At 65.7% G+C, this 57518-nt stretch carries 54 protein-coding genes and 1 pseudogene (2 of these 55 cut by a window edge); 35 read left to right on the forward strand and 20 right to left on the reverse strand.

The genetic code is table 11. The annotated features are described in order from the left end of the window. From rimO to BUC15_RS00845, 4 genes are all read left to right on the forward strand, one after another. Positions 1-36 carry the 3' end of a 30S ribosomal protein S12 methylthiotransferase RimO gene (gene rimO, locus BUC15_RS00830; protein ID WP_073185508.1) on the forward strand. Its footprint begins 1377 nt before the window's first position, so 36 of the gene's 1413 nt are visible here — the last part of the coding sequence; its start codon lies off the left edge, out of view; it ends in the stop codon at positions 34-36. After that, a complete protein-coding gene (gene pgsA, locus BUC15_RS00835) occupies positions 33-629 on the forward strand; it encodes a CDP-diacylglycerol--glycerol-3-phosphate 3-phosphatidyltransferase (protein ID WP_073185510.1) in 597 nt (198 codons plus the stop codon). The genes rimO and pgsA overlap by 4 nt, the downstream gene beginning before the upstream one ends. Positions 630-660: 31 nt before the next feature. Beyond that, on the forward strand, positions 661-1140 hold the full coding sequence (locus BUC15_RS00840; protein ID WP_073185512.1) for a CinA family protein: 480 nt from the start codon (positions 661-663) through the stop codon (positions 1138-1140). Between the two features lie 133 nt (positions 1141-1273). Next, positions 1274-1549 carry a helix-turn-helix domain-containing protein gene (locus BUC15_RS00845; RefSeq protein ID WP_073185514.1) on the forward strand — a complete coding sequence of 92 codons (276 nt, stop codon included), beginning with the start codon at positions 1274-1276 and terminating at the stop codon, positions 1547-1549. Between the two features lie 10 nt (positions 1550-1559). On the opposite strand, the gene BUC15_RS00850 is transcribed toward BUC15_RS00845, so the two are convergent. Continuing rightward, on the reverse strand, positions 1560-2378 hold the full coding sequence (locus BUC15_RS00850; protein ID WP_084189243.1) for a DeoR family transcriptional regulator: 819 nt from the start codon (positions 2376-2378) through the stop codon (positions 1560-1562). A 207-nt stretch (positions 2379-2585) separates the two neighbouring features. On the opposite strand from BUC15_RS00850, the gene BUC15_RS00855 reads away from it, so the two are divergent. From BUC15_RS00855 to rny, 4 genes are all read left to right on the forward strand, one after another. Beyond that, on the forward strand, positions 2586-2780 hold the full coding sequence (locus BUC15_RS00855; RefSeq protein WP_073185516.1) for a DUF3046 domain-containing protein: 195 nt from the start codon (positions 2586-2588) through the stop codon (positions 2778-2780). 161 nt (positions 2781-2941) lie between these two features. Further along, on the forward strand, positions 2942-3985 hold the full coding sequence (gene recA, locus BUC15_RS00860; protein ID WP_073185518.1) for a recombinase RecA: 1044 nt from the start codon (positions 2942-2944) through the stop codon (positions 3983-3985). Next, on the forward strand, positions 3969-4496 hold the full coding sequence (locus BUC15_RS00865; protein WP_073185520.1) for a regulatory protein RecX: 528 nt from the start codon (positions 3969-3971) through the stop codon (positions 4494-4496). The genes recA and BUC15_RS00865 overlap by 17 nt, the downstream gene beginning before the upstream one ends. Before the next feature lie 220 nt (positions 4497-4716). Then, entirely contained in the window at positions 4717-6324 is a 1608-nt protein-coding gene (gene rny, locus BUC15_RS00870) for a ribonuclease Y (protein WP_073185523.1), read from the forward strand. Here the strand turns inward: rny and BUC15_RS00875 are convergent. Further along, positions 6321-7196: an aldose epimerase family protein gene (locus BUC15_RS00875; RefSeq protein ID WP_073185525.1), complete on the reverse strand. Its 876-nt coding sequence runs from the start codon at positions 7194-7196 to the stop codon at positions 6321-6323. The genes rny and BUC15_RS00875 overlap by 4 nt on opposite strands. 421 nt (positions 7197-7617) lie before the next feature. Between BUC15_RS00875 and miaB the strand changes: the two genes are divergently transcribed. Further along, positions 7618-9090 carry a tRNA (N6-isopentenyl adenosine(37)-C2)-methylthiotransferase MiaB gene (gene miaB / locus BUC15_RS00880; protein WP_073185527.1) on the forward strand — a complete coding sequence of 491 codons (1473 nt, stop codon included), beginning with the start codon at positions 7618-7620 and terminating at the stop codon, positions 9088-9090. A gap of 38 nt (positions 9091-9128) precedes the next feature. Next, on the forward strand, positions 9129-12200 hold the full coding sequence (locus BUC15_RS00885) for a GDSL-type esterase/lipase family protein (RefSeq protein ID WP_139280039.1): 3072 nt from the start codon (positions 9129-9131) through the stop codon (positions 12198-12200). 101 nt (positions 12201-12301) lie between these two features. Here BUC15_RS00885 and BUC15_RS00890 read toward each other — a convergent pair whose 3' ends face one another. Beyond that, the gene (locus BUC15_RS00890) at positions 12302-12478 is read right to left on the reverse strand and encodes an antitoxin (protein ID WP_084189245.1); all 177 of its coding nucleotides are present in this window, start codon (positions 12476-12478) and stop codon (positions 12302-12304) included. Positions 12479-12577: 99 nt separating this feature from the next. Here BUC15_RS00890 and miaA point away from each other — a divergent pair, with 99 nt between their 5' ends. The 4 genes from miaA to BUC15_RS00910 all read left to right on the forward strand — a co-directional run bounded on the left by miaA (position 12578) and on the right by BUC15_RS00910 (position 17828). After that, a complete protein-coding gene (gene miaA, locus BUC15_RS00895; RefSeq protein WP_073185533.1) occupies positions 12578-13492 on the forward strand; it encodes a tRNA (adenosine(37)-N6)-dimethylallyltransferase MiaA in 915 nt (304 codons plus the stop codon). A gap of 17 nt (positions 13493-13509) precedes the next feature. Beyond that, the gene (gene dapF / locus BUC15_RS00900; RefSeq protein WP_073185536.1) at positions 13510-14325 is read left to right on the forward strand and encodes a diaminopimelate epimerase; all 816 of its coding nucleotides are present in this window, start codon (positions 13510-13512) and stop codon (positions 14323-14325) included. 103 nt (positions 14326-14428) lie between these two features. After that, positions 14429-15844: a GTPase HflX gene (gene hflX / locus BUC15_RS00905; protein ID WP_084189255.1), complete on the forward strand. Its 1416-nt coding sequence runs from the start codon at positions 14429-14431 to the stop codon at positions 15842-15844. 67 nt (positions 15845-15911) lie between these two features. Then, a complete protein-coding gene (locus BUC15_RS00910) occupies positions 15912-17828 on the forward strand; it encodes an ATP-dependent DNA helicase (RefSeq protein WP_084189256.1) in 1917 nt (638 codons plus the stop codon). 4 nt (positions 17829-17832) lie between these two features. Here the strand turns inward: BUC15_RS00910 and lexA are convergent, their stop codons facing one another. Continuing rightward, the gene (gene lexA, locus BUC15_RS00915; RefSeq protein ID WP_073185544.1) at positions 17833-18561 is read right to left on the reverse strand and encodes a transcriptional repressor LexA; all 729 of its coding nucleotides are present in this window, start codon (positions 18559-18561) and stop codon (positions 17833-17835) included. Between the two features lie 396 nt (positions 18562-18957). Between lexA and BUC15_RS20960 the strand changes: the two genes are divergently transcribed. The 3 genes from BUC15_RS20960 (at position 18958) to BUC15_RS00925 (ending at position 22641) form a co-directional block, all read left to right on the forward strand. Then, positions 18958-19083, forward strand: a complete 126-nt coding sequence (locus tag BUC15_RS20960; protein ID WP_281249240.1) for a hypothetical protein — start codon at positions 18958-18960, stop codon at positions 19081-19083. A 158-nt stretch (positions 19084-19241) separates the two neighbouring features. Beyond that, a complete protein-coding gene (gene nrdR / locus BUC15_RS00920; RefSeq protein WP_084189246.1) occupies positions 19242-19754 on the forward strand; it encodes a transcriptional regulator NrdR in 513 nt (170 codons plus the stop codon). Between the two features lie 58 nt (positions 19755-19812). Then, complete coding sequence (locus tag BUC15_RS00925) at positions 19813-22641, forward strand: vitamin B12-dependent ribonucleotide reductase (RefSeq protein WP_073185546.1); 2829 nt, start codon at positions 19813-19815, stop codon at positions 22639-22641. Positions 22642-22672: 31 nt separating this feature from the next. Here BUC15_RS00925 and BUC15_RS21150 read toward each other — a convergent pair whose 3' ends face one another. The 3 genes and pseudogenes from BUC15_RS21150 to BUC15_RS00940 form a co-directional block, all read right to left on the reverse strand. Then, positions 22673-23107 carry a DNA-processing protein DprA gene (locus tag BUC15_RS21150; RefSeq protein ID WP_073185548.1) on the reverse strand — a complete coding sequence of 145 codons (435 nt, stop codon included), beginning with the start codon at positions 23105-23107 and terminating at the stop codon, positions 22673-22675. After that, positions 23040-23213 (reverse strand): annotated as a pseudogene (locus tag BUC15_RS21155) (DNA-processing protein DprA); the annotation flags it as partial. The gene BUC15_RS21150 and the pseudogene BUC15_RS21155, both read right to left, overlap by 68 nt. A gap of 409 nt (positions 23214-23622) precedes the next feature. Next, positions 23623-23934, reverse strand: coding sequence for a helix-turn-helix domain-containing protein (locus tag BUC15_RS00940; protein ID WP_073185551.1), 312 nt, complete (start codon positions 23932-23934; stop codon positions 23623-23625). A gap of 164 nt (positions 23935-24098) precedes the next feature. Between BUC15_RS00940 and BUC15_RS00945 the strand changes: the two genes are divergently transcribed. Further along, positions 24099-24299 carry a hypothetical protein gene (locus tag BUC15_RS00945; RefSeq protein ID WP_073185553.1) on the forward strand — a complete coding sequence of 67 codons (201 nt, stop codon included), beginning with the start codon at positions 24099-24101 and terminating at the stop codon, positions 24297-24299. A gap of 225 nt (positions 24300-24524) precedes the next feature. On the opposite strand, the gene BUC15_RS00950 is transcribed toward BUC15_RS00945, so the two are convergent. Beyond that, on the reverse strand, positions 24525-25949 hold the full coding sequence (locus tag BUC15_RS00950; RefSeq protein ID WP_073185556.1) for an MFS transporter: 1425 nt from the start codon (positions 25947-25949) through the stop codon (positions 24525-24527). A gap of 431 nt (positions 25950-26380) precedes the next feature. On the opposite strand from BUC15_RS00950, the gene BUC15_RS00955 reads away from it, so the two are divergent. The 7 genes from BUC15_RS00955 (at position 26381) to secA (ending at position 35509) form a co-directional block, all read left to right on the forward strand. After that, complete coding sequence (locus tag BUC15_RS00955) at positions 26381-26944, forward strand: YqgE/AlgH family protein (protein WP_073185558.1); 564 nt, start codon at positions 26381-26383, stop codon at positions 26942-26944. Between the two features lie 179 nt (positions 26945-27123). Next, a complete protein-coding gene (gene mtrA / locus BUC15_RS00960) occupies positions 27124-27828 on the forward strand; it encodes an MtrAB system response regulator MtrA (protein WP_073185560.1) in 705 nt (234 codons plus the stop codon). A 13-nt stretch (positions 27829-27841) separates the two neighbouring features. Then, the gene (gene mtrB / locus BUC15_RS00965) at positions 27842-29368 is read left to right on the forward strand and encodes an MtrAB system histidine kinase MtrB (RefSeq protein ID WP_425443321.1); all 1527 of its coding nucleotides are present in this window, start codon (positions 27842-27844) and stop codon (positions 29366-29368) included. Then, on the forward strand, positions 29365-31059 hold the full coding sequence (locus tag BUC15_RS00970; RefSeq protein WP_073185562.1) for an LpqB family beta-propeller domain-containing protein: 1695 nt from the start codon (positions 29365-29367) through the stop codon (positions 31057-31059). The genes mtrB and BUC15_RS00970 overlap by 4 nt, the downstream gene beginning before the upstream one ends. 48 nt (positions 31060-31107) lie before the next feature. Beyond that, positions 31108-31755, forward strand: a complete 648-nt coding sequence (locus BUC15_RS00975; protein ID WP_073185564.1) for a ComF family protein — start codon at positions 31108-31110, stop codon at positions 31753-31755. 147 nt (positions 31756-31902) lie between these two features. Then, the gene (hpf, locus tag BUC15_RS00980) at positions 31903-32502 is read left to right on the forward strand and encodes a ribosome hibernation-promoting factor, HPF/YfiA family (protein ID WP_073185566.1); all 600 of its coding nucleotides are present in this window, start codon (positions 31903-31905) and stop codon (positions 32500-32502) included. 175 nt (positions 32503-32677) lie between these two features. Next, on the forward strand, positions 32678-35509 hold the full coding sequence (gene secA, locus BUC15_RS00985; protein ID WP_483887633.1) for a preprotein translocase subunit SecA: 2832 nt from the start codon (positions 32678-32680) through the stop codon (positions 35507-35509). A gap of 3 nt (positions 35510-35512) precedes the next feature. Here secA and BUC15_RS00990 read toward each other — a convergent pair whose 3' ends face one another. From BUC15_RS00990 to BUC15_RS01000, 3 genes are all read right to left on the reverse strand, one after another. Continuing rightward, positions 35513-35899, reverse strand: coding sequence for an Rv3235 family protein (locus tag BUC15_RS00990; protein WP_073185568.1), 387 nt, complete (start codon positions 35897-35899; stop codon positions 35513-35515). A 108-nt stretch (positions 35900-36007) separates the two neighbouring features. Continuing rightward, positions 36008-37270, reverse strand: coding sequence for a hypothetical protein (locus BUC15_RS00995; protein ID WP_084189249.1), 1263 nt, complete (start codon positions 37268-37270; stop codon positions 36008-36010). After that, positions 37267-37605 (reverse strand): cupredoxin domain-containing protein, encoded by a 339-nt coding sequence (locus BUC15_RS01000; RefSeq protein WP_073185572.1) that lies wholly within the window; start codon positions 37603-37605, stop codon positions 37267-37269. Before BUC15_RS01000 ends, BUC15_RS00995 begins: the two co-directional genes overlap by 4 nt. Positions 37606-37731: 126 nt before the next feature. On the opposite strand from BUC15_RS01000, the gene BUC15_RS01005 reads away from it, so the two are divergent. From BUC15_RS01005 to BUC15_RS01015, 3 genes are read left to right on the forward strand one after another with little or no spacing between them, the layout of a single operon-like run. Further along, complete coding sequence (locus BUC15_RS01005; protein WP_073185574.1) at positions 37732-38199, forward strand: DUF6912 family protein; 468 nt, start codon at positions 37732-37734, stop codon at positions 38197-38199. A 12-nt stretch (positions 38200-38211) separates the two neighbouring features. Continuing rightward, the gene (gene ku / locus BUC15_RS01010; RefSeq protein WP_073185576.1) at positions 38212-39021 is read left to right on the forward strand and encodes a non-homologous end joining protein Ku; all 810 of its coding nucleotides are present in this window, start codon (positions 38212-38214) and stop codon (positions 39019-39021) included. Next, a complete protein-coding gene (locus tag BUC15_RS01015; RefSeq protein WP_073185578.1) occupies positions 39021-39230 on the forward strand; it encodes a hypothetical protein in 210 nt (69 codons plus the stop codon). The genes ku and BUC15_RS01015 overlap by 1 nt, the downstream gene beginning before the upstream one ends. A gap of 50 nt (positions 39231-39280) precedes the next feature. Here the strand turns inward: BUC15_RS01015 and BUC15_RS01020 are convergent, their stop codons facing one another. Both BUC15_RS01020 and BUC15_RS01025 read right to left on the reverse strand, forming a co-directional pair. Continuing rightward, entirely contained in the window at positions 39281-39757 is a 477-nt protein-coding gene (locus BUC15_RS01020) for a DUF2505 domain-containing protein (RefSeq protein WP_073185580.1), read from the reverse strand. Between the two features lie 78 nt (positions 39758-39835). Next, positions 39836-40189: a DUF5997 family protein gene (locus BUC15_RS01025; RefSeq protein ID WP_073185582.1), complete on the reverse strand. Its 354-nt coding sequence runs from the start codon at positions 40187-40189 to the stop codon at positions 39836-39838. A gap of 29 nt (positions 40190-40218) precedes the next feature. On the opposite strand from BUC15_RS01025, the gene BUC15_RS01030 reads away from it, so the two are divergent. From BUC15_RS01030 to trpS, 3 genes are read left to right on the forward strand one after another with little or no spacing between them, the layout of a single operon-like run. Next, positions 40219-40836 (forward strand): LysR substrate-binding domain-containing protein, encoded by a 618-nt coding sequence (locus tag BUC15_RS01030; RefSeq protein ID WP_073185584.1) that lies wholly within the window; start codon positions 40219-40221, stop codon positions 40834-40836. A gap of 9 nt (positions 40837-40845) precedes the next feature. Then, a complete protein-coding gene (locus tag BUC15_RS01035; protein WP_073185587.1) occupies positions 40846-41697 on the forward strand; it encodes a PHP domain-containing protein in 852 nt (283 codons plus the stop codon). Positions 41698-41748: 51 nt separating this feature from the next. Further along, positions 41749-42840 carry a tryptophan--tRNA ligase gene (gene trpS, locus BUC15_RS01040; RefSeq protein WP_073185589.1) on the forward strand — a complete coding sequence of 364 codons (1092 nt, stop codon included), beginning with the start codon at positions 41749-41751 and terminating at the stop codon, positions 42838-42840. A 62-nt stretch (positions 42841-42902) separates the two neighbouring features. Here the strand turns inward: trpS and BUC15_RS01045 are convergent, their stop codons facing one another. From BUC15_RS01045 to ligD, 4 genes are all read right to left on the reverse strand, one after another. After that, positions 42903-44363 carry a DEAD/DEAH box helicase gene (locus tag BUC15_RS01045; protein WP_245787842.1) on the reverse strand — a complete coding sequence of 487 codons (1461 nt, stop codon included), beginning with the start codon at positions 44361-44363 and terminating at the stop codon, positions 42903-42905. Between the two features lie 78 nt (positions 44364-44441). Then, positions 44442-44666: a DUF3107 domain-containing protein gene (locus tag BUC15_RS19740; protein ID WP_073185591.1), complete on the reverse strand. Its 225-nt coding sequence runs from the start codon at positions 44664-44666 to the stop codon at positions 44442-44444. Positions 44667-44740: 74 nt separating this feature from the next. Next, entirely contained in the window at positions 44741-45538 is a 798-nt protein-coding gene (locus BUC15_RS01055; RefSeq protein ID WP_073185594.1) for a PP2C family protein-serine/threonine phosphatase, read from the reverse strand. A gap of 26 nt (positions 45539-45564) precedes the next feature. After that, a complete protein-coding gene (gene ligD, locus BUC15_RS01060) occupies positions 45565-46506 on the reverse strand; it encodes a non-homologous end-joining DNA ligase (RefSeq protein WP_073185596.1) in 942 nt (313 codons plus the stop codon). Between the two features lie 82 nt (positions 46507-46588). Between ligD and BUC15_RS01065 the strand changes: the two genes are divergently transcribed. The 3 genes from BUC15_RS01065 to nudC are packed head-to-tail and all read left to right on the forward strand — an operon-like array spanning position 46589 to position 53690. Beyond that, positions 46589-49687 (forward strand): ATP-dependent helicase, encoded by a 3099-nt coding sequence (locus BUC15_RS01065; RefSeq protein ID WP_175558212.1) that lies wholly within the window; start codon positions 46589-46591, stop codon positions 49685-49687. After that, positions 49687-52863, forward strand: a complete 3177-nt coding sequence (locus tag BUC15_RS01070; protein WP_073185600.1) for an ATP-dependent helicase — start codon at positions 49687-49689, stop codon at positions 52861-52863. The genes BUC15_RS01065 and BUC15_RS01070 overlap by 1 nt, the downstream gene beginning before the upstream one ends. After that, on the forward strand, positions 52860-53690 hold the full coding sequence (gene nudC, locus BUC15_RS01075) for an NAD(+) diphosphatase (RefSeq protein ID WP_073185602.1): 831 nt from the start codon (positions 52860-52862) through the stop codon (positions 53688-53690). The genes BUC15_RS01070 and nudC overlap by 4 nt, the downstream gene beginning before the upstream one ends. Here the strand turns inward: nudC and BUC15_RS01080 are convergent. Then, a complete protein-coding gene (locus BUC15_RS01080) occupies positions 53677-53910 on the reverse strand; it encodes a DUF7455 domain-containing protein (RefSeq protein WP_425443320.1) in 234 nt (77 codons plus the stop codon). The two genes, nudC and BUC15_RS01080, sit on opposite strands and share 14 nt — an antisense overlap. 99 nt (positions 53911-54009) lie before the next feature. Here BUC15_RS01080 and BUC15_RS01085 point away from each other — a divergent pair, with 99 nt between their 5' ends. Continuing rightward, on the forward strand, positions 54010-56085 hold the full coding sequence (locus BUC15_RS01085; RefSeq protein ID WP_073185605.1) for a DNA gyrase/topoisomerase IV subunit B: 2076 nt from the start codon (positions 54010-54012) through the stop codon (positions 56083-56085). 59 nt (positions 56086-56144) lie between these two features. On the opposite strand, the gene BUC15_RS01090 is transcribed toward BUC15_RS01085, so the two are convergent. Continuing rightward, positions 56145-56795 (reverse strand): LutC/YkgG family protein, encoded by a 651-nt coding sequence (locus tag BUC15_RS01090; RefSeq protein ID WP_073185607.1) that lies wholly within the window; start codon positions 56793-56795, stop codon positions 56145-56147. Further along, positions 56792-57518: the final stretch of a LutB/LldF family L-lactate oxidation iron-sulfur protein gene (locus tag BUC15_RS01095; RefSeq protein ID WP_073185609.1), read on the reverse strand. It continues 755 nt past the right edge of the window; 727 of the gene's 1482 nt are visible here — the last part of the coding sequence; its start codon lies beyond the right edge, outside the window; it ends in the stop codon at positions 56792-56794. The genes BUC15_RS01090 and BUC15_RS01095 overlap by 4 nt, the downstream gene beginning before the upstream one ends.

Below are 57518 nucleotides of genomic sequence, written 5' to 3' on the forward strand. Positions count from 1 at the left end.
TCGGACGGTATCGACCTGATCGCGGAGGCGAAATGAGCGACGATAAACCCAGCAACTGGAACGTCCCGAACATCCTGACCGTGATCCGCATGGTCATGGTGCCGATCTACGTGATGTTGCTGTTCCTCGGCCCGGACCAGTTCTCGTGGCGTATCGCCGCAACGCTGGTGTTCACCGCCGCGATGCTCACCGATCTGGCCGACGGTCACATCGCCCGCAAGTACAACCTGGTCACGGACTTCGGCAAGCTCTGGGACCCAATCGCCGACAAGTCGCTCACCGGCGCGGCGTTCATCTCGCTCAGCATCCTGGGCGAACTTCCTTGGGCGTTCACCATCATCATCCTGCTGCGCGAATGGGGCATCACCTGGGTGCGTGAGAGGTTGAAGAAGTACGGCACCGTGATGGCGGCAAACAAGGGTGGAAAGGCCAAGACCTTGACCCAGACGTTCGCGCTCATCCTGTTCAACCTGAACCTGAGCTTCCTCCCCGGGCCGCTCGGGGTCATCGCCTGGGTGCTGATGTGGGCCGCGCTGATCCTGACGGTGGTCACCGGCATCGACTATCTGCGTCAAGCGTGGCGGATTCGCCGTGATTCAATCGCCGACAAGCAAGGCCCGGTAGCCTGACGGGCAACGACCACCCCGGCTGGAGGACGCCGTGACACTCGCTGAAGAGCTGATCAGGAAGATGGCGGGGCGGTCACTGACCCTGTCGACATGTGAATCGCTCACCGGCGGAGGGATCGGTGCGGCTCTGACCTCCGTCCCAGGAGCGTCCGCGGTGTTCCGGGGTGCCCTCGTCACCTACGCACGAGACCTCAAAGCATCGTTGGCAGGAGTCGACGAGGAACTGATCGCGCACGAGGGCGTCGTCAACGAACTCACTGCCCTCCAGATGGCCCTGGGTGCCCAGACCGCCTGCGGTTCGGACTGGGCGGTGTCCACCACCGGTGTAGCCGGGCCCACTGAGACGGACGGCGCCAAGGTCGGCACTGTCTGGTTCGCCGTGGTCGGGCCGCGGATCGGTACGTTCGAGGGGGCGAAGTACACAGAACTCAAGGAGTTCCAGGGAGATCGCGAGCAGATCCGGCACGCCGCCATCGACCATTCCTTCGAGATGCTGCTGCGGGTCCTCTAGCCTCCTCTGGCCTGCTCCGACCAGCTGTTGTACTCGGGCTTGGAATCTTTCGCTCAAGGGGGAACAATTCGGACCAGAACTTGGTTACAACAACCGATGGCGGGCAGTCGGTCCGCCAAAAGGTAGGTACACCATGAAGACGATTCTGATCCGTAAGGTGATGGGTGAGACGCTCCGGGAACTCCGGATCGCCGCAGGCATGACGCTGCGTGAGGTCTCCATGGCTAGCATGGTTTCGCTCGGGTATCTGTCCGAGATCGAACGCGGCCACAAGGAAGCCTCTAGCGAGGTCCTCTTCGCAGTCGCGTCGGCCTTGGGCGTGTCCCTGTCCGATTTGATGGTCGCCGTGAGCGGGAAGTTGGCCGTCCTCGAGACGGCGCGTCTCCCGAAGGTGGCAGCGGCCGCATAGCGGCCGTGATTCAGTCTCCGACGAAGCCAAGCACCTCGCGAGAGGTGCGGCGCCCGCGGGGTGTCGTCTCACCGAGGCGCGCCGCCTCCACCACGTGGACCTCGATACCTGCGTCACGGAAACCCTGGAGTTCCTCCTCCGGGGCCCCGGAGTCGGTTACGAGCACCTGAAAATCGGTCAGCCCTGCCATCTTGGCAAGGGTCCGGTGTCCGATCTTGCTCGAATCGACCGCGACGATCACGGTCTGCGCGCGATCGATCATCGCGTAGTTCGTCCTGGCTTCGATCTCGTCGTGCGTCGTGAGGCCCCCGGAGACGCTCACCCCGTCGGCACCGATCACTGCAGTGCCCACATTGACCAGTTTCATGGTCGATTCGGCGAGCGAGCCGACCAGTTCAAGCGAGTTTGAGCGCAGCACGCCACCTGCGATCAGCACTCGGGCCTGGCCCTGTTCAGCCGCCTCAAGGCCAATGCTGAGCGAGTTGGTGATGATGGTGAGGTCGCTACGGCTGCGAAGAACCCGAAGCACCTCAGCGGTAGTGGTGCCGCCGGTGAGCCCTATTGCATGCTTGCCCTGCGGGATCAGAGTCGCGACTTTGCGCGCTATCCGACGCTTGGACTCCTGGTTCCGGCCGTCCCTGAGGCGCACCGGCAATTCGCGATTGCCCTTCACCGGACGGGCACCTCCGTGCGTGCGCTCCAGAAGCCCTTGTGAGGCAAGCAGGGCAACGTCGCGTCGGATCGTGGCAGCTGAGGCATCGAGCGCGTCTGCCAGGTAGGACAGCGGCAACTGTCCCTGCTCGGTGAGAAGCGCCAGCAGCGCTACCATCCGGTCTGACCTCTTGTGGGACGGCGTTCCGGGCGCATTCATCCGGTTGGGCTCCTTCGCACCTGTGGCTCAGTTGTGAGCAGTATGCGCACAACGACTGAGCGTAAGTGTACTAAACCTGAGTGCCTGTGCGCACAAAGTGATCGCTCACGCGAGCATCTGAACTGCGCGAAACTGGACGATGGACTCAGGGAGTAGGGTGTCCGGGTGCGTGAGGTTGAGTTGTGGCAGCGGTTGAACTCCGTGCTGCCCGGAGGCTATGCGGCGTCCTGGGCCGACCAGGTCGTGATGGAGGAGCTCGGCAGTCGCACCGTCCGGGAGGCTCTGGCGGCGGGGATACCTTGCAAGCGCGTCTGGCGCGCGGTCTGGGCTCAACTCGAACTCCCCGCGAATCTGCGCTGAGACGTCGGCGTGTCGAGTTCCATTCGAACGGATGTTCGGTAGGATGATGGTTAGTTGTCCACAGGTTAGAGACTCGGTGCAAGATTGTCTGAGCTCCTTCCTACAGTGATTGTCGACGACACCAACTGGCCCACCCGGGTCAGCCCGAGGAAGGAAACCCCATGGCCGTTGCAGACCGGAACAAGGCGCTCGAGGCAGCGCTCGCGCAGATTGAAAAGGCCCATGGCAAGGGCTCAGTGATGCGGCTGGGTGAGGAATCCCGCCAGCCGATGGATGTCATCCCCACCGGTTCGGTGGCGCTGGATGTTGCACTCGGGGTCGGTGGCCTGCCGCGCGGCAGGGTCGTGGAGATCTACGGGCCGGAGTCGAGCGGTAAGACAACGGTTGCGCTGCACGCGGTTGCCAATGCACAGCGCGACGGCGGCATCTGCGCCTTCATCGACGCGGAGCATGCGCTCGATCCCGATTACGCCCACAAGTTGGGCGTCAACACGGACGAACTGTTGGTGTCACAGCCAGACAACGGCGAACAGGCGTTGGAGATTGCCGACACGCTCGTGCGTTCCGGCGCGTTGACCCTTGTCGTGATCGACTCCGTGGCCGCCCTGACACCCCGTGCCGAGATCGAAGGCGAGATGGGCGACTCGCATGTGGGGCTCCAGGCCCGCCTGATGAGCCAGGCGCTGCGGAAGATGACGGGCGCGCTGAAAACGACCAACACCACAGCCATCTTCATCAACCAGTTGCGCGAGAAGATCGGCGTGATGTTCGGCAGCCCCGAGACCACGACCGGTGGTCGCGCGCTAAAGTTTTACTCCTCGGTCCGCCTCGACGTGCGCCGGATCGAGACGCTCAAGGACGGCACCGACATGGTCGGCAACCGGACAAGGGTGAAGGTGGTCAAGAACAAGGTCGCCCCACCGTTCAAGCAGGCCGAGTTCGACATCATCTACGGCGAGGGGATCTCCCGCGAGGGCAGCCTGATCGACATGGGTGTCGATGCCGGCATCATCCGTAAGGCTGGTGCCTGGTTCACCTACGAGTCCGACCAGCTGGGTCAGGGCAAGGAGAACGCCCGCAACTTCCTCCGCAACAACCCCGATGTGGCCGACGAGATCGAGCGGCGCATCCGCCTGCATCTCGGCGTGGACAAGGCCGACGTTCCAGACGGGGTCAACCCGGAGACCGGTGAAGTTGACTTCTGACCAGCCGACCGAGGAGCGGGCCACCCAACTGGAGGTGGCCCGTCGGATCGCACTGGACCAACTCGCGGTCCGGCAGCGCTCGTCGAAGGAACTGCGCGACGCACTCGCGAAACGCAACGTGCCCGAAGATGTCGCGGAGGAGATCCTGCAGCGATTCACGGCGGTGGGGCTGCTCGACGACGCGGCCTTCGCACAGGCTCTCACCCAGTCCCGGTGCCGAAACGGAATGCGTGGCAAGGCCCGGATCCGTCAGGAACTGAGGGAGAAGGGGGTCGACAGGGAGACCGCCGAGGAGGCAGTGGCGCAACTGGCACCTGAAGACGAGTATGAAGCGGCCCTGGCACTGGCACGTCGGCGGGCAGTCGCTATGGCCAGGTTGGAGCCCCATGTCATGAGGAGGCGACTCGCCGGTCAGTTGGCACGCAGGGGGTTCTCGGGAAGCGTCGTCGGATCGGTGATCGCGGTTGTCACAGACGCCGACCCGGTTGAGTTTTCCACAGGTGAGCAATAGGCTCGGTGGTCAAGGTCACAGAACCCCGCATGAACTGACGGCCAGCCCCCGCTGGCCGGTTGAACCGATATTTCTCCAAGCGGCGCTTGCGCCGAATGAAAATCAGTAGCCCGTCGGCGCTCGCCGAGAGCCGATTCGGTCACCCGCCCCCGGTGGTGGGTCGCCGCCGTCGCCAGTGCGTATCCCTGTGTCCGGAACAATCCGACAGGAGGAGAAGCGCATGCCCGAACTTGGTTGGCTGCTGGCGGGCGTAGCGCTGGTGTGTGCCATCGTTCTCGCGCTGCTCCTGGCCCGGATCTCTCGGGCGGTGCGCGCCGAGCGGGCCAACCTGGGTGAGCGGTTAGCCAAGGAGCGTTCCGAGATCAGGGCCTCTGTTCAGGAGAGCGCGGACCTGCTGCGTGCCGACGCAGAACGAGCCCTTGAAGAGGCCCGGAGCCGGGCCCGGGACCTGGTGGATGCCGCCGAGCAACGACGTGCCGACGTCGAGTCTGGATTGTCGGCCAAGCGTGCCGAACTGAGGGAGGAGCGCGGTGCGCTTGAGCGCAGGGAATCACGGTTGCAGGATCGCGAGGACCGCATCTCCGTCGACACGCAGGCTCTGGCGACCCGTTCCGAGCGTGTCGAGGCTCAGCGCCTGCACGTGAGAGCCGGACGGGAGCAACTCGTGGCAGACCAGGAGCGCGTCGCCTCGGAACTGCAGCGGGTCGCTGGCCTCTCCGTCGAGGAAGCCAAGCACGAGATCCTCGCGGATGCGGAGCGCCAGGCTAAGTTGTCCGCCACGGCGATCGCGCGCGAGATTGAGGCGACCGCCAGGCGAGAGGCCGACCGGTTGGCGCGCTCGATCATCGTCACCGCCATCCAGCGCGTCGCATCCGAGCAGACCAACGAGTCCGTGGTGAGCACCGTCCATCTTCCCAGTGACGAGATGAAGGGGCGGATCATCGGGCGCGAGGGCCGAAACATCCGGGCTTTCGAGCAGATCACTGGGGTCAACATCCTGATCGACGACACCCCTGAGTCCGTGTTGCTGAGCAGCTTCGACCCGGTAAGGCGCGAGACGGCAAGGCTCACCCTGGTTGACCTAGTGGCCGACGGCCGCATCCATCCGGCTCGGATCGAAGAGGTCTACGACCGGAGCCAGCGTCAGATGGGGGAGCGGATCGTCCGCGCCGCCGAGGATGCGCTCACCGAGGTCGGCATCGTCGACCTGCATCCGGACCTGATCCCGATCCTCGGGTCGCTGGCCTACCGGACCTCCTACGGGCAGAACGTGCTGCGGCACCTGGTCGAGAGCGCGCACCTTGCCGGGGTCATGGCGGCGGAACTCGGGCTGGAGGTCACGGTCGTCAAGCGGGCCGCGTTCCTGCACGACATCGGAAAGGCTCTGACCCACGAGGTGGAGGGGCCACACGCCCTCATCGGAGCCGAACTCCTACGCAAGCACGGTGAGCATGAGGACGTGGTGCACGCCGTGGAGGCGCACCACAATGAAGTGGAGCCGCACACCGTGGAAGCGGTGCTGGTGCAGGCAGCCGACGCCATCTCGGGGTCCCGGCCCGGCGCCAGGCGCGAGTCGCTCGAGGCTTATGTGGAGCGGATGGAGAACCTGGAACACATCGCCACGGCCCACGACGGGGTCATGCGTGCGTACGCGATGCAGGCGGGGCGTGAGGTCCGGGTGATGGTCGCCCCCGAGGCGATCGACGACGCGGCGGCCCAGGTGCTGGCCCGCGACATCGCCCAAGAGGTCGAGAAGAACCTCAGCTACCCGGGGCAGATCCGCATCACCGTGGTGCGGGAATCACGGGCGACCGAGACCGCGCATTAGCTGACGCGGATTCCCCAGACGGAGCGGCTGCGCTCACCCGGTTCCAGGACGATGACCGAGTCGTGGGTCGGGCCCTCGTTGAAGGCATCCGGGCCACAGGTCATCGGTTCGATCGCCATAGCATCGCGGGTGGGCGTGGTGAACACCTGCGCCCATGGCAAGGTCTCGTCAGCCCAGAAAACCACCTTGTGGACTGGGGTTTCGAGCGTGATCTCCCAGTCGCCGATCGGGTCGACGAAGGCGGTGTCGAAAACTGTCGCTCCCACCGGTCGCGGCTCCACGAAGTCGTGCTCGGAGGAGACCGGTTCGATGCTGATGGGAAGCAGCCGCTCGGGATCGACGACCAGTTCGCTGCGGAAGGGGAGCGTCAGGCGCGAGTTCGTGAGATCGGCGGCCACATAGGGGTGGGCCCCGTAGCCGTAGGGGACGGGGACGGCGCCCACGTTGTGGGCCTCTACAGCGACGGTCAACCCTGACTCGTCGAGGCTGTGCGTGACCTCAACGTCGAGCACCCCGTTCCAACCCTGCTGGGGGTAGATCGTGGTGGCGAGGGTGACTGCGGACTCGGAATGCGCAACGAGACGCCAGGCCATCGCGGACCCCAGTCCGTGCAGAGCAGTGTTCCTGCGCACCTCGGAGATCGCGAGCTGGTGCTCAACGCCATTGAAGGTGTAGCGGCCGTCACGGATGCGGTTGGGCCACGGCACCAGTTGCCTGCCCTTCGACGCTGGGGCTTCGGTTTCGGCGAAGTTCCAGAGAATCTCCGTGCCTTCGAAGTGGAGGCTGCGGAGGAAGGATCCGACCTCGGTGACCACGGCGCCGTACTGGCGGGAGGAGATCGGGAACTGCTTGCCGGTCGGAAGAGTCGTCATGGCTGAAGCCTAGCCTCGTCTGCACTGACCGGGCGCTCTTGCGCCGCTACCTGGGGTATGTCTGGTTACCAGCGCTGTTGCCTCGATACCAGGGGTATGCCTGGTTACCAGCGGTGTTTCGCTGGTGTTGAGCGTTTGTGTTGGTGTCGGCGTCGGAGAGCAGGTGGGCGCGTCACCAAGGTTGTGTTCCGGTTACCAGCGCTCTGGCGCGGTTACCAGGGTTGTGTCTGGTTACCTGCGGTGTTTCGCTGGTGTTGAGCGTTTGTGTTGGTGTCGGCGTCGGAGAGCAGGTGGGCGCGGCGTCTGCCGAGCGTTCTTGCTGGTGACGGTGTCGGGGACGGGGCCGACTCGTCACCGGGTGGGTGCCGTCTTGTAGTGGCGTTGCGCCAAGGCCGCTGCCGCCGACTACCATGGTCGGGCTATGACTATCGAGCGCACCTACCACGTCATCACCTACGGGTGTCAGATGAACGTCCACGATTCCGAGCGGATCAGCGGGCTCCTGGAAGAGGCGGGCCTGAAGCGGGCCGACGCCGAAGCGAGCCAGGCGCTCGGGGCCGGTGCCGACGTCGTGGTGTTCAACACGTGCGCGGTGAGGGAGAACGCCGACAACCGTCTCTACGGCAACCTCGGACACATGGCCAGCGTCAAGGCCAGGCATCCAGGCATGCAGATTGCGGTGGGTGGCTGCATGGCACAGAAGGACCGAGACATCATCGTGCGGAAAGCACCGTGGGTCGATGTCGTTTTCGGCACCAACAATGTCGGAGCGCTGCCGCGCCTCCTGGAACGTGCGCGCGTCGAGAAGGAATCCCAGGTCGAGATAGAGGAGGCCCTGGAGACCTTCCCAAGCAACCTGCCAAGTCGGCGTGAGTCGCCGTATTCGGCGTGGGTGTCGGTGAGCGTCGGCTGCAACAACACCTGCACTTTCTGCATCGTGCCGGCACTGCGAGGGAAGGAATCCGACCGCCGCCCGGGCGATATTCTCGCTGAGATCGAGATGCTGGTCGGCCAGGGCGTCCAGGAGATCACCCTGCTGGGGCAGAACGTCAATGCCTACGGGGTGGAGTTCGGTGATCGTCGTGCCTTCGCGAAACTGCTGCGCGCCTGTGGCGGTGTCGAGGGACTCGAACGGGTGCGCTTCACCTCGCCTCACCCGAAGGACTTCACCGACGATGTCATCGAGGCCATGGCCGAGACCCCCAATGTGATGCCCCAGTTGCACATGCCGCTGCAGTCGGGATCCGACGCCATCCTGAAGTCGATGCGTCGGTCCTACCGTTCAGAGCGGTTCCTCGGCATCCTCGACCGGGTCAGGGAGGCGATGCCGGAAGCCGCGATCACCACGGACATCATCGTCGGGTTCCCGGGGGAGAGCGAGGACGACTTCCAGGCCACCATGGAGGTGGTGCGTCAAGCGAGGTTCTCTGCGGCCTTCACCTTCCAGTACTCAATCCGTCCTGGCACGCCGGCTGCAACGATGCCCCACCAGGTACCCAAGCCCGTCGTGCAGGACCGCTACGAGCGACTCGTCGAGTTGGTCAACGACCTGGCCTGGCAGGAGAACCGACGCCTCGTCGGCAAAGAGGTCGAGGTCATGTTCGCCACCGGTGAGGGCCGCAAGGACGCCGAGACGCACCGGTTGAGCGGCCGGGCCAGGGACAACCGGCTCGTGCACGTCGCCGTTCCCGCTTCGGCGGACGATCGACCTCGTCCTGGCGACATCGCCACGGTGAGGATCACCCATGCCGCCCCTCACCACCTGAACGCCGACGACGGCTTCAAGGAGTTGCGGCGCACCAGGGGTGGAGACGCGTGGGAAGCGGCCACAAGCGGGCCGAAGGCCGAAGGCATCGGGCTGGGCATGCCGGGCGTCGGCCTGCCCGTGGCTTGATCCTTATCGATCTGGACCGTCGCTGAGATGCGCCGTCCGTGAGTCAATCTCTCGGAAAGAAGCCGGGGGAGCGGCGTAGGCGCGATGCTCGCGCCTGTGAAACCGATCCGCAGGTCCTCAGCAAGGCACCGACGACTGCCGCACCCACACTGGTGCTGGGCGCCCTGATCGTGTCGGGGGCGGGCCGGGCCGAAGTTGCTTCCCGACAGACGCTGGGCTGGGGCTTCGCGGCGAGGGCCTCTGCGTCCGAGTTCGACGGCACCAGACACGACGGCTTGTGGAACTCCTCCCACGCCGACGTCGCGGGTTCGGCGGCTCTTTCGGCCGGTACGGTGCAGGTTTCCTTCACGCCCAGGAGCGCGGCAGGGAGGCAGACCATAGCCCATTTCTACAGTTCTGCGGTCCCGGAAAGCGGTGTGATTCTGGGTATCGACGCTACGTCGATCTTCTGGCGCGTCGGGGCTGACGAAGTGACGGTTCCCGTCTCGCTTACCTTGAACCGGGCGCACCAGATCCATGCGACGGTCACCGAGGGAAGGCTGCGGATCTTCCTCGACGCCAGCCCTGTGTATTTCGGCGATTCGATCGGTTTTCTCGCATCGGTGGCCGGAGTGAATTCATTCGACATCGGTGGCCGAAACACAGGCGGTCAGGACTCCTACGCGGACTTCTTCACCGGCACCCTGCAACGCCTGACGGTGTTGGATGGGCCGCTGACGCCCAGTGAGATGAAGACGGTCAACCAGAACAACCGGTTCCCGGTGGCGCTGGATGACTTCTCGGCTCTGGCGGCTCAGGTGTCGCCGACCAAGATTGCCCCTGCAACCTGGGTGTTCACCGGCGACTCGATCACGAATGGCAATGTACACACCTACGGCATGCGATCCTGGAGCGAGCAGTTCGCCCAGCGATTGGTAGAAATCGGTCTCGGGGATGACACGGTGATCAACACCGGTATCTCGGGCGACACCTCTGTGGCGACCTCGACGACACTGGGCGTCAACACCCGTTTCGAGGACAGGGTCGGCGCCTATGATCCGGACGTGGTCGTGGTGATGCTCGGCATGAACGATTCATCGACCGCTTTGGGGATCGCCCGCGAGACCTACCTCGCAAACATGGGTGAGATCGTCGACAAGATCCGTGAGGTGGGTGCAACGCCCGTTCTTGCCGCCTCGAACCCGATCTGCTCGGAGGCCGAGGCTGGTCAGAGGAGCGCATATCCTGCCTATGTGCAGGGCCTGCGGGCTCTCGCGGCCTCGAAGCAAGTCGTCTTGGTCGATCACTTCGCCGACTGGTTGACCCAGCCCGGTGGTGCGATGCCGACGGCGTGGTTCGGGGATGCCATCCACCCCAACGGCCTCGGGCACTGGCAGCTCACGCGCACACTGTTCCAGACGATCGGGGGCTGGGATCCTGCGAGCGGGATCGGGGCGGAGTCCGACACCCCCGTCAATGGATTCATCGAGGGCTCCGCACTTGAACTGCCTCTCACGACCGCCCTCACGCAGAGCTACGGCTACGGCTTCTGCGGTGCTTTCGATGGCTCCCGTGTTGAGGATCGATCCGTCGACCTCGCCGCATATCCCATGCACCGGCAGTTCGAGGGCACATACGCGGTGAAGTTCACCACCAGCAGCGCCGCGACAGGGGTATTGCTGGGTATCAGCGACTCGACCCGCTCGGACACCGCGCTGACGATCAGGAGCGTGGCCGGTGGGGTGCGGGCGCTCATCACCCGTGGGGGGATGGTCCTGCTCGACCTCGACTCCGGGGACTTGGGGCTCGCCGATGGTGCCCAGCACACCGTCATGCTCTCCGCAGGCAACGGCACCACCCGCCTGACTGTCGACGGCAGGGTCGTCGGCTTCTCCGCCACGCAGAGGTTCGGCGCCGACGCGGGCTCGGCCGACACCCTGACCGTCGGTGCTCTGAAGAACGACTCAGGTACCTCGACGGGGTTCGTGGGGAGCATCGCTTGGGTCTACGCGCTGACTGAACCGACGGAGCCGGTCCAGCAGTTCACCCTGACCGGCGGCAACGCCGTGAGTCGGTCGGCGGACCTTACGCAACTCCTGGGCACGTTGTCACAGACGGGGGCGTCGTGGCAGCAGTTCGAGTCGCGGCCGATCACGATCCTGACGGAGGATCTACAGGCCCCGAGCGGCGGATGGCGGCGCTGGACCGACAATCTGCAGGAACTCCATCGGGGTGAGCGGAACTACCGCCAGGATTACGTTGTCACGGTAAATCCTGGAGCGACCTCGGTGTCGGCGAGAGTCGGATGGTTCCTGGCACAGGGCAGGCTCTCCGCCTCACGGATGGTCATCCTCCAGGCGCTCGACGCGGACCTCGCCGCAGCGGGCGAAGCCTCCAGCTACCGGACTCTGCTGACCGGAGCCGTCACCACGCTTCGCAGTGCCACCAGGTTGCCGGTCCTCATGACTTCGGTGACGGCCGACGCCGAAACGAACTCGGCCATGCGGTGCGCCGCGGCGGCCAGCGGGGCCGTGCTGATCGATTCAGAGGCTGAGGCGCTCCAGGTCGGCTCGGGAGCGGTCCCCGCCTCTTGGCTGAAGGCAGATGAGCTCAGCGCACTAGGACACGAGCGGGTCACGTTCCGGGTCCTGAAGGATCTCGGTATCTGGGCCGGATCCGACAGCCTGGCGGACTCCCATCCGCTCGCCCCGGCGAGGGGTGTGCTCGCCGTCCCTGGCGGAGCTCTGACGGTCAAGGCCGGTGGCAGTGTAGTGGTGCCGGTCAGCGTCGCCATCGACGGCACCGCCCACGATGTCGCTTTCGGCATCCACGCAGCCGGTGGCGCAGCCGAAGTGACAGACATCAGCGGCGCCACAGTGTCCGGTTCGACGGGACGTGACGCCAACCTGTCGATCGGCGGTGCGCACAGCGGGACGGTGCAGGCGGTGGCGACCGTGAGGGTCCCCGCAGATGCGGTCGTCGGAAGCACGGTCCAGGTTGTGATCAACGCCTCGCTCGGCAACCAGCGGGCACGGTTCCCCGGCAAGGTGGTGAACCTGTCGGTGGTCTGCGGGGACACTTCCATGCCACTGAGGGAGGCGGGTTCACGCAACGAGAGGACTGGACCCTAAACAGCCTCGTGATGTTCCGACGCTGACACGCTGAGGACCGCCTGCGTGGGGCGGTCCTCAGGCTCAGATACTCCTCGGCACGCCGGCCAGCGCCGGGTGACCTACTGCCCGGTCAACTTGTCGAGTTGCTCCTTGGCAAGGTCCTGGACCTGATCGACCTGATCGGCGAACTTGTCCCCGGTCTTCTCGTCCACCAGATCGCCGGCCTGCTCGATACCGGCCTCGATCTTGTCCTCGTGTTCCTTGGCGAGATCGCCGAGGTTGTCGAGAATGCCCATTTGACGCTTCCTTTCGCTGGATACCGCTGCTGAGCACATTGTTGCGGCTGCAGGGGGCGTCGGGCGACGATTCGGGAAGCTGGTGGCACACTTGGCTGCGTGTCCACCCCGCTGATCGTGCTCGTCGGCCCCACCGCAACCGGCAAGTCAGGCCTAGCGGTCGACATTGCGCAGCGGCTGGCGGCCGAGGGGCGGCCGGCCGAGATCATCAACGCGGACTCCATGCTCATCTACCGCGGCATGGACATCGGCACCGCGAAACCCACGCTGGACCAACGCGGAGGCGTGCCGCACCACCTCATCGACATCGCTGACGTGACCGAGACCGCTTCGGTGGCCGGTTTCCAGGGCCGGGCGAGAGAAGTCATCGCGGGCCTCAGGGGCCGTGGCATCGTCCCCATCCTCGTGGGCGGATCCGCGCTGTACACCCGTGCCATCACCGACGTCTTCGACTTCCCCGGCTCCGACGACGAGGTCCGCGCAAGGTGGGAGGCCGAACTGGAGCGTGTGGGAGCGGTCGAACTCCACCGTCAACTGGCTTTGAGGGCACCTGAGTCGGCGGCCAAGATCGAACCCGGAAACGGGCGCCGCACCGTCCGGGCGCTCGAGGTGCTGGAACTGACGGGCGGACACCATCCGCACATCCCTGAGTGGACCTATGCGCTGGACGACGTGCACCAGTTCGGCCTGAACCTCGACCGGCAGGAACTCGACGCCCGGATCGATGCCCGGGTCGACCAGATGTGGGATGAAGGCCTCGTGGACGAGGTTCGCGGGCTCCTGGAAGTCGGACTCCGTGACGGTCTCACCGCCGTGCGGGCCATCGGTTACCGTCAGGTCGTCGACTTCCTTGACGGCCACGTCACCGAGGAAGAAGCAAGGACGGCGGTGAAGAAGAAGACGCGTACGTTCTTCAGGAAGCAACTCGGTTGGTACCGACGTGACCCGAGGATCGTATGGCTGGACGCAAAGCGGCCGGACAACGTGTCCCTGGTGATCTCACAGGTAGACTGAAGGGCCAGGAGGTCGTGATGCGCAGGTACAGCTTCCACAAGGGCCACGCGACAAAGAATGATTTCATCGTTCTCGATGATTCTTACGGCATGCATGAGATGCAGCCTGACTTCATCCAGGTGCTGACCGACAGGCACTCGGGGGTCGGCGCCGACGGGGTGATCCGTGTCGTCCGCGCGGGCAGCGTCCGGGAGTGGAGCGGAGATCCCAATCTCTGGTTCATGGACTACTACAACGCCGATGGCAGCGTCGCGGAAATGTGCGGCAACGGTCTCAGGGTGTTTGCCAGGCACCTCATCAACGAACAACTCGTTACCTCCAGCTCGTTCGATGTGGCGACCAGGGCTGGGATCAAGCACGTCGAGATCAGCAGGTTCGGCCTCATCAGCACCGATATCGGCGAGGCGCTGGTCATGGACGAGACGGTGACTGTGAGGCTTGGGGACAGGGAATGGGCGGCCGACAAGGTCGACGTGGGCAACCCGCACGCGGTGGTGTTCGTGTCGGATGGGGCACTCGACCGGCTCATGCTCCACTCCGCCCCAACGTGGGCTCCGTCCGATGCGTTCCCTGACGGGGCCAATGTCGAGTTCGTACACATCGACGGGCCCGGCACGCTCTCCATGAGGGTGTTCGAGCGTGGTGTGGGCGAGACCTTGAGCTGCGGAACCGGGGTGGTCGCTTCAGCGGCCGCCTACCGCAGACGGAGCGGTTTCGAGGGCACCATCGCCGTCACCGTCCCCGGCGGGGAGCTGTCCGTGGCCTTCGACGGCGACAGGGCACTGCTCACCGGGCCCGCCGTCATCATCGGCCGTGGGGAGTTCTGGATCTGACACGGCAGGTGACCAGGTGGAGGTGATGATCGGCGCGACTTGTCCACAGGCTTAGCGCAGCCGCTTGGCCGCGGCAGATCCGGCTGGGACAATGGATTCCAACATGACTGATTTTTACCCCGAAGAAGAGTTCGACGTCGGAGACGAGAACTACGACGGCGACCAGGTTGATCTCGCCGCTAGGCATTCACTGCGCCGTGTCGCGGGGATGCGCACCGAGCTGGAAGACGTCACCGAGGTCGAGTACCGACAGCTGCGTCTGGAGCGCGTCGTCCTGGTCAGTGTCTGGACCACGGGCACGGAGCAGGACGTCGACAACGCGATGGCAGAACTCAAGCTCCTGGCCGAGACCGCGGGCTCGGAGGTCCTGGAAGCCCTCGTGCAGCGTCGTTCCCACCCCGACCCGGCAACCTACATCGGCCGGGGCAAAGTCGAGGAGGTGGCCGAGGTGGTGCGTGCCACCGGAGCCGACACGGTGATCTGCGACGGCGAGCTGGAACCCGCCCAACTGCGTAACCTTGAAGACCGGATCAAGGTAAAGGTGGTCGACCGCACCGCCTTGATCCTCGACATCTTCGCCCAGCATGCAAAGAGCGCCGAAGGCAAGGCGCAGGTTGAGCTGGCCCAACTCCAGTACCTGAAGCAACGCCTGCGCGGTTGGGGTGGCAACTTGTCACGGCAGGCCGGCGGCCGTGCGGCAGGCGGCGCCGGGATCGGTGGGCGTGGCCCAGGTGAGACCAAGATCGAAACGGACCGCCGTCGGATCAAGACGCGTATTTCGCAACTGCGTCGTCGGCTCCGCGAGATGGATGCCACCCGCGAGGGCAAGCGCGCCGAACGTCGCAGAAACCAGGTGCCGTCGGTGGCCATCGTCGGCTACACGAATGCCGGGAAGTCGTCGCTGCTCAACCGGCTCACTGGAGCGGGCGTCCTTGTCGAGGACGCGCTGTTCGCCACGCTGGACCCGACGACCAGGCGCACCGAGACCAGCGACTCGCGGATCTACACCCTCACCGACACCGTCGGGTTCGTGCGCCATCTTCCGCACGACCTCGTCGAGGCATTCCGGTCCACGCTGGAGGAATCGGCCCTGGCCGATCTGCTGCTGCACGTGGTGGACGCCTCCGATCCCGACCCTGAGGGGCAGATCGCTGCGGTCAACACCGTGCTGACCGAGATCGGGGCATCGCAGGTGCCCGAGTTGCTGGTGCTCAACAAGGCCGATCTTGCGGATGAGCCCACCCTGTTGGCACTGCGCGCCAATCACCCAGAGGCCGTCGTGGTGTCGGCTCGCACGGGCGAAGGCATTGAGGAACTGCGGGCAACCCTTGAAGACCGGCTGCCCCGCCCCGAGGTCGAGATCACGGCGCTGGTGCCGTATTCACGAGGTGACCTCGTGGACCGTATCCACAAGGCCGGGATCATCCAGGTGCTCGAGCACACCGGTGAGGGCACCCTCGTGACGGCCAGGGTCAAGCCCGACCTGGCAGGCGACCTGCAGGCCTTCGCCCGTGACTGACCACTCCCGTGTTCTCGCCGCCGCAGTCGGCGAGATCCACGGGCAGGCGCGTCCCGGCCAGCAGTTGATGGCCGAGTCGGTCGCGGACGCGCTCGAATCCGGGGTGCATCTGCTCGTGCAGGCAGGTACCGGCACCGGCAAGTCGCTCGGCTACCTCGCCCCGGCGCTTGCCAGGTGCGTCGACACCGATGAGCGGCTCATCGTCGCCACGGCGACGCTGGCGCTCCAGGCCCAGCTCGCGGACAAGGACATCCCGACAGCCCTCGACGCCATCGAGGAGGTGACCGGGACCAGGCCGAAGGCCGCGATCCTCAAGGGGAGAGCCAACTACGCCTGCCTCTACCGCTCTCGCTCAGGCGGGGACCTCGACCAGGATTCCCTCATCGGCAGCGCTGCGCTGGCCGATGCCGTCGCCGGGTCCAGAGCCGACGATGTCAGCAAGCTCGGTGCGGAGGTGCTGGCACTGCGGGAATGGGTTGAAGAGGAGGCGGAGCGCGGAGGGTTGGCCGACCGCGATGACGCTCCCACCCACACCGCCCGTGGCTGGGCCCAGGTGTCGATTCCAAGCCGGGAGTGTCTCGGCGTCGCGTCCTGCCCGTTCGGGGCCGAGTGCTTCGTCGAAGCGTCTCGTGAGGAGGCAAGAGGCGCCCAGTTGGTCGTCACCAACCACGCGCTGCTGGCGATCAACGCCATGCACGGTGGCACCGCCCTCCCTGAGCATTCTGCGCTCATCATCGATGAGGCACACGAGCTGGCCAGCCGCATCACCACCGCTGCGACAGACGAGCTCACGCCTTCCCTGGTGGAGCGAACCGCTCGCCGCGTCCTCAGCTGGCTCGACGACGATCTGGCAACCGACTTCCTCGACCAGTCCGACGTGCTGCGTGCGGCGCTTGACGAGTCGGAACTAACCAGGATCACCTCGGCGTCCGCGCCTCTTCCCTACGCGGCGGCCCAGCTGCGTGACGTCTCCCGCAAGGTCGTCAGCGTTCTAGGGAAGGTCACCGACGACCCGGAACGTCAGCAGGCGGGCTCGGCGGTGAAGGCGATCTTCGACGTCGCCGAACGAATCGCCGCGCTAGCCGACGCTGATGTGGTGTGGGTCACCCAGTCAGAGGTCATGGGCCGTGCCGCCCTCGTCGCTCCGCTGAATGTCTCCGGGCTACTCCGGAACCAGGTCTTCGCCGAGACCACCACCGTCCTCACCTCGGCGACGTTGACACTCGGGGGCGCGTTCGAGCCGGCCGCGGCGGCCGTCGGGCTCGCGGGGGCAGACCGGCTGGCTCCGGGTGCGGAGCCTGCGGACGCGTTCGCCTGGTCGGGGCTCGATGTCGGGTCGCCCTTCGACTATGCGCAGCAGGGCATCCTCTACGTCGCCAAACGACTTCCACCACCGGGAAGGGACGGGATGCACGTCGAGACACTGGCGGAGGTCGCCCAATTGGTATGGGCAGCGGACGGTCGGACCCTCGGCCTGTTCGCTTCGCGTCGCGCGGCGGAGCAGGCCACCGAGTACTGCCGTCGGGAACTGCCCGGTCGAACTATCCTGTGCCAAGGCGACGCTCAGCTCTCAGAGCTCACCCGTCGGTTCATCGCAGAGCCGGAAACGTCACTGTTCGGCACCTTGTCGCTGTGGCAGGGCGTCGACGTCCCCGGTGACACGTGCCAGTTGGTGATCATCGACAAGATCCCGTTCCCCAGGCCCGACGATCCGCTGATGCAGGCCAGGAAGAAAGCGGTCGACGACGCGGGAGGCAATGGCTTCATGTCGGTGGCCGCGACGCACGCGGCTCTGTTGCTCGCGCAGGGTGCCGGTCGGCTGATCCGGCGAACGGACGACAGAGGCGTGGTTGCGATGCTGGACCCGAGGCTCGTCACCGCCCGTTACGGGTCGTTTCTCAAGACATCCCTGCCCGGCTTCTGGATGACCACCGACGGTGACCTCGCGGTGAGGGCCCTGCGACGTCTGCGCGGCGAGGAGTAGAGACTCAGAGCCTTCGCATCACCGCGACGACCTTGCCCATGATCTGGGCGTGTGTGCCGTCGATGGGGGAGTAGAGCTCATTGTGTGGCAACAGCCACACCTGGCCGTCGCTGCGGCTGAAGGTCTTGACCGTTGCCTCGTCGTCGAGCAGGGCCGCCACGATGTCGCCGTTTCGAGCGTCGTTCTGCCTGCGCACGACTACCCAGTCACCATCACAGATCGCGGCGTCGACCATCGAGTCGCCGTGGACCTCTAGCATGAACACCTCGCCGTCGCCCACGAGTTGTTGAGGCAGCGCGAAGACGTCGTCTACCTGCTGTTCGGCCAGGATGGGGCCACCGGCGGCGATCCGGCCCAGCAGGGGGGCGCTGACCGACCTGGGTGACGTGTCGTAGTGCTGCTCCGGTGGCAGGCTCTCGCCATCCGGCAGCTGGACGACGACCGCGCGCGGTCGGTTCGGGTCTCGCCTCAGGAAGCCCTTCTCTTCGAGCACCTTGAGCTGATAGGCGACCGAAGAAGTCGAAGCCAGACCGGCCCGGCTGGCCACCTCTCGGATGCTCGGGGGGTAGCCGACCTCTTCGATGGACTGGCGGATCACCTGGAGGATGGCCATCTGCCTCCGGGTCAGACCGTGCCGGTTCTCCGGGCCGTCGGGAAGCACCGTGATGTCGGCGAGTTCCTCAGCGAGTGAGGCGTTGGATGGTCGGCCGCGGCGGGGCGTCTTGTCAGGCATGAACTCACCCTACCGGACGCAGCGAACGCCTGTTCGAAAAGAACCCGGCGTGTCGCTGGTGCCAGTTTTGTCAGACCCGTCTGTTTGCGTGGTTCCATGCGGTCGGAGAGCAACTCGAACGGGTGTTCCAATTTGCAGCTACGGCCGCTAGACTTCAATTCGAACGGTTGTTCTAGTGTGAGAGGAGTGGTCTCCATGGCCGCGGAAGTTTCCCAAGAGGTCGTCAAGGTCGGCAGGCGTCGCGTCGCCACCTCCCCGGGTGCTCGTCCCGGTCTCCGTCTGCCGCAGGTCAGGCCTAAGCGTCGGGGCTTTGCGGGGAGGCCGGTTGCGGTAGCCTCGTGCAATGTCTCTCGGGTTCCCCGGGTGTCGGCTTGGGTGGCGGTCAGAGTTGCACTGGTGGCAGCGTTGACGGTGGCAGGTGGAGCCGTCTCCGTGGCCCGGATCACGGCCGACATGGCGCCGGATCCGGCGCGTCAGTATGTCGCCGGCGACCCGGCGTGGGCGCATGTAACTCAGCCGTGATCGGTTCCGCGGTGGGGTTGTGCAGGGCGACCGCTAGGCCTAAGATCCCTATATCTAGTAGTTCCACGGCTGCCGCCACACTATAACTTGTGGTTTATGGTGCGAAGTGGCACCGTGGTACCCCTGTTGGGAATCTTCGAAGGTTGGTCGGCTGAATCATGCATTGCCCGTTCTGCAGGCACGGTGACACCAAGGTGTCCGACTCCCGTGCCACCGAGGATGGCTCGGCCATCCGACGCAGACGTGCCTGCCCCATGTGTGAGCGCAAGTTCACGACCGTGGAGCAGATCGTGCTGACCGTGGTGAAGCGGTCGGGTGTCGTCGAGGCGTTCAGCCGAGACAAGGTCATCCGGGGCGTGTCGAAGGCGTGCAAGGGCCGTCCGGTTACCCCGGCCCAGCTGGCCTCCCTCGCGCAGAGGGTCGAAGAATCGCTGAGGTCCTCCGGTCTTGCCGAGATCCCGTCCGAGAAGATCGGCGTGGCCATCCTTGGCCCGTTGGAGGAACTCGACGCGGTGGCTTACCTTCGCTTCGCGAGCGTCTACAAGAACTACGACTCGGTAGACGACTTCCAACGGGAGATCGATGCGCTGAAGCTCAGTGCGGCGCTGGTTACGTCACGGGGGCCCGAGGTCCTGGTAGGCGCGCTGAGCCAGGAACCTTTGATCAGCTGAGCCGTCTCAGGCCCACAACACCACCACTGCATCCACGAATAATCCGGAGGGGATATACATGACCGCGACAACAACCCGCGCTGGACGCCGCAAGACCGGCGACGAGGCCACCGGAAGGGGCTTGACCATCGAGCGGGTCTTCACTACGGCAGGTGTCCACCCTTACGATGAGGTGGAATGGGACCGCCGCGACGTGGTGCAGACCAACTGGAAGAGTGGGGAGACGGTCTTCGAGCAGCACGGGGTCGAGTTCCCATCCTCGTGGAGCGTCAACGCCTCCACCATCGTCACCACCAAGTATTTCCGTGGTGCGCTCGGCACCGAGCAACGCGAGTCCAGCCTCAAGACGCTCATCGACCGCGTAGTCAAGAGCTACGCGAAGGCCGGGTCCGACTTCGGCTATTTCGCCACGGACGCCGATGCCGAGATCTTCGAGCACGAGCTCACCTGGATGCTGCTCAACCAGTACTTCTCGTTCAACTCGCCCGTCTGGTTCAACGTCGGCACCCCATCGCCGCAGCAGGTCAGCGCCTGTTTCATCTTGTCGGTCGATGACTCGATGGAGTCGATCCTGAACTGGTACAAGGAAGAGGGGTTCATTTTCAAGGGCGGCTCAGGTGCCGGCCTGAACCTGTCTCGGATCCGTTCGTCGAAGGAACTCCTCAGCTCCGGAGGTACCGCCTCCGGCCCGGTCTCATTCATGCGTGGCGCCGACGCCTCGGCCGGTACGATCAAGTCCGGTGGGGCGACCCGTCGCGCCGCGAAGATGGTGGTCCTCGACGTCGACCACCCCGACATCGTCGAGTTCGTCGAGACGAAAGCGCGTGAAGAGGACAAGATCCGCGCCCTGCGTGACGCCGGCTTCGACATGGACCTCGGCGGCAGGGACATCGTCTCGGTGCAGTACCAGAATGCAAACAACTCCGTGCGCGTCACCGATGAGTTCATGACCGCGGTCGAGCAGGGCGGCGCGTTCGGGCTGCGCGCCCGCCACGACGGCTCGGTGATCGAGGAGATCGACGCCAAGGGGCTTTTCCGTAAGATCGCCAAGGCCGCCTGGGAGTGCGCCGATCCGGGCATCCAGTACCACGACACGATCAACGTCTGGCACACCAACCCGGAGACGGGACCCATTACCGCCTCCAACCCGTGCTCCGAATACATGAGCCTCGACAATTCGTCGTGCAACCTCGCCTCGCTCAACCTGCTGAAGTTCCTGAAGCCGGACGGCGCCTTCGACGTGGAGTTGTTCGTCAAAGCCGTCGAGTTGATCATCACCGCGATGGACATCTCGATCTGTTTCGCGGACTTCCCGACCGAGCCGATCGGTGAGACCACCCGCAACTTCCGCCAACTTGGGATCGGCTACGCCAACCTCGGCGCGCTCCTGATGGCGATGGGTAAGGGTTACGACACCGACGGCGGCCGCTCCACCGCCGCCGCCATCACGTCGATCATGACGGCCACGTCTTATCGTCGCAGCGCCGAACTCGCCGCTGTGGTCGGTCCTTACAACGGCTACGCCGTCAACGCGGACGCCCACCAGCGCGTGATGCGCAAGCATCAGGCCGCAAACGACGACCTCCGGGTTTTGGCAGACGATCGTCAGCTGCACTCGGTCGCCACGCGTGAATGGGACCTTGTGGTGTCGACCGGAGCTGAGAACGGCTTCCGCAACGCCCAGGCGTCCGTGCTGGCTCCCACCGGCACCATCGGCTTCATGATGGACTGCGACACCACCGGTGTCGAACCCGATTTCTCGCTCGTCAAGTTCAAGAAGCTCGTCGGTGGCAGTTCCATGCAGATCGTCAACCAGACGATCCCACGCGCCCTGAAGCGTCTCGGCTACAACGCCGACGAGATCGAGGCGATCGTGGAGTTCATCAGCGGCCACGGCCACGTCGTCGGGGCTCCCGGGCTCGCGGCTGAGCATTACGAGGTGTTCGACACCGCCATGGGCGCCCGCGCCATCAAGCCGATGGGGCATGTGCGCATGATGGCAGCGGTCCAGCCGTTCCTCTCGGGAGCCATCTCCAAGACGGTTAACCTGCCTGAGTCGGCCACGATCGAGGAGATCGAGGACGTCTACCTGCAGGGTTGGAAACTCGGCCTGAAGGCGCTGGCCGTGTACCGCGACAACTGCAAGGTCGGCCAGCCGCTGTCCGATGCGAAGAAGGACACCGCGGAGAAGAAGGTCGAGCCGGAGATCCGCATCGAATACCGCCCGAAGCGTCAGCGGCTGCCGAAGTCGCGTTCGGGTCGCACGACCAGCTTCTCCGTCAACGGGGCCGAAGGCTACATGACCTCCGGCGCCTACCAGGATGGCCGCCTCGGTGAAGTGTTCCTCAAGCTCGGTAAGCAGGGCTCAACCCTCGCCGGTGTGATGGATGCCTTCTCGATCGCCGTGTCGATCGGCCTCCAGTACGGAGTGCCGCTGGAGAGTTTCGTGCAGAAGTTCACGAACCTGAAGTTCGAGCCGGCTGGCATGACCGACGACCCGGACATCCGGATCGCCCAGTCGTTCATGGACTACATCTTCCGTCGTCTCGCGCTGGACTACCTGACCTTCGACGACCGGTCCGAGCTCGGCATCTACACCGCTGCGGAGCGGGCCCGTTACGTCGAGACGGGCTCCTACCTTTCGGAGGAGGACGAGGCGAACATGCCGGAATCCGAATCCCTGCGCAACGATGCCGGTGACAACTTCAATGTGGACGGCGCCCGCCAGCCTTCGCTGTTGGACGCCCACACCACCGCGGAGTTGATGGAGGCGTTGGGTGTGGCTGAGGTCGACGCGCCGTTGTGCATGACCTGTGGCACCAAGATGCGGCCTTCGGGTTCCTGCTACGTGTGTGAAGGGTGTGGGTCGACCAGCGGCTGCAGTTGATGAAAGTGCTCACTGAGATGGCTGTGGATTCTCACTGATTTGTCAGGGGATTCAACGGCTTCGGGTGCCGATGCGAGAAAAGCCGATAGCACAAGGAGGAGGCCAGGAACCTACAAGGTCCCTGGCCTCTTCCTTGCCGCTGGAGGCTGAAGCGGTACTCGAACTCATCCGCGGTCTCGTTCCGTCCCCACCCACGGCCCGGGAAACAGCCGGAGCCCCGGCGCGTCGGAGTCTCCCCGGGTGGAAGCTCGCTGACGATCAGCCCAAGGTCACCGATACGTTCCAGCAGCTCGCGATGCCCGACCGGGTAAGGACGGTCGAGACCTCCGGCCAACACTGCAACGGTATGCCCGCTGCTCGCGAGGCTGGCACTGTGGGCGGCTCCGTCGATCCCATAGGTAGGCGCCGCCGGAGATCGGGACCTTCTCTTCGGAGGCGAGATCGTTGGCGAGTGCCTGCGCGACATGTATCCCGTGGCTGGTTGCGGCGCGCGCTCCGGTGATCGTGAACCGGTCATGGACCTGACCAGTCAGCAGTGAGGCTGCTCCCTTGGCCCACAGTACGTAGGGCAGGCGGTCCCCGAGATCGTGGCGCGGTGCGGGAAGCCATCGTCACCTGGAATGAGCGTCTGGTAGCCGAGCTTCTCTGTCGCTCGAAGTGCGGCGGGCACAGCGCCGGGGAGGAGGCGGAGTGAATGTGCTTGCGCCACAATGCGGCCGCAGTCCTGTCCATTGTCGGCACCGGGCCATGTGTCGTCAGCAGACGCACGGTCTCGACCGCGGCCAACGTCGCCGAGCAAGCGTCCGGTCACGGGATCATCCGGCGCGATGAGGACCGCAAGGGTGTTCCGCGCGCGGTCCGTTCGTCTTTAGCCAATCCGGGCATGGTGTCCATACTGTTTCCTCTCACTCACCGGTGAGGTGTGCAGGCTGGAACGTCGAAGCGTTCCCGAGGATTGCGGTGCAGCGAGGTCCTGCGATGTCAGGCCGACAACACCGAGCGGCCACCTGGAGGTCTCAGCGTTCCGCCGCAAGAGAGAACAGCGCTGCGTACTGCGCTGGGGCTGACGCCGAGCTGCTCCGCGACCTGAGCCAGGCTTTGATCGGCGTCGTACAGCTCGCGGGCCTTCGCGCGGGCGGAGAGGGAGAGGGTCTGGCTGCGCATCTTGACCCCGGCATTGGTGGCGATCTGGGTGATGGTGGTTCGGTGGACTCCAAATCGTTCGGCGATCTGCTGCACGGGCACTCCGGATGCGTAGGCGTCGAGGAGCTTCTGACGTTGCGGGTAGCTCAAACGGGTTTGAGATTTCAGGGCTTGGGTTGCGACTGGACCGCGCTGATCGCGTCGGGAGAGTCGTTCGGGTCGAGCGGCGGGGGACTGGGCTCTGCGCTGACTAGGGCGATGAGCGATCTGGGTGGAGCGGAGGGGTTTGAGAGGCTTCTACGGAGGACCACCAGATGTTCGTTGTTCAAACCCACGACGAACGAATCGGCACCGGATCGCTGGTGACGAGCCCTTCCGCAGGTATCGGCGCCGGATCGCTGGTGTCGACGTCAGAGGGCTGGTGTCGACGTCAGAGGGCTGGTGACGACGGTGGATCGCTGGTGTCGAGCCTTCCCGCTGGTGTCGTGGCGGCGCTGGACTGGGCCACTAGCTAGTGGCCCGTCGCGCCTAATTGCACGGGTATGGAGCGCCATTCGGGCGACTGACTTCGTTGTCGTCGGTCGACGTAGAACACCGCTACGACTGACCTCCTCCGCCTTGTCATCCATCCCGACTGACACCCCATACTCATCCGCACCTTTAGGTGCGACAGACCACTAGGTGATCGGTCGCGCGGAGGCTGCAGTCCCCGCCCGACCGCGAGGCTGGACGTTCCGCGTTCAGCTCTTCGCCAACTCCGTACGCAGCTTGTCGTTCGCGCCTTCCACCTTCAGCCGCGAGAGAACCAGCACCACGATCGCTATGATGATCGGCGGCATCCACAGGTACATGAACCTCAGCATGCTCATGGCAGATTCAGGCTGCACATCCGCACCACCGACGTAGCCACTCGCGGCGAGCAACCAACCGGTAACGGCGACTCCGATCCCGCCACCAATCTTGACGCCGAGCGACGTTGCAGAAAACATCATGCCGTCGATGCGCTTGTTCTTGGTCATGAAGGTGTTCTCGGACGCCTCTGCGATCAGGGCGTTCAACGTCCCGGTCAGGGGAGCCATCCCGATCGATCCCACCGCTGTGAACACCAGCATGAGCGGGATGCTGCCCATGAATGCGGCAACGATCACGAGCGCTCTGCCGATGAAGGCGATGATGTATCCGTTAAGGTTGACCCAATAGATCTTCTTGGCCCACTTCACCACGAATGGCGTTGCCATCAGGGTCAGGATCGTTGGAACGTTGATCGCCCAGGCGAACGTGCTGAAGTAGTTCTCGTCCCCGAGGATGTATTTCATGAAGTAGATGCCCATGCCGAGCATGGCTGTGACCACCTGGCCGAGGATGAACACGGACACGATCATCAGGTAGTACTTGTTCGAGATCAGCAGTTTGAGGGAGGCAAGCAGCGTCGGCTTGTCCGCGGCGATCGCCTCCTGCTCCTCTGCGGCGTCCTCGTCTGGTCGGTCGTAGAGCACCTCGGGCGGCAACTCCCGGACGGAGAATACCGAGATCGTGTTCACGACCAGGCCGATCACCGCGTAGAGGATCGCAACATTGCGCCAGGCGGCGGCGTCACCGCCGAACCCCTTGACGAGTCCGACCGTGGATACCTGGATGAGAAGGCTCGTCCCGAACGCGAAAATGAACCGGATCGACCCCATCTGCACGCGTTCTTGGGCATTCTTGGTGATCAGGGCGGTGAGGGTGGAAAACGCGATGTTGTTCGCGGTGAAGAAGACCGCGTTGAGTAGGACGTAGGTGATGAAGAACCAGGCGTACTTCGCAAAATCGCCGAGGCTCGGTGGGATTGCGAAGATCGCGACGATCATGGCAGCGCAACCGAAGTAGGCCCAGAACATCCACGGCCGGGCCTTGCCCATCTTGGTGTTGGTCTTGTCGATCAACGAGCCGAAGAAGATGTCCGAGGTGCCGTCGAAGATTCTCGCCAGCATGATCAAGGTGCCGATGATGCCGGGATTCATACCCATGGTGTCGGTGAGGTAGATCATCACAAAGAAGGCGATGAAAGCGTAGACGACGTTGCCCCCGACATCTCCAGCGCCGTATCCAATCTTGTTGTACCACCTCAGGTACTTCGTCTCGCTCGAGTTCGCGTGAACCTTCGCGCCTGACGCTTCGCTCATGCGTCAACCTCCTCTTCCCTGCGTATCGTTGATGGAACGCTCACTCGGGGATGGTTACGGGGTGCTCCATTGCTCCCCGACTGGAGCGTGGCTCCGGCGCGCCCCAGGCTGTGGCAGGACTTGAAGACTCACACTCCAACTCGTGGATAGCGCAAACACTAACGCGGTATCGGCGGTGGCAAGCCGTTTTGAACTTTTTCCTACGAGCGATGCCCGGAAGACCTTGAGGGAGCCGAGTCGTCGGCGGCGCCACAAGGTGACGACCGCCCCGAAGTTGCGGCGTCGGTTCCCGAGCCTGTCCCCGGGCCGACCCCCGCGGCCGCCACACGGGAGACCACCGACCGGCCCGGGCGAGCGCAACGGTCGGTGCCCGGCCTGGGCGGGCATCCCCATTTCCCGGGAAACCTCTTGTCGACTTGTAGAGTGGGAGCGTGGACCACGCAGGAGCCGTCTCAGTCGGTCAGTTGCTCGTCGCCACCCAACCGGGCCGCGGCGGCTATTTCGACCGGTCTGTCGTGCTGCTGATCGAGCATCAGGCGCAGGCCACCGTTGGGCTGTGCCTGAACGTGATGTCGGAGATCCCGGTGCACAATGTGCTGTCGGACTTCACCGAACTGATGAGCCCTCCGGTCGGCGTGTTCGAGGGCGGGCCAGTCAACGAGGACGTCGTGGTCGCGTTGGGCGAGCCAGGCTCCCCGGATTCTCCGCCTCCCGGCTGGGAGCGAATCAGTGGCGACATCGGAGTTGTCGATGTGAATTTCCCCAGCGAGCTTCTCGCGACCTCCTTCACCCAACTGCGCGTGTTCGTCGGTTTGTCCGCGTGGGCGCCCGGCCAGTTGGAGAGCGAACTGATCCGTGGCTCGTGGTTCCGAACCGGGGCCCGTGCAGAAGACGTGTTCGGCGACCCCGGGGGCTTGTGGCGGCGGGTACTGCGCCGCATGGGCGGCACGACCGGCCGCTGGTCCACTTGGACTGATCAGCCTTCCAACAACTGAGCAGGCCGAGAACTGCTGCGCCTGTCGGCCACTCAAGAGGTGGCGGGGCGGAGGCGGTCGGCACGATGAGAGTGCCGCAAGCCTTCCTTATAGGTGGATTCCAGCTGGCCCGCGAGCCGGGGCCGTCCGAGCATGGGCCTCATCGCTACCATGGGCCATGTAGAGCAGGGAGGCATCAGGTGAGTGATGGCAAGAGCAGAGTCAGGATCCTCGTGGTCGATGATGACGCGGCCCTTTCCGAGATGCTGCAGATCGTGCTGCGCCAGGAGGGATTCGATACTGTGCGCTGTGCCTCTGGAGACATCGCGCTGGCCGAGTTCAGGGCGTCGCGACCCGATCTGGTGCTGCTTGATCTGAACCTGCCAGGCCGCGATGGGGTGCTGGTCTGCCGCGACATCCGTGCCGAGTCCGGCGTCCCGATCATCATGCTGACCGCGAAGTCGGATACTGCTGACGTCGTCTCCGGGCTCGAGGCCGGGGCCGACGACTACGTCGCGAAGCCGTTCAAGGCCCGGGAACTCATCGCCCGGATCCGCACCCGTCTGCGTCGAGACTCGACCGAGATCGGGTCCGCCGATGTGCTCACGATCGGCGACCTGACGATCTCGGTGTCCTCACACGTGGTGAGGCGTGGAAGGCAACTGCTGTCGCTCACTCCACTCGAATTCGATCTGCTACTTGCGCTCGCCAGGAGGCCGGGCCACGTGTTCACCCGCGAGTCGCTGCTCGATGAGGTGTGGGGGTACCGCAACTCTGCGGATACCAGGTTGCTCAACGTTCACGTGCAGCGGCTGAGGGCCAAGGTCGAGAAGGACCCGGAGAAGCCGGAGATCGTGATCACCGTCCGCGGAATCGGATACCGCGCCGGTGAACAGGCCGCATAACCGTCCGCGGGGGTTGGCTCAACTCTGGTGGAGTTCGCTTCCTCTACGGGTGCTGGTGAGCACGCTGGCATTCTCCATCGTGCTGCTGGTACTGGCGGGGGTGTTACTGCTTAACCAGACCACCGCCGGTGTGGTCGAGGCGAAGAAGGAGTCGGCACTCAACGAGGCCGCGGGGGCGTACGCGTTCATGCAGGAGCAGCTCCGCAACCCGGATGTGCGTGGGGTGGCCATCCACGAGACCCTCAACCGGCTGGCCGACCTGGCCGACGCCCAGGTCGCCCAATACCGACTGGTAATTCAAGGCCCCACCTCAAGCCTGGTTTCAGCCGGCATCGTGCCCGAGTCCGTGCCAGATGAGTTGAGGCGCGCCGTTGAGCAGAGCGAGGGCATGTTCGTCACGCCCACCAGCGTCCAGTTCACCGACGCCGAGGCGAACCCGGTCCCTGGCTGGGTCGTCGGCACCTCCCTGATCAGCACAACGGGGGAGCGCTTCCCGGTCTTCTATATCTTCCCGATGACAGCCGAGATCCAGACCCTCAGGTCGTTGCAGGCCGCCGTCCTGGTCACCGGCGTGGTACTCACGGCGGCGCTGTCCCTCGTGGCCTACCTTGTCACCGCACAGGTGGTCACTCCGGTGCGCAGGGCCAGCCGGGCGGCGTTGCGGCTGGCATCCGGTGAGCTGGATCTGCGCCTCAAGGTGCGTGGTACTGACGACATCGCCTCACTCGCGCAGTCGATGAACCAGATGGCCTCGCAACTTCAGCAGCGGATCCGGGAGCTGGAGACGTTGTCCACGCTGCAGCAGAGGTTCGTCAGCGACGTCAGCCACGAACTGCGCACACCGATGACGACGATCAAGATGGCCGCGGACATGCTGCACGAGGCTCGTGACTCCTTCGATCCGGTGCAGCGCCGCTCGGCCGAACTGATGAGCGCGGAGATCGACAGGTTCGACCTGATGCTGGCTGACCTTCTCGAGATCTCGCGCTTCGACGCCGGTGCGGCCGTGCTCGCCCTGGACGAGGTCGACGTCGGCGCCCTCGTCCGCTCCGAGGTCGATGATCACCGGGGTCTCGCGGAGTCGCTGGGGGTCGAACTTGTCGTTCAGGTGGAGCCAGGAGACAACACCGCGCAACTGGATTCGCGTCGGATCCGACGCGTCATGCGCAACCTCATCACCAACGCCACAGAGCATGCCGAAGGGCGGCAGGTGCGCATCGCCGTCGCATCCGATCAGGAGGCGGTCGCGGTGACCGTTCGTGACTATGGGGTGGGGTTCGAGGCCGAGGATGCGGCCCGGGTGTTTGACCGGTTCTGGCGTGCGGACCCGAGTCGGACCAGGATCGTGGGTGGCTCAGGTCTAGGCCTCTCGATCGCGATGGAGGACGCAAGGCTGCACCACGGCTGGCTGACGGCGTGGGGCAGGCCCGGGCGTGGGGCACAGTTCCGGCTCACGTTGCCCCGCACCAGCGACCTTGTACTGACAGGGTCCCCCTTGGCTGTGATCCCCGCCGATGACATTGCCAGGCCGAGCCGATGAGAATCAGATCGTTGCTGGTGGCTGCGCTCGTTCTGGTAAGCCTCGCCGGTTGCACCGCCGTCCCTACCAGCGGCCCGGTTGTCGAGGTCCCGGTCACGGCCCAGGCGCCCGCGATTGATGTCGCGCCGGAACCACCGCAGGATGGCATCACCCCATCCCGTCTCGTCGAGGGCTTCCTACAGGCGATGGCAGATCCTGACGGCGACTATTCCGTGGCCCGTCAGTACCTGACAGAAGAAGACGCCGAATACTGGCGGCCGGTCGAAGCTCTGGTCTACGACGGGGCCGTCATCGGGAGCGGTGACTCGGCCTACATCGACGGGACCCAGGTCGGCCTGCTTGATTCCGATGGGCGCTACAGCACCGACTTCGCTCCACTCAGACACGACTTCGGGGTCGTGCAGGAGAAGGGACAGTGGCGGATCGGGCGCCCACCCAATGGCCTGCTGCTGTCGCGCTACCTTTTCGAGCGCTACTACACAGAGGTGTCGGTCTACTACATGAGCGACTCCGGCTCGCATGTCGTCCCAGACCCGGTGCACCTTCCAGAACAGCAAGTGACCCCGACCGGGGTTGTTGAGGCCTTGCTCCGGGGCCCGTCGGACTCGATCGCGAGAGGGGTGATAAGCGCGCTCCCCGCAACCGTGCGACTAGGAGGTAACGAGGCCAGCATCGACGCCGAGGGTGTGGTGACCGTGGATCTGACCGGACTGAGCCCGAGCCTGAGCGACGAGGCGCGCCGACGACTCGGTGCTCAGCTCATCTGGTCATTGACCTCGATCCCGAGGGTCACCGGCCTGAAGGTGACCCGGAATGGCTTCGGGTTCACGCTTCCCGACAGCAACGCCGAGGGCGTGCTCGAACTAGCGACGCAGCAGGGCTACCAGGTGCTGTCGCGCGCTGCCCCGAATGCGGAGCTGTTCGCGATCAGCGACGGCGTGCCAGGGGCGGTTTCGGACAGGTTCGAGCCCTGGCCAAGCATGGAGGGCTCATACGCCGACCTGGCGGTGTCCCTAGATGCCGGCACGATAGCCCTGATCGGGCCTGATCGCGACAGTTTGCTGATCGGTCCCCGCAGCAACGCGCTGGCACCGGTGGAGACGGGGCTGGCGAACCTCCGGAGGCCCCAGTTCGTGTTGGGCGCCCTCTGGGTGCTCGGCGATGACGCCAGAGGGCGGCCGGTTCTGCTCACGGTGCAACGTAGCGGTGAGATCGAGACGGTCGCCTTCGATGAGCAGACCGACAGCCGCATTGAGAGCTACGCGGTCTCACCCACCGGTGTCCGCGCGGCCCTGATCCTGGTCTCGGACGAAGGCAGACGCCTGGGTATCGGGACGATCGTGGCTGCCACGCCGACGCGGATCGTCGGCTGGCGGGAACTGCAACTCGTGGGGGAGCAGAATCGCCTGCTCTCCGAGCCGCAGGCCGTGGCGTTCAGCGACGAGACGCTGCTCGGTCTGATCGCCAACGGTACCGGGCAGGCGTCAGTGTTCACCGTCGGGGTGGACGGCACCCGGATCCAGGACCTGGTCCCCGTCAGCGGAACCCCGGTGGACATCACCGCGCTCGCTCGCCAAGGCGGTGGGGCGATCGCGATCAGGACGGAAAGCGGTGCCGCGTGGCGCCATGACCAGCGCACCCGCTGGAACAGGTTGGCCGAGAACATCACGAGCCTGAATTACGGAGGTTGACCTGTTGAAAGACGCAGGATCCCCTTCCTGACGTCGGATAGTGGGGCCATGATCACATTCATCGACGCTGCCGCCGATCTGCTGCTCGGGTCGACCTGCGCGGGTTGCCGGTCTCCCGGATGGGGGGTCTGCCGCGGATGCCTGGACCTCCTCCGCACCCCGCCCCATGCCTTCGGCGGGCCCGACGGCCTACCGGTGGTGGCAGCCGGCCCCTATCGTCCGGTGCTCGAGCACCTGATTCCCAGATACAAAGACGATGGGGCACTGCATCTCGAACGCCTGCTCGCAGAGCTACTGGCAGGGGCGCTTGCGGTGGCGCGACCCGCCCCTGACACGCTGCTGGTTCCAGTCCCATCCCTGCCCCGCAACGTCCGTGCAAGAGGATTCGACCACGCCCGGAGACTGGCGCGACGCCTGGCGTCCGACTCCGGGCTGAAGTCGGCGGCGCTGATCAGCCGCGACCGGCGCGGCCACGATCAGGCCGGCCTTGGGAGGAGCGACAGGAGCACAAACCTGGAGTGCACGATGAAGGCACGGCCGCCCCGGTATCCGGTCCTTGTCATAGACGACGTCATCACGACCGGAGCAACCATCAGAGAGGCCTGCCGCTCGCTCGAGAGGGTTGGCGCCGACGTGCTCGGGGCGGTGGTGATCGCTCAGGTTGACGATTATCCGCCGGGCCGGACAAAAGCCTGACACTCCCCTCCCTTGACGGTAACGTTGCTGCATGGAAGCGCCGCAGGTCCCCTCTCCGCAGGGTCACCTGCGGCGCAGTCATCCTCCGGTGGGAGCTACCCATCGGAGGCCAAGCGGGCTAACTGCCCAATGACAGACGGAGGAAGCATGGACATCGTCGTCACCGGTCGTCGAATCACGATCAGCCCTGAGTTGAAGGAACTCGTAACCGAACGAGTTGCCAGCGTCGAGCGATTGCGCGACCGGGTAATCCGGGTCGAGGTCGAGTTTTCTGCCTCGGACAACACCAGGGATCCATCAGACGCCATCACCGTGCAGTTGACTCTCCGGAGCCGTGGGCCCGTCATTCGGGCCGAGGCGAAGGCGAGCGACAAGATGGCGGCGTTCGAGCTCGCGCTCGACCGGTTGAAGGCGCAGCTTCGAAAGGCTGCCGACCGACGCAAGACCCACCGGGGTCTCCGAACGGGCAGCTTTGCAGAGACGCCTCCCGTCCAGCCAGCCCCAGAGGCGGAGGAGGAGTCCGACTCGCGTACCGTTGCGGGCCTGGTTGTCACCGGCGACGGCCCGCTGGTGGTCCGGGAAAAGCAGTTCGACACCGATCCACTGACCCTTGCCCAGGCCCTTGACGAGATGGAACTGGTCGGCCACGACTTCTTCCTGTACCAGGATGCCGATTCCGGCAGGCCGTCCGTCGTGTATCGGAGAAAGGCCTACAACTACGGCGTGATCCACCTCAACGTCAGCTGAGGCAATCAGAACCGGCAACGGCGCCCGTCCACGGACGGGCGCCGTTGCCGCGTGCCGAGGCGGGGCGGGTCTGCGGCCGACCCCGGCTTGGGTGACCCATCTTGGAACCAGGCTAAGATGGCTGGCGGTACGCCGCTGTTCAGGTGGCGGTCGGATTAGACGAAGGACAGACCCCGTGGGATTCATGGATTTTCTGAGCGGCCTCGGCTCCGGGGCGCAGCTCCGCAAGCTCCAGAAGGTGGCCGACCAGGTCAACTCCATCGAAGAGGAGTTCCAGGCCATGTCCGACGCGGAACTCCGCGCGGAGACCGACAACTTCAGAAAGCGGATCGCCGACGGTGAATCGCTTGACAGGATCATGCCCGAAGCGTTTGCCACCGTGCGCGAGGCGTCGGTGCGGGTGCTCGGGAAACGTCACTTCGACGTTCAGATGATGGGTGGGGCGGCCCTGCACTGGGGCAACATCGCAGAGATGAAGACCGGTGAAGGCAAGACCCTCGTGGGAACCCTGCCCGCCTACCTCAATGCCTTGACCGGTAACGGAGTCCACGTCGTCACCACCAACGACTACCTGGCCAAGTACCAGTCAGAGCAGATGGGACGCATCCACCACTTCCTCGGTCTCGAGGTCGGTGCGATCCTCGCCGAGATGACGCCTGAGGAGCGGCGGGTCGCCTATGCGTGCGACATCATCTACGGCACGAACAACGAATTCGGCTTCGACTACCTGCGCGACAACATGGCCCTCCGCAAGGAGGACACCGTCCAGCGCGGCCACCACTACGCGATCGTCGACGAGGTCGACTCGATCCTGGTGGATGAGGCCCGCACGCCGCTGATCATCTCCGGCCCGGCAGAGGACAACCACGAGTGGTACCCCGTCTTCGCGCGGATTGCACGAACGCTGACCAGGGACCGTGACTACGAGGTCGATGAGAAGAAGCGCACGATCGCGGTTCTTGCTCCCGGCATTGAGAAGGTCGAGGACAGGCTGGGCATCGAGAACCTGTACGAATCGGCCAACACCCCGCTGATCTCCTACCTCAACAACTCGATCAAGGCCAAGGAACTCTTCAAGCGTGACAAGGACTACGTCATCGCCAGCGGGGAGGTGTTGATCGTCGACGAACACACCGGACGCACGCTCGCCGGCCGGCGGTACAACGAAGGCCTTCACCAGGCGCTCGAGGCCAAGGAAGGCGTCCAGATCAAGGACGAATACCAGACCCTGGCCACGATCACGCTGCAGAACTACTTCCGCATGTACGACAAGCTCGCAGGCATGACCGGCACCGCCAAGACCGAGGAATCCGAGTTCCAGAAGATCTACGGCCTGGGCGTCATCCCGATTCCGACGAACCGTCCGATGATCCGCGCCGATCGGGCCGACCTGATCTACCGGACGCAGGAGGCCAAGTACGACGCGATCGTCGAGGACGTCGTCGGACGCCACGGGGCGGGGCAGCCGATCCTCATCGGCACTGCGTCCGTCGCCAAGTCGGAACTGCTCTCCGGGCTGCTCAAGAAGGCCAATGTTCCGCACCAGGTGCTGAACGCGAAGCATCACGAGTCTGAGGCCCAGATCGTTGCTGAGGCCGGGCGCAAGGGCGCCGTCACGGTGTCGACCAACATGGCTGGCCGCGGCACCGACATCATGCTGGGCGGCAACCCGGAGTTCCTCGCCGACCTGCAACTACGCAAGCAGGGCCTTGACCCGGCCGAGACGCCCGATGAGTACGAGGCTGCCTGGAACGAGACGCTCAAGGCGCTCGAGGACCAGGTGCAGGCTGAGCACGAGGAGGTGGTAGCCGCCGGTGGACTCTACGTGATCGGCTCCGAACGGCATGAATCCCGCCGCATCGACAACCAGTTGCGTGGTCGTTCCGGCCGTCAGGGCGACCCGGGCGAGTCCCGGTTCTACCTTTCGCTCTCCGACGACCTGATGCGCTTGTTCCGTCCGGAACTGCTGGAGCGGGCGCTGCTCGCGATGAAGGTGCCAGACGATGTGCCGATCGACATGAAATCGGTCTCGAAGTCCATCGAGGGCGCACAGAAGCAGGTCGAGAGCCAGAACTTCGAGATGCGCAAGAACGTCTTGAAGTATGACGACGTGATGAACCGGCAGCGTCACACAATCTACGGTGACCGCCGCAAGGTGCTCGACGGTATGGACGTGTCGGAGCAGCTGCGGACCGCCTGCAGCCGCGTCGTTGCCGATGTGGTGCGCACCCACACGCAGGGGATCCCAGAGGAGTGGGACATTGAGACGATGTTCACCGAACTCAAGACCCTCTACCCGGTGACGATGCGGGTTGAGGACATCGAGGAGGAACTGCCCGAGCAGGAAGAATTGGTCGAAGCGATCCAGGAGGACGCCGAAAGGGCCTACGACGCGCGCGAGGAGCAGCTTGGCGAAGAGACCATGCGCGAGTTTGAGCGTCAGGTCCTCCTCACCGTCCTCGACCGGAAGTGGAGGGAGCACCTCTACGAGATGGACTACCTCCGTGAGGGCATCGGGCTTCGTGCCATGGCGCAACGCGATCCGTTGATCGAGTACCAGCGCGAGGGTGGCGACATGTTCAACACGATGATGGACGCCTTCATGGAGGAGGTCATCGGGTACCTGTTCAACCTTGAAGTCAAGCCCCGCCAGGCGGAGCCGGAGCTCAAGGTGGGGCTGGTCACCTCCGAGACAGGCGAAGCCGTCAGCGTCTCCTCTCTCACCGGCGGCGTCGCTGCGGACGAACCGACACCTGTGCCCGACCCTGTCCCCGCACCGACGCCTGAGAAGGCAGCGCCACCTCGTGAACCCCTGGCCAGGGGCCTTGAGCGCAAGGCGGAACAGCGGCTCAGCTATTCGGCTCCCGACGAATCGGGAGAGGCGACCCGCAAGGGTGGACAGGTCGCGACGAAGACCGAGAAGGTCGGGCGCAACCAGCCCTGTCCGTGTGGTTCGGGTAAGAAGTACAAGATGTGCCACGGCCGGCCGGGGGCTGGCGAGAGCTGACGCTCAGACGGGGCAGGGCTGCAGGACAACCAGGTCGCTGCAGCGCCACCCCGTCCGATCGGAATCCAGCCGTAGCACGCAGGTGATCCAACGAGACGCCAGCGCCAGCCTGACGCTGGCCTCCACCGCGCTTCCGGTAGGCATCTGGGTACGGACCCCGCCGATCATCGTGCGGCGGAAGAGCCCCTCCTCGACGTATTCGACCAGCCGCACGAAAGCGGGTGACGCGAGGTGTGGGCGCAACTGGTGCAGGGCCCTCCGGCCCATCATGGCTTCGAGGACCGCGCTGATCAGATGCAGTGCCTGGGGCGGCGCAGATTCACCGCGATCGTCAACCGGAAGCGAGGGGATCGTGGAAAGTGGCGCGGGATGCTCGGCAAGTTGTGTCATGGCCTGACGCTAGGCCGGCCTCCTGCCCGCCCCCGCCTGCGGAGGCACCCCTGACAACACGTATCGCCGACGGACAACACTTTCGGATCCCCGGACAACACCGGAGGCTCAGCCGCCGAACATGAGCAGCAGCCCCCCGACGGTGAAGGCGACCATCACGAGCAACAGGGGAAGATGCACCTTGACTGAGCCTGGGGAGGAGCGCAGCGCGATGTCATGTGTCACGAGGACTCCCAGCAGGTGGCCTCCGACGATCAGGGCGACCTGCGCCAGGGCGACCACCATCGGGAACCCGAAAAGGGCCGTTCCCGGCGAGGCCTCGACCATGCCGAACAGGTTCCAGCCTCGGCCGACCGGATCGCTGAACCGGAACAGGGTGCGTTGGCCTTCCAGGTAGAGCATCGTCGAGTAGTGAGACAATGCGTAGCCCACCACAAGGGGTACCAGCCCGGGGGCCAACGCGTCCATCGACTGGTTCCGGTATGGAAGCGTGCCGAGCCGGAAAAGAAGGATGACGACGGCGACGCAGCAGGCCAGCGCCAGCGTCGCGACCACGAAAGCCGAATCCCCGAGCCCTTGGGTGGAACGCACCCACCAGGTGGTGTTCGAGAGCGCATCGAACAAGGTGCCGCCCAGCAGCACCGAGCACAAGATGGCCAGATGCCGGGGTGCCTTCCACGAAGCGAGGTTGCGCAGTGGGTTGAGCAGGACAATGACGCCGTCCCTGCTTCTTCCCCAAGGTGACAGCCTGGAGACGGTGGAGGCATACGCCTCGAACGGGTCCGCCCTTGCGATCCAGCGCTGCGAGGTCGCCAGCGTGCCGACGACCATCCAAACGACCCATCCGGTGGCGAAAACCCGCAGCACCGGGAGCGTGGCCCCACCGGGCTGGATGAGTTCCAGGTAGCTGAACACCAGCAGCGCGAGGGCCGCGGGCAGCACCGATACCGTCGATTCGTATGGTGCCGGGGCCGTGGCGCCGCTTCGGCTGAAGAGCAGGCGCCACGGGTTGGTGCGGCGGTAGACCTGCCCCAGGAGCAGCGAGGCGGGGACCAGACCGACCCAGAGCCAGACGTAGACGAATCCGAACACCGGGTTGTCGATCCGGTCGACGCCGAAGAGCAGCGCGATCAGCGCGACCAGCCAGACGGCCGCCACCACGATCCGGAGTGCGCGGGACACGCCGCGCGCGTCCACGAACGCGGTGAGGCGCGGAAGGGGTCGTCCGCACCGTTCCTCGAACCTTGGACTCCGCCACGCGAACAGCGCCACCCAGAAGGTGGCTACCAGCACGACAGCGCCCCCCATCACCACCATCCAGAACGGCAGCGGCAGATCATGCCGGGAGGCGATTCCGTGGAGCAGGATCACTTGACCACCAGGTTCAGCCACACCGCATCGGTGATGTGCGACTCGACCTCGTAGGTGCCGGACATGTCGGCCGTGAAGACGATATCGGTGGCCTGCCCGGCGGGAAGGTCCTCCTCGATCTCGTAGCCGTGTACATGGGCCCGGTCATCAGTGGGCGTGGTGATTCTCAGGGTCACCTCGGCGCCGAGCGGGACCTCGACGCTGAGGGTGGGAGCGGGCGGATCGGTGACGACCAGGTCGATGGTCTGGGGCGGCGCCGACGTGGCACCGCCACAGCCGACCAGCCCGATCGTCGCGATCAGGAGAAGGAGGAGACGGGCAGCAGGTTTCATCATCGTCGAACCTATCGGTTTTCATCCCCTGTTGCACAGTGGTCGTGGCGCCTGACTGCGCGGGTATGGATCGCCGTTCGGGCGACTGACTTCGTTGTCGTCGGTAGACGGAGTACGTAGGCTGAGGGAGTGAATCGTCAACTCGTCTTCGTTCCCATCGCGCCCGCCGAGTTGGGTGTCCTCGCCGGCGACCCGTTGGGTGTGCCGCGTGTCGCCTACACCGTCACGCCCCAACTGTTGGACGACCTCGGTTACGCGCCGAACGAGTCGGAGGATGCTGAGTACGCCGCGCTCGTGCTCGCCTCCGTTGCCGGGCTGGCGACCCATGGGGTCCGCCTCGTGGTGGTCGCAGAGGTCGACCCCGCGCTGGTCCTCGCAGGTGACGACCCTGCCAACGGTCAGGTGCTGCTGGAAGCCCTTCCAGCCGAGGCCATCACCTCCTGGTTCACGGATGAACCCGGCACAGACGTCTCCGCAGCAGCCGCAGCCAGCAACGGTCTCACGATCGACCAGGCTTGGGAACTTGGCCAGGTGCAGGACCTGCTCAGCAGGCATGACCTGCTCTGGAACGATGTCGTCGAGTATCGACGGCGATAGGAGGAAGGGCTCATGCCGCGCTCTATCTGGAAAGGCTCAATCTCGTTCGGCCTTGTGACCATCCCGGTCAGGCTCTACGGCGCGAGTGAAGACAAGGACGTCAGCTTCCACCAGGTGCACTCCACCGACGGTGGGAGGATCCGTTACCAGCGGGTCTGTGAGGTCTGCGGTGAGGTCGTCCAGTTCGCCGACATCGCGAAGGGGTTCGAGGCAGGTGACGGTCGCTTGGCCGTGCTCACGGATGATGACTTCGCGAACCTGCCGCTCAGTACCTTGAAGACGGTCGATGTGGTGCAGTTTGTCGCCGAGGGGGAGGTCGATCCGCGCTACTTCCAGCGGTCCTACTTCCTGGAGGCCGAGGCAGTCGGTCAGAAACCGTATGTGCTGTTGCGCGACGCTCTGGCGCGGGAGAACCGGGTCGCCGTCGTAAAGGTCGCGTTGAGGAGCAGGGAGTCGCTGGCGCTCATCCGTCCGAAGGACGACCTGCTCTTACTGCACACCATGTTCTGGCCGGACGAGTTGCGTGACGGTTCGTTTGCCGCCCCGCCTGCCGAGGTGAGCGTATCCGAAGCGGAGATCGAGATGGCCAAGCTCCTCATCGCGCAGTTGGAGGGCACATTCGATCCCGAGGCCTACACCGACTCGTACCGGGAGACGCTTCTTGAGGTGGTCGAGGCGAAACTCGCGGGCGCCGCGGTGCCAGAGGCCACCGATACCTCCGCGCCCGTCGGGGACGTGGTGGACCTTATGGCAGCGCTCAGGGCCTCAGTGGATGCCGCGAAGAAGCGGCGGGCAGCCGCCGAGGCTACCAAGGCCGGTTGATGCACCCGACCGTCATTTCTTTCGACGACGAATCCGAGGCGGAGGAGACCGCAGAGGCGCTCAGGTCCGTCGGACACTACGTGGAGACCGGACGAGAGCGATTCCTGGGCGAGGATGATGACGAGGCCGTCGTCTTCCTCGTGCTCACCGATGCCCGGCCGAGCCAGGCCAGGGGCCATGTCGTGGGGGAGGGGTTCGTCGTCAGCTGACCCCTCATCCGACAGCGAGGCCTTCGAGGTTCCGCGGTTCGCCTGGTGGGTCAGGGCTTGCGGGACAACCAGTCGGTCGCCCTGCGCTCCAGGCCGTCGAAGGCGTCAGTGATGAAGGGTTCCACCTGGGACTCGATCTTCTTGCCGAACAGCGGAACGCGCACCGTCAGGTCGCCCGTGTAGCGACCCTCGGTCCGCGCGCCGCGAGGCGTCAGGGCGGCGGTTGCGTTGACCTCAACCGGCATGCCGGGGACGTCGACCTCCACGGTGCCGGGGATCGAGCCGTCCGCTCGCAGTGCCTCGAACCGGAACACCTGGTTGATGCGGATGGAGCTTCCGATGAACTTCGTCAGGTTGCCCGGAACGGCGAGCACCATGCCGAGCTTGGTGTGGTCCGCGGTCACCTCGACGGTGTGCTCGGTGGCCCCCGCATGGGTCGCGACATCGTCAAGGAAGGCGGTGTTGCGCAGCAGTGCGGCCACCGTCTCAGGAGCGGCGTCGTAGCTGTGGGTGTAATCGAGCTTCATGTGACCCAAGGGTAGCGGGGGATGTACCTGGTCCCGGTCCCCATCCGCGCGCGGTGTCGACCGGCCCCGTGCTGTACTTCAGCCGCGCTGCGTCGGCCCGGCCTTCTCTTCCAAGGTCCGGCGGTGGGTCTCCCGTTCGCGGATCAGCCACGCAGGAGGATCAGCGATGAGCCGCCCGATTTCTTCAGCGTCGAGCGCCTCGGTGAGCCCGGAGCGCGCGAGTCCGGAGCGGGAGACACCGAGCTTCTGTGCGACCACGTCTCGGGGAAATGGGCCGTTGCGGCGAAGCTCCACCAACCAGGCGGGAGGATCGGAGCGCAGGTCGTCGAGCTCTTCACGGGTGTGCGAGGTGCTCTGGAACTCCTCCGGTGCGGCGGGCAGGTAGATGCCCAGCTTTGCTGCCGCGGTGATCGGCTTCAGCGTCTGGCTCATGTGCGCAGCCTACGGGTAGCCTTCTTCGGGTGACGAATCTTCGCATCGGACGGGTGCCAGGCGTGACCCTCACGAAGTGGGAGCGAATCTGGAGGGAGCGATACCCGAGGGTCCCGCTGGAGGTGCACGATGTCGGCACGGATGACCAGCGGCGCGTGGTGATCGACCACGTCGTCGACATGTGCTTCGCCCGCCTCCCGATCGATCGGGTGGGCCTGCACGCCATCCCCCTCTACTCCGAGGTGCCCGTGGTCTGGCTCTCGCCGGACCACCCGCTGGCCACGTTCGACACCTTGGTCACGGCCGATCTGGCCGGGGAGAAGGTATGTTACGACATCGACCAAGGCAGCATCGATCTGGCCACCGCCTCCGCGGCGGTGCTGAGGGTGCCGATGTCGGTGGCCAGGAGCAGGTCCCGCCGCGATCTCGTGTACCGGCCGGTCACCGATGCGGCCCCCACCACCGTGGCACTGGTGTGGCGCGTCGACGATGACAACGAGTTGCTCGACGAGTTCATAGGTGTCGTGCGAGGCCGGACGGTCAACAGCTCCAGAAGTGCTCAGACGCGGACCGCAGCACCACGAAAAGGCAGGCTGGGCAGGGAAAACACCACGAGTCGGCCCCGGAAGGCGCGGCGACCCCAATAGGATGGGCCCATGAGGATCGACTTGCACACCCATTCACGTGTTTCCGATGGGACCGACACCCCCACCAGCTTGGTGATGAAGGCACACCAGGTCGGTCTGGATGTGCTGGCGCTGTGCGATCACGACACGTTCGGTGGCATCCCGGAAGCGATGGAGGCGGGTAAACGGATCGGGGTGAAGGTGCTGTGCGGCATCGAATTGTCGACGGTGCATGACGGCCACTCGGTGCACGTGCTCGGCTACGGCTGCGACCCGTTCGACCGCGACCTCAACGAGGAGCTGGGCCGGATCCGGTTCGGGCGCACCGACCGGCTGCCGACGATGCTGCGTCGGCTGGAGGAGATTGGGGTGCCGATCACCGCGGAGGAACTGAGCGAGGCGGCCGGAGGGTCGCCGTCGATCGGCCGACCTCACGTCGCCGACGCGCTGGTGGCACGCGGCTATGTCGCAGACCGCGATGAGGCGTTCGCCAAGTGGCTGGGCGAGGGCCGACCGGGGTTTGTGAGCAGGTACGCGGTGCCGCTGGAACGGGGCATCGACCTCATCCACGAGGCGAAGGGTGTGGCTGTCATCGCGCACCCCTGGGGCCGTGGCAACCGTGAGGTGCTGCCTGCCCCCTACCTTGAAGAACTCGTCAGAACCCACGATCTCGAGGGCATTGAGGTGGATCATCCAGATCACGACGATGACACCCGGGAGTTGCTGTTCGAGATGGGGGCGAGGGTCGGCCTTGTGCGCACCGGTTCCAGCGACTATCACGGCACGGGCAAGAAGAACAACCCGCTGGGTGCGAATCTGACCAGGCCGTCGGCCTACCGCGACCTCGTCGGGCGCATCCGCCGACGCGGCGGGGTGGTCTAGTCGGCTAGGCTGGGGCCGCATAAACTCCGGCACAGACAAGGCAGTACCCACATGTCGCTCGATCAGGCCACGCCCGATTCTGATGCTTCGCTGGCCCGTTCCACAGAACGCAGCCTCGAACTCGAGGCTCAGATCGCCAAAGACCCCGCACGATTCCGGATCCTCACCGGAGACCGACCAACCGGGCACCTCCACATCGGGCACTATTTCGGGTCACTTCAGAACCGGGTGCGGCTCGCTGAGCTCGGGATCGACACGATGATCCTGATCGCTGATTATCAGGTGATCACCGACCGGGACGGTGTCGGTCCGATCCGCGAGCGCGTCTTTTCGCTGCTGGCCGACTACCTCGCCGTCGGTCTGGATCCGGCAAGTGCCACCTTCTTCACCCACTCCGCGATCCCCGCCCTGAACCAGTTGATGCTGCCGTTCCTGTCGCTCGTCACAGATGCCGAACTGCGCCGCAACCCCACTGTGAAAACGGAGCTGGACGATACCGGTGGCCGCCCGATGTCCGGGCTGCTGCTGACCTATCCGGTGCATCAGGCGGCCGACATCTTGTTCTGCAAGGCGAACCTGGTACCTGTCGGCAAGGATCAGTTGCCGCACCTTGAGCAGGCCCGGGTCATCGCACGCCGCTTCGATGAACGCTATGGGCGCGCCGACAAGGACCACCCGGTGTTCCCCGAGCCGGACGCGCTCCTCAGCGCCTCGGGGACCATCCTCGGCCTCGATGGGCAGAAGATGAGCAAGTCAAAGGGAAACACCATCGAACTTCGGATGAGCGCCGACGAGACCGCCAAGCTGATAAAGCGCGCGGTGACCGATTCCGATCGACACATCACCTTCGACCCCGAGAACCGGCCGGAGGTCTCCAACCTCGTCAACCTGGTGGCCCTTACGCAGAAGCGTCGGCCAGAAGAGGTCGCAGACGAGTTGGGGGATGCAGGCGGCGGCGGGCTCAAGAAGGTGCTGACCGAGGCGCTCAACGAGTACTTCGCGCCCATCAGGGCCCGTCGCGCGGAGCTGGAGGCCGACCCGGGATTCCTGCGCAGCGTCCTCAGCGATGGCAATGAGCGGGCCAACGCGATCGCCGATCAGACGCTGACGGAGGTCCGGACAGCCATGCAGATGACCTACTGAAGCCGGACCACAAACGGCAGCGGCCGCATCCCCCCGGGGATGCGGCCGCTGGCGTCTGCGCGCTATTTGGCCTCGTCGGGCTTGACCTCGACACCGTTTACCGTGCGACGGCGGCGGCGCCGTGGCTTTGACGGCGCGGACTCGCCTTGTGCTGGGGCCGCGCGGTCTCCCGATGAGTGGGTTGACCGGCGCCTGTGACGGCGCTCGCCACCGTCGCCGGTCGACGCCTTCCGCGAGGGACGCTCGGAGCGCTCCTTGGCGACGGCTCCCGGCAGGCGACCCTTCGTGCCTTCCGGAATGTCCAGGTCGGTGAACAGGTGCGGAGACGTCGAGTACGTCTCGGCCGGGTCGGGCATGTCGAGGTGGAGAGCCTGATCGATCAGCTTCCAACGGTGGAGGTCCGACCAGTCGACCAACGTCACGGAGACGCCCGAGTTGCCCGCCCGCCCGGTGCGCCCGATACGGTGCACGTAGGTGGCGTCCGTGTCGGGGCACTCGTAGTTGACGACGTGGCTGACGCCGGTGATGTCGATACCGCGTGCCGCCACGTCGGTCGCGACCAGCACGTTGATGGTGCCGGCCCTGAACTTCTTGAGCGCACGCTCGCGGGCCTGCTGATTGAGGTCGCCGTGAATCGCGCCGACGGCGAATCCCCGGTCCACGAGATCGTCCATCAGGCGCTGTGCGGCGCGCTTGGTGCGTGTGAAGACCATCACCTTGGTGGTCTGATTGCCCTGCAGCAGGCGGGCGACGATCTCCGGCTTGTCGAGGTCGTGTGCCTGGTACACGAACTGCTCGATGTCCGGCACCGTCATCTGGGCGTCTTGGCCCTCCGCCCGGATGTTGATGGGCTTGTTCAGCGTTGCCCTGGCCAGGGTGAGGATCGGGGCGGGCATCGTCGCTGAGAACAGCATCGTCTGCCGATCTGACGGCGTCTTGTGGAGGATCCGTTCGATGTCGGGAAGGAAACCGAGATCCAGCATCTCGTCTGCCTCGTCGAGGACGAGCACCTGCACGTGGCTCAGATCCAAGGCGCCGCGATCCGCGAGGTCCAGCAGGCGGCCGGGAGTGCCGACCGCGATGTCGATGCCTTTTGCGAGGGTATCCAACTGTTCGTCGTAGCCGGTGCCACCGTAGATGGTGAGAACCCTCATCTTCAGATGCTTGCCGGCCACATCCATGTCGCGGCCGACCTGCAGCGCCAGTTCACGTGTGGGGCACACCACCAGCGCGCGGGGCTTGCCGTGGGACGGCTTCACGCCCTCGGAGATGGTCACCATCCGGTGCAGCAGGCTGACGCCGAAAGCCAGGGTCTTGCCGGTGCCCGTGCGGGCCTGGCCGATCAGGTCGCTTCCTCCCAGCGCCAGCGGAATGGCCAGCGCCTGGATCTGGAAGGGGTGGACGATGCCGGCATCAGCCAGCGCCGACGTGATGGATTCATGGACGCCAAGGTCGGCGAATGTATCGTCGACCGCTATCTCGTTGTCGCTCAGGGTCAAACCTTTGATCAAGTATGAACTCACGGCGCGCAGTGGCGCTGCCGGAGGCGGACGGGTTGCGCCCGCATACCGGGCAGTCTAACGCAGGTGTGAGCGATGGGCTCAGACGGTGCCGAACCCCACAGCCCTGGTGGCGGATGCGCCGAGGTCCACATAGCCGATCTTTGTGGCGGGAATCATGATTCGGCGGCCCTTGTCATCGGTCAGATCGACGATTGACGACTCGACGACAGCCCTACGGATCTGCTCTGCGATCTCTTCTGGGGCGGAGCTGGTCTCGATCGTGACCTCGCGTGCGATATCGGTGATTCCGAACTTGACTTCCATGAGTGCCACTCTAGTGTCCCAGGCCAAGCCACCGACAACCGACGGGGCCCATGAAAGGGGTGAGCGGAGGCGCGTCAGCACTCGATGCGCGCCACCACCGCGGTGGTGTTGTCGCGTCCACCCTGGTCGTTGGCCCATGCCACGAGCCGCTCGCAGAGTTGGCCGGGCGCCGGGGCCTCGGCCAGTTCTGCCCGGAACAGCGCAGACATGGCCTCCGGGGAACTCGCGTAGTTCCACAATCCGTCGGAACAGAGCAGCAGCCAACCGTTGCACTCAGGGTGGAAGACGATCACGGAGGGGGTGACATCGGTGGCCTGCCGCCCGAGCCACTTGGTGATCGCATGCGCCTGGCTCGACTGCTCGGCATCGTCTCTGGTCATGCCGAGCATGATTCGGGCCTGCGCCATCGAGTCGTCGGTCGACAGGAGGCGGCACGAGCCGTCATCTCCCAACCAGTAGGCCCGGGAGTCGCCGACGTTGCCGACGGCGAGCGTGCCCTCGTCGATGCCGGCCGCGATCAGGGTGCACGCCGACGGATCTTCCCTGGCTTCGAGCACCGCGCGGTTGGCCCCTTCGAAGGCCTGGACGAAAGCGAGATTCGCAGCCAGCCCCTGATGGTGGGCGCTGACCATGAGTTCGACCGCCGTCCGCGCCGCCACCAGGGAGGCGACCTCGGAGCCCTCGGCGGTCGTCACCCCGTCCGCAACCGCGATCATCGCTGTGCGGTGCGACTTGTCACGCACCGCAAGACACATCGCATCCTGGTTCGTCGGATGCCTGAGCCCGGTGTCGCTGCAGCCCGCCAACCAGGGGGCCGGCACGCGGGCGTAGTGCGAACGCTCTGAACGGTCCTCATGCATCTGGTCGGTCACTCCCAATCTCCCAACGCCTCAGCTGGTCAGGTCAGCGGTTCGGGCAACTCAGGGCTGTCCGGGGTCGGCATCTGAGTCTCCCATAGATCTCCGAGACTATGCACCCGCTCAAGCGCCTCGCCGGGGGAGACTGCCAGCGACGTCTCCGGCTGCAGTGCCGCGACCTCGTCCCACGTGAGCGGGGTGGCCACAGATGGCCGATTGAGGCCGCGGACCGAATAGGCACAGACGGTGTTCCGGGATGCCAGGTTCTGGGCGTAGTCGACGAAGATGAGGCCGGTGCGGGCCGCCCGGCTCATGTTCGCGACGAAGATCTTCGGATGTGACGACGTGAGCAGCCTGGCCAGCGACAGCGCGAAAGTGTAGACCTCAGATGCCGGGGTGGGGGCGATCGGAACGCTCAGCTGCAACCCCTTATTGCCGGAGGTCTTGGGAAACGCCACCAAACCGACCTCGGCCAGTTGTGTGGCGGTCATGATGGCTGCCCGCGCCGAGTCTGCCGGGGTGGTTCCGGGGCCGGGATCGAGGTCGATGATCAGTGTCGTGGCTCGAGGCTCATCCTCACCTTCCAGGACGATCCCCATGGGCCCCGACGTGGCCTCTGTCGTGCGCCACTGAGGCGTGTGCAATTCGACTGCGGCAAGGTTGGCGAGCCAGGCGAGGGTGGCACGGTCAGGCGCGGTGACATAGTTGACCGAGCCTGCCGAGGTCGCCACAGATACCGTCTTCACCCATTCGGGAGTGCCCGCTGGGGCGTTCTTCTCGAAGAACGAGCCTGCGGCGGTGCCTTCGGGGAACCGCACCCGGGTGATCGCACGGTCCCGCAGATGCGGCAGCATCGCCTCGGCCACCTCCACGTAGTAGGAAATCAGCTCGCCCTTGGTGAACCCATCCGGGAAGAGCGGCTTGTCCAAGTTCGTGAGGTTGAGTGCGACGCCGTCGATGTGGGTTGCGATCCTGTCGGTCATCGGTCTCCTCGGTTGCGCAAATCATGCCATGGCCTCCAGGCCAGTTCTTCCCCAGGTGAAAATGTCGGTGGTTGGTGGTTGCATGGTGCCCATGAGCTTCCGGATAGCGCTTCGCAACCCGCCGCACCTTCCGGAGCTCAACGGCGAGCAGGTGGCTGCCGCGGCGCCACATCGTGGCGTGTCGGTCGTGCTCGGCGGCCCGGGGACGGGCAAGACGTTGGTGGTCACGCAGGCTGCCGCTGGCCGTGTCCTCGCCGGCGGCTCCTTGGAGCGGGTCATCGTGCTCGCCCATTCACGCACCGCCGCCCAGCAGTTGCGTCGCGACATCACCCGCAGGCTGCCCCGGGCCCAGACCTCGGCGCAGGTCACCACCGTCCACGGGCTGGCCCTCGGCCTGATGCGGCGGTTCTGGCCGCACGCGGACACCCCCTGGCGGCTGATGCGGGCACCTGAGCAGGAGTCACGAATCCGTGAGCTGCTGGTCGGCTCCCGGGCCGACCATTGGCCAGACGAGGCGCACGCCGCACTAGGCACGAGGGCCTTCGCCCGACAGCTGCGCGAGGTGCTGGCCCGCGCGAGGCAGCTCTCACTCGACTCGGACGGGCTTGCGGCCCTGGCGGCTGAGGCGGGCGACCCGCTGTTCAGCGGCGTTGCCCGGTTCATGGAGGAGTACCTCATCATCGGAGACTTCTCCGGCACTCTCGACTACGCCGAGCTGATCTACCGGACACGTCTGCTGCTCACCGAACCCGACGTGGCTGCCGGGGTGGCTGCCACCTTCGACGCGGTGATCGTTGACGATGCCCACGAGTTGGACCCCGCTCAGGTGGCGCTCATCGCGGATCTGGCGCGCGTCGGGTTGCCCGTGCTGGCAGTGGGGGATCCGCACCAGCGCATCGGGGGGTACCGCGGCGCCAGCCGCAGTGCGCTCGCGGACCTGGCCGCAGTGCCCGGAGCACGCCTGTCCATCCTCCACATGGGGTGGCGCAACGCGGCCGAGGTCGCCGAGGCGCTGGCCGGCCTGGATGCCAGGCTGGACCAACTGCACGCGGCGCCCGCGCCGAAACCGGTCGGTGCCGCCGGGCTGGTCAAGGCGCGGATCTTCGACGACGAGTCCGCCGAACTCGCTCACGTCGCCGCCGAGCTCAGGCATTCGGTCACGCGTGAGGGCAACGCATGGTCCGACCTTGTCGTGGTCACAAGGGCTGGTCGTGCCCAGCTGAGCGCGGTCGCGACCGCGTTGATCCGGCTGGGGGTGCCTGTCGAGGTGTCGGGCGATGAGATCGCGTTGTCTGAGCAGCCGGCGGTGGCCACGCTCCTGCTCGCCCTGTCCGTCGCGGCCAGAGGGGCCGCACCCGAAAGCGATGAAGCGCGGCTGTTGCTGGCTTCGCCGCTCTGCGGACTCGACGGGGTGGCGCAGCGGGGCCTGGCACGCTCCCTGCTCGCCTCACATGCCGGTCTCGGCACGTCGGGAGCTTTGTTGGGCCGGAGCCTGAGGGAACCGGAGCTGCTCGACGGCCTCGTGACGCCCGAGGCCGAGGCGGCCCGTGACCTTGCCGGGCTGCTGCGGCGCGTCTCGGCACTGCTCGCAGGTGAGGCCGAGGTTCAAGTGGCGCTCTGGGAGCTCTGGGATGCCACCGACTGGCCTACGCGGCTGCGCGAACAGGCGCTCGGCGGGTCGCGGCGAGCCAACGCCGACCTGGACGCGATCGTCGAGCTGTTTGAACTTGCCGCTCGCATGGCGGAGCTGCGTGGGGCTGCCGGGGCTCTGACCTTCGGGCAGGAGGTGGCCGGGCAGGAGATCCCGGCCGACACCGGGCGCGAGCTGGTGGCCGAAGGGCGGGGTGTGCGCGTGATCACCGCGCACCGCACACGCGGGCTCGAATGGGAGCGCGTCTGGGTCATCGGCGTGCAGGAGGGTCTGTGGCCAAGGCTGAACCGGGCCGGTGTGATGCTTGATCCTGAGCGTCTCTCCGCCACGGGGCTGCAGCCTTCGAACCCAGCCGCCCAACTGGTACCGGAGCGCCAACTGTTCTATGTCGCCTGCTCCCGGGCCCGGTCTCTGCTCTCGGTGAGCGCCGTGCAGGGGATCGACGGTGAAGGGGGGAGGCCATCACGGTTCCTCGGCGAGTTGGGGGTGCCGGTGGAGCGGGTCCACGGGAGCCCGGGAGCGCTGCTGTCGACCGCAGCGCTCGTCGGCGACCTCAGGCGGAGCCTGGAAGACGAGGCCGTCTCGCCTGGCCTGCAGCGTGCCGCCGCGCTCAGGCTCGCAAGGTTGGCGGAGATCTCGGCACCGGACGGGTCGCCCGGGTTTCCGGGCAGCGATCCGTCAGGCTGGTGGGGCGCGGGAAGCCCGACCTCTGGCAGCGCCCCACCGACCGGTCCGATCCAGATCACCGGCAGTTCCCTGGAGGCCCTGCTTGAGTGCCCCCGACGCTGGTTCCTCGCGAGGAGGGCGAAGGCAGAAGGAAACCGCCAGTCCCGTGCCTCGATCGGCGACATCGTGCACCTGATCGCTCGGCAGGCGGCCGAGGTCGGCCTTACCGCAGAGCAGATGCGCGCCGAACTCGACCGGGTCTGGGAACAGATCCCGTTCGAGGCCGAATGGTTGTCCGCCACCGAGCGCTCAGCGATCGACGACGCCCTCGACCGATTCGCCCGCTACCAGGACTCCTCGGATCTGCTCGCCGTGGAGCAGGGGTTCCGGGTCCCACTTAGCATCGGGGACCGGGAGGTCGTCCTGGTCGGCACCGTCGATCGGCTGGAACGTGACGGGCAGGGCCGCCTCCGCGTCGTCGACCTGAAGACCGGCGGCCGGATCCCGCGTGAGGCCGAGGTCACAGACCATGCCCAACTCGGTGTCTATCAGCTGGCCGCCAGCCTCGGCGCCTTCGATGGCCTCTCAGGCGGGGAGCGCAGGGTCGCCCCACCTGCCCTGGCCTATCTCCGCGCTGACGGTGCGCTCCCGGCCATCGTGACGCAGCCGTCCATCGATGAAGCTCCCGCGCTGCCCGACCAGGAGCTGACGGTGGGGCCGACCTGGGTGCACGACCGGATCGCGCAAGCTGTCGACATCATCCGGGGAGGCGACTTCGACGCCGTCGAGTGCGGGGCATGCCGCTATTGCCAGTTCTCGGATTCATGCCCCATCCGGGACCGGGCAGGGAGGAATCAGCACTGATGAGCATCCGCCCGATTCGCCGCGCACTGCTGACCACACCAGGTCAGCTGGTCGATTCGCTTCAGATCCCGTTCTCCGATGAGCAACTGGACGCCATCACAGCACCGCTCGAGCCCACCGTGATCATCGCAGGTGCGGGCAGCGGCAAGACAACCGTGATGGCCGCACGGGTGGTGTGGCTCGTCGGGACGGGGCAGGTCAGGCCCGAGCAGGTGCTGGGGCTCACCTTCACCCGGAAGGCCGCCGCTGAGCTGGCCGACCGGATCTCGTCCGCACTGGACCGTGCGGGGGTGTTGGCGGGTGTCCCGGACGAAGGCGCGGAACTGGTGATGACGTACGACTCGTTCGCTGCCCGGCTGGTAAGCGAGTTCGGGCTGCGGATCGGCATCGAGCGCGACCCGGTGATGGTAACGGGCGCCAGTCGCTTCCGCCTCGCGACAAGAGTGGTCGCCGATGCCCCCGGCCCGTTCCGGAGCATCAGTCGGCTGCGGCACCACTCCATCCCCGAGCGGATCCTTGCCCTCGACGCCGAGATGCAGTCGCACCTGGTCGACGGCGACGCCGTGGCCGAGGCGACCCGGCGCGCAGGGCAGGCATTCGAGCAGGCGCCACTATACCGCGGCAACGTGATGAAGGACGTGCAGGCCGCCCTCGACGCAGGTGCCGAACGCCTCGAATTGCTCGACCTCGTGGGCCGCTACCAGGACCTGAAACGTCGTCTCGGCGTGGTCGAGTTCGCCGACCAGCTCCGGGAATCCGTACGGCTGGTCGGGGAGGTACCCGGTGTCGGAACGGAATTGCGGGACCGGTTCCGGGTGGTGCTGCTCGACGAGTACCAGGACACCTCGGCTGCGCAGGCGCGGCTCCTGCGCGGGCTGTTCACCGGCCCACCCGATTCCGACGCGATGGGGTTCCCCGTCACCGCCGTAGGTGACCCGTACCAGGCGATCTATGGGTGGCGAGGAGCGGCGGCAGCGAACATCCTCGAGTTCCCCTACCACTTCCGCCGCGGCGACGGCACACCGGCCCTGCGGCAGAGCCTCAGCGTCAACCGGCGCAGCGGACAACGGATCCTCGACGTCGGCAACACCCTGGCCGCGGGTCTGCGGGCCGCCCCAGGTGAGGCTGGCGTCTCCCTGGTGGCACCCGTGGGTGCCCCTCCCGGCGCGGTCGCGGCCGCCACCTTCGACACGTTCCCGGACGAGGTCGACTGGCTGGTCGAGGCGATCATCGGTCGTCAATCGAGCGGGGTTGCCTGGGCAGAGCAGGCCGTGCTGGTGCGCAGGAACGCGCTGCTGGCGCCCCTGTTCGAGGCGCTGCGGGACCGCGACGTGCCGGTGGAGATCGTGGGCCTCGGCGGTCTGCTCGGATTGCCCGAGATCGCGCCGATCGTGTCCACCCTCAGGATCATCGATGATGTGACGGCCAACCCGGACGTTGCGGCACTGCTGACGGGTCCACGATGGGCTGTCGGGCTCGCCGACCTTGAGGCCCTCGGGAACCGGGCCGTCGAACTCGCGCAGGGACGGCGACGGGCCGAAGGCTTCGAGGAGTCGCTCGTGGACGCCGTCACGCAGGCCGACCCAGGTGAAACGCCGTGCCTGCTGGATGCGGTGGCCGACCCGGGGGGAGCGCCCCTGACCACCGAGGCCCGCGACCGGCTGGCCCGATTCCATGCAGAACTGGCCGGGTTGCGCCGCCACGCGAGCGACCCGGTGGCCGACCTGGTAGCCAGGGTGGTCACCGTGCTCGGGCTGGAGCCGGAGCTCATCGCGACGGGTCGGGGCACCGCTCAGGTGGCGCGGTTCCTGGCCGAGGTCTCCAGCTACACCGATGTCGACGGCGACGGTACGCTCACTGGGCTGCTCGCCTACCTGGACGCGGAGGAGGATCATGGTGAAGGGTTGATGCAGGCCGTGCCCACCGCCGACGATTCGGTAAAGCTCATGACGGTGCACCGCGCCAAGGGCCTCGAGTGGGACACCGTCTACCTGCCGAGCCTCGTCGACAAGGTCTTCCCTGCGGAGTCACGCAGTGGCGCATGGCCGTCCAAAGCCCAGACGATGCCGGCCACGCTGCGTGGAGACGCTGACGCCGTCCCACAGCTGAGGAATTTCGACAAGGCGGGGCTCGGGGCCTACCGGGACGAGTTGAAGAGCGATCACCGCCTCTCAGAGGACCGGTTGGCCTATGTCGCAGTCACCAGGGCGAAGCGGTTCCTCGTGGCGTCCTCGCACGTCTGGACGCCGGGAAACGTCAGGCCAAGGGGAGAGTCACCCTATTTCGCGGTGGTGAAGGAAACGGCCTTGTCGCTCGGCACGTTTCTCGACGAGACGACCCGCGGGCTGGACGCGAACCCGGTGCCGTCCACACCGCAGCGCGCACACTGGCCCACCGTGGCCTCCCCCGATGCCAGCGCCCGACGTCACGAGGCGGTTGCATTGGCCCTTGAGGCGAGCCGACTGCAAGCGACCGACCCCGAACGGGCCGACGAATGGGTCTGGCAGTCCGGAACCACGAACGAGGCTGAAGCCGCGCAGCTGGCGGCTTGGGACGAGAGCGCGGGACACCTCACAGACCTGCTGGCCAGGCGGCGCGACCGGGCGGTGCGGCTTCCCGATGGGCTGTCCGCCACGGCGTTGATGGCGCTGCGCAACGACCCGGGGCAGTTTGCGCTCGGCCTGCTCCGACCGATGCCCCGCAAGCCTTCCACCGAGGCCAGGATCGGCACGCGCTTCCACGCCTGGCTGCAGGAGCGGTTCTCCCTGCCCGCCGGTCTCGACGAATTGGTCGCGCCGGATCTGCCGCCCGCCGACGACCTGCGCGCGCTCGTGGCCGCTTTCGAATCCGGGCAGTTCGCCGATCTGGCGCCCATCGGTGTGGAAGTACCCTTCCTGATGAGCCGTGGAGGCCACATCCTGCGTGGCCGGATCGACGCCGTCTACGCATGGCAAAGTCATGGCCTGGACTACCTGGTGGTCGACTGGAAGACGTCTCGGCGATCGGCCGACCCACTGCAATTGGCCGTTTACCGGCAGGCATGGGCGGAAGCCCGTGGCGTCGACCCCGGCCGGGTCGGTGCGGCGTTCTACCATGTGCTGAACGATCAGTTGCGGATGGTCGAGGCCCCCGCCTCGCTGATCGACGCGGCGCTGAGGATCGGAGTTGAGTCGTGAGCTACTGGAGCGGGCCGTCGTCGTTGGATCGTGTCGCAGATGCCCGAAGCGATGCGCAGCTGGATGAGGCATGGCGTCGCGCGCTGGTGCTGCGAGTCGACGGTGACGGGAGGGTCGCGGCCGATGCCGGTCGCCCGGCGGCTGTGCCCGCCACCGGGTCACGCACCGGCGACGACATCTACCTGGGCGTTTTCGACGGTCGGGCGTGGTTTGCCAGGTCGGTTCCTGAGCTGGTCGGCGAGTCCATCGCATGGAGGGACGCCCCACCCGACGAACACGACCCGATAGCGGCCGCGGTGTTCCTATCCAGGTGGAACCGGATGGCCCCCGTGTGTGAAAGGTGCGGATCCCCGACCGTGCCAGACCTGGGAGGGGTGCGGCGGGTTTGCCCGTCGTGCGGCTGGATCGCCTTTGCACGGATAGATCCGTGCGTCATCGTCGCAATCACCGATCCTGACGACCGCCTGCTCCTGGCCCGGAACTTCCAGTGGCCGGTTGGCCGCGTGTCGATCATCGCAGGCTTCGTGGAGGCGGGTGAGTCGGTGGAGCAGGCCTGTCATCGTGAGGTTGCCGAAGAGGTAGGAGTCACGCTTGAGAGCCTCAGCTACGTCAGCAGCCAGCCCTGGCCGATGCCGAGGTCGCTGATGCTCGGATTCGAGGCGCGTGCGGTCGACTCCCGGATAAACATCGACGGCGACGAGATCCTGGCGGGTACCTATTACACCCGCGCGGAACTCGCCGCCGCCGTCTCTATCGGTGAAGTTGTACTACCCGGTGGGGACTCGATCGCCCGACACCTCATCGAGCGTTGGCTCAGCTCACGCTGAGCCGACTCGTCTCATCCTGAATCCGGCTCGCGACCTCATTCAGCTTCTCGCGGTGGGCTGCGGCGTGATGCGCGCAGAAGAGAAGCTCCCCGCCTGAGCGGAGGAACACACGAAGATAGGCCTGAGCGCCGCATCGGTCACAACGGTCGAGTGCGGTAAGGGTCGGGTCTGTGGCGAGTTCGGTCATCTTGGCCTCCCATGCTTGAACTTGCTCTCTCATCTACATTGTCCAACGTACCTGCGTCGTTCAATGTTCCCGTGCAATGGGTCCAGCGTTTCGCAGTGGGAGGACTCCCACCACGGTGGGTAGTCTAGCCCGGTGCAGACCACGAGCAAGCAGCAGCATTCGCGCGAGTATGAGGCCAAGAACCTCCTCGTCCTGGAAGGACTCGAGGCTGTGCGCAAGCGCCCGGCGATGTACATCGGCTCGACCGACACCCGCGGGCTCATGCACTGTCTCTGGGAGATCATCGACAATTCGGTCGATGAGGCGCTGGCCGGGTTCGGCACTGCGATCGAGGTGGTGCTGGGCGATGACGGTTCGGTGATCGTGCGGGACGAGGCGCGCGGGATCCCCGTTGACACCGAGCCGCGAACCGGACTGTCCGGGGTAGAGGTGGTATTCACCAAGCTCCACGCCGGGGGCAAGTTCGGCAACTCCTCCTACAACGCGACAGGCGGCCTGCACGGTGTCGGGGCCTCGGTCGTGAACGCCCTCAGCTCCCGCCTGGACGTGCAGGTCGACCGATCCGGGTCCACCTGGGAGATGAGTTTCAGGCGGGGTGTGCCGGGAGTCTTCGACGGGGACGGCCCCGAGGCGGGTTTCACCCCTCAAGGGGGCCTCCGGAAGGTCGGACGGGTCGCGAAGACGAAAACCGGCACCCGGGTGCGCTACTGGCCCGATCGGCAGATCTTCCTGACCGACGCGGGGCTGTCCGTGCCCCAGCTCCACGACCGGGCACGCCAGACGTCCTTCCTGGTGCCCGGGTTGAGGATCGTGGTCGAGGACCGGCGCGACGCCGGCATGCCCGCCCGTGAGGAGTTCATGCATGAAGGCGGGATCACCGAGTTCGCCGAGTTCCTGGCTGCCGACGGGCCGCTCACCGACGTCATCCGGCTGAGGGGCACGGACTCATTCACCGAAACGGTTCCGATGCTGGATGCGGCAGGGGCGATGACCGCCACCGACGTCGAGCGCGACCTCGACGTCGACATCGCGGTGAGATGGGGGACCGGCTACGACACGACGCTGCGCTCATTCGTCAACATCATCGCCACCCCGAAGGGTGGCACCCACGTCTCCGGTTTCGAGCGGGGCCTCACCCGAGCATTCGTGAAGTCGTTCGAGGGAACCCGTGGGCTGTTGAAGGCCGGTGAGGAGATCGTCAAGGACGACTGCCTGGAGGGTCTGACCGCCGTGGTCACCGTCAGGCTTGCCGAGCCCCAGTTCGAGGGGCAGACCAAGGAGGTGCTCGGCACCCCTCCCGTGCAGCGGCTCGTCGCCCGCGTCGTCGAATCCGAACTGGGTGACTTCCTTTCGGCCACCAAAACCAGGCAGGTTGCGCGGTCGCTGCAGGAGAAGGTGGTGTCGGCTTCCCGCACGCGAGTGCAGGCCAGGGCCCACAAGGAGAACCAGCGGCGCAAGAACGCGCTCGAAAGCTCCACGCTGCCGCCGAAACTGAAGGACTGTCGCTCCAACAACATGGATCTGACAGAGCTGTTCATCGTCGAGGGCGACTCGGCTCTCGGCACAGCCAACGTGGCCCGCAACTCCGAGTTCCAGGCGCTGCTGCCGATCCGGGGCAAGATCCTGAACGTCCAGAAAGCTTCGGTGGGCGACATGCTGAAGAACGCCGAATGCGCCTCCATAATCCAGGTGGTCGGCGCCGGCTCGGGGCGCACCTTCGACCCGGAGAACGCCCGGTACGGCAAGGTGATCTTCATGGCAGACGCCGACAGCGACGGAGCGCACATCAGATGCCTGCTCGCCACGCTGTTCTTCCGCTACATGCGCCCGCTGGTGGAGGCCGGTCGGGTGTACTCGGCGGTTCCGCCGCTGCACCGTTTCGAGCTGATCCAGCCGAAGCGCGGCTACGAGAAGTACATCTACACCTACTCCGACGCCGAGTATCAACGCAAGCTTGCCGAACTGACCAAGCGGGGGCAGAAGTTCAAGGAACCGCAGCGCTACAAGGGGCTGGGCGAGATGGACGCAGATCAGTTGGCCGATACCACCATGAGTCCGCGGCACCGGACGCTGCGTCGTCTGACCGTCGACGACGCGGTGGCCGCCGAACGCGTGTTCGAGATGCTGATGGGCAATGAAGTCGCCCCCCGCAAGGAGTTCATCGTCGAGGGCGCCTACGCGTTGGAGGCCGATCGGATCGACGCCTGACGACGTACCGGGGCCCGGCCTGCGCTCGCAGACCGGGCCCCCTTCGGTGTCGGTGCCGGTCAGTCGACGAGAATCACCCAGAGGTGGCGTGGTCCGTGCACACCCTCCACGCGACTCAGCTCGATGTCACTGGTCGCCGACCCACCGCTCAGCCATGTCACCGGATGCCGTGCGCGGAGCGCCGGTGCCAGGCGGGCGATGCCTTCGGGGACGTCACTGACCACCTGGTCTGAACGCACCACGCAGACGTGGCGGTCAGGCAGGAGGGACAGCGCCCGGCGTCCCTGGCCGGGTCCGTGGTCGAGCGCGATGGTTCCCGAGTCGGCCATCCCGACGGCCGCCGTGGTGACGACGGCGTCGATCACGTTCAACTGGGCATGGGTCAACTGCGGTTCGTCCCGGTGGATCTCGACCCCGGCCGCGGAGAGCGATTCAGCCCATCCGTCGGGGATGCCGTCAGGTAGCACCGTGCTGGTCGCACCGAGTTCGCGCAAAGCATCGACGATGGCGTCGCCGACGCCATCCGAGGCCACCCGGACGACCCGGGCCTTGTAGTCTTCGACCTTCTCTACGAAGTCGCCGAGGACATCGGTCGTGGCCAGCGCCCTACCGTAGGTCCAGTGCACGGGCACATCCAGCGCAGGATCTACGGTCTTGACGTCTGTGGTTGCCTTGCGGATGCGGCTCAGCACCTCTTCACGGGCGCTCATCGGTTCTCTCCTTCGCGGTTCTTCTTCCACCATTGCCTGAAGGTTTCGGTGGGAGGCGGTTCGACGTCGCGGGCCTGTAGCCAACGTTCGGCCAGCGGGATCGGCATTGGTCCGAGCCACTTGTCCTTGAAGATGCGGCCCGCGGTCCTGGTGGCCGTCTGGGCGCTGGACAGGTGGGTACCGTCCTTCATCACCCAGGCCGCGCCCTTCATCAGGCCCTGCTCGATGGTGGGGTGCTTACTCGTCTTGTAGTCGACGACCTTGTTGCGCAGGTGAACGAGGATGTCTGTGAAGGGGATCCGGACCGGGCAGACCTCGTTGCAGGCGCCGCACAGGGTCGAAGCGAACGGGAGGGCCCGGTCGCGCTCCTCCTCGAGGCCCCGCAACTGGGGGCCCAGGATCGCGCCGATCGGTCCGGGGTACATGGACCCGTAGGCATGACCACCGACCCGTTCGTAGACGGGACAGACGTTGAGGCAGGCGGAGCAGCGGATGCAGCGCAGGGCGGCCCGCCCGACGGGGTCGGCCAGCACGTTGCTGCGGCCGTTGTCGAGCAGGACCACGTGAAGATCCTGAGGTCCGTCGCCCGGGGTCACACCGGTCCACAGCGAGGTGTACGGGTTCATCCGCTCGGCCGTCGAGGATCGGGGCAGCAGCTTCAGGAAGACCTCGAGGTCCTCGATCGTCGGCAGGATCTTCTCGATGCCCACGACCGAGACCAGC

This window comes from Tessaracoccus bendigoensis DSM 12906 (assembly GCF_900141915.1).
GTDB lineage: Bacteria > Actinomycetota > Actinomycetes > Propionibacteriales > Propionibacteriaceae > Arachnia > Arachnia bendigoensis.

Excerpts from the sequence above, each read along its gene's own strand:
- pgsA (WP_073185510.1), top strand. The coding sequence starts at position 33 with ATGAGCGACGATAAACCCAGCAACTGGAACGTCCCGAACATCCTGACC.
- BUC15_RS00845 (WP_073185514.1), top strand. The coding sequence starts at position 1,274 with ATGAAGACGATTCTGATCCGTAAGGTGATGGGTGAGACGCTCCGGGAA.
- BUC15_RS00850 (WP_084189243.1), bottom strand. The coding sequence starts at position 2,378 with ATGGTAGCGCTGCTGGCGCTTCTCACCGAGCAGGGACAGTTGCCGCTG.
- recA (WP_073185518.1), top strand. The coding sequence starts at position 2,942 with ATGGCCGTTGCAGACCGGAACAAGGCGCTCGAGGCAGCGCTCGCGCAG.
- rny (WP_073185523.1), top strand. The coding sequence starts at position 4,717 with ATGCCCGAACTTGGTTGGCTGCTGGCGGGCGTAGCGCTGGTGTGTGCC.
- BUC15_RS00875 (WP_073185525.1), bottom strand. The coding sequence starts at position 7,196 with ATGACGACTCTTCCGACCGGCAAGCAGTTCCCGATCTCCTCCCGCCAG.
- miaB (WP_073185527.1), top strand. The coding sequence starts at position 7,618 with ATGACTATCGAGCGCACCTACCACGTCATCACCTACGGGTGTCAGATG.
- BUC15_RS00890 (WP_084189245.1), bottom strand. The coding sequence starts at position 12,478 with ATGGGCATTCTCGACAACCTCGGCGATCTCGCCAAGGAACACGAGGAC.
- dapF (WP_073185536.1), top strand. The coding sequence starts at position 13,510 with ATGCGCAGGTACAGCTTCCACAAGGGCCACGCGACAAAGAATGATTTC.
- hflX (WP_084189255.1), top strand. The coding sequence starts at position 14,429 with ATGACTGATTTTTACCCCGAAGAAGAGTTCGACGTCGGAGACGAGAAC.
- BUC15_RS00910 (WP_084189256.1), top strand. The coding sequence starts at position 15,912 with ATGGCCGAGTCGGTCGCGGACGCGCTCGAATCCGGGGTGCATCTGCTC.
- lexA (WP_073185544.1), bottom strand. The coding sequence starts at position 18,561 with ATGCCTGACAAGACGCCCCGCCGCGGCCGACCATCCAACGCCTCACTC.
- nrdR (WP_084189246.1), top strand. The coding sequence starts at position 19,242 with ATGCATTGCCCGTTCTGCAGGCACGGTGACACCAAGGTGTCCGACTCC.
- BUC15_RS00925 (WP_073185546.1), top strand. The coding sequence starts at position 19,813 with ATGACCGCGACAACAACCCGCGCTGGACGCCGCAAGACCGGCGACGAG.
- BUC15_RS21150 (WP_073185548.1), bottom strand. The coding sequence starts at position 23,107 with ATGTCGCGCAGGCACTCGCCAACGATCTCGCCTCCGAAGAGAAGGTCC.
- BUC15_RS00945 (WP_073185553.1), top strand. The coding sequence starts at position 24,099 with ATGTTCGTTGTTCAAACCCACGACGAACGAATCGGCACCGGATCGCTG.
- BUC15_RS00950 (WP_073185556.1), bottom strand. The coding sequence starts at position 25,949 with ATGAGCGAAGCGTCAGGCGCGAAGGTTCACGCGAACTCGAGCGAGACG.
- BUC15_RS00970 (WP_073185562.1), top strand. The coding sequence starts at position 29,365 with ATGAGAATCAGATCGTTGCTGGTGGCTGCGCTCGTTCTGGTAAGCCTC.
- BUC15_RS00975 (WP_073185564.1), top strand. The coding sequence starts at position 31,108 with ATGATCACATTCATCGACGCTGCCGCCGATCTGCTGCTCGGGTCGACC.
- hpf (WP_073185566.1), top strand. The coding sequence starts at position 31,903 with ATGGACATCGTCGTCACCGGTCGTCGAATCACGATCAGCCCTGAGTTG.
- BUC15_RS00990 (WP_073185568.1), bottom strand. The coding sequence starts at position 35,899 with ATGACACAACTTGCCGAGCATCCCGCGCCACTTTCCACGATCCCCTCG.
- BUC15_RS01000 (WP_073185572.1), bottom strand. The coding sequence starts at position 37,605 with ATGATGAAACCTGCTGCCCGTCTCCTCCTTCTCCTGATCGCGACGATC.
- ku (WP_073185576.1), top strand. The coding sequence starts at position 38,212 with ATGCCGCGCTCTATCTGGAAAGGCTCAATCTCGTTCGGCCTTGTGACC.
- BUC15_RS01015 (WP_073185578.1), top strand. The coding sequence starts at position 39,021 with ATGCACCCGACCGTCATTTCTTTCGACGACGAATCCGAGGCGGAGGAG.
- BUC15_RS01020 (WP_073185580.1), bottom strand. The coding sequence starts at position 39,757 with ATGAAGCTCGATTACACCCACAGCTACGACGCCGCTCCTGAGACGGTG.
- BUC15_RS01025 (WP_073185582.1), bottom strand. The coding sequence starts at position 40,189 with ATGAGCCAGACGCTGAAGCCGATCACCGCGGCAGCAAAGCTGGGCATC.
- BUC15_RS01035 (WP_073185587.1), top strand. The coding sequence starts at position 40,846 with ATGAGGATCGACTTGCACACCCATTCACGTGTTTCCGATGGGACCGAC.
- trpS (WP_073185589.1), top strand. The coding sequence starts at position 41,749 with ATGTCGCTCGATCAGGCCACGCCCGATTCTGATGCTTCGCTGGCCCGT.
- BUC15_RS19740 (WP_073185591.1), bottom strand. The coding sequence starts at position 44,666 with ATGGAAGTCAAGTTCGGAATCACCGATATCGCACGCGAGGTCACGATC.
- ligD (WP_073185596.1), bottom strand. The coding sequence starts at position 46,506 with ATGACCGACAGGATCGCAACCCACATCGACGGCGTCGCACTCAACCTC.
- BUC15_RS01065 (WP_175558212.1), top strand. The coding sequence starts at position 46,589 with ATGGTGCCCATGAGCTTCCGGATAGCGCTTCGCAACCCGCCGCACCTT.
- BUC15_RS01070 (WP_073185600.1), top strand. The coding sequence starts at position 49,687 with ATGAGCATCCGCCCGATTCGCCGCGCACTGCTGACCACACCAGGTCAG.
- BUC15_RS01080 (WP_425443320.1), bottom strand. The coding sequence starts at position 53,910 with ATGAGAGAGCAAGTTCAAGCATGGGAGGCCAAGATGACCGAACTCGCC.
- BUC15_RS01090 (WP_073185607.1), bottom strand. The coding sequence starts at position 56,795 with ATGAGCGCCCGTGAAGAGGTGCTGAGCCGCATCCGCAAGGCAACCACA.